Annotated in this window: 48 protein-coding genes and 1 pseudogene (1 of these 49 running past the window's edge); 24 read left to right on the top strand and 25 right to left on the bottom strand. The window is 46.8% G+C overall.

Features of this window, described 5'->3' with window-relative positions:
• Positions 1-701, top strand: partial view of a WecB/TagA/CpsF family glycosyltransferase gene (locus tag A3841_RS13595; protein WP_073852891.1) — the 3' portion only. It extends 52 nt beyond the left edge of the window; 701 of the gene's 753 nt are visible here — the last part of the coding sequence; the start codon falls outside the window, past its left edge; it ends in the stop codon at positions 699-701.
• 54 nt (positions 702-755) lie between these two features.
• Complete coding sequence (gene wecB, locus A3841_RS13590) at positions 756-1,850, top strand: non-hydrolyzing UDP-N-acetylglucosamine 2-epimerase (RefSeq protein ID WP_073852890.1); 1,095 nt, start codon at positions 756-758, stop codon at positions 1,848-1,850.
• Positions 1,851-2,123: 273 nt separating this feature from the next.
• Here the strand turns inward: wecB and A3841_RS13585 are convergent, their stop codons facing one another.
• The 7 genes from A3841_RS13585 to A3841_RS13555 form a co-directional block, all read right to left on the bottom strand.
• The gene (locus A3841_RS13585) at positions 2,124-3,509 is read right to left on the bottom strand and encodes an exopolysaccharide biosynthesis polyprenyl glycosylphosphotransferase (RefSeq protein WP_073852889.1); all 1,386 of its coding nucleotides are present in this window, start codon (positions 3,507-3,509) and stop codon (positions 2,124-2,126) included.
• 699 nt (positions 3,510-4,208) lie between these two features.
• A complete protein-coding gene (locus A3841_RS13580; protein WP_170866202.1) occupies positions 4,209-5,849 on the bottom strand; it encodes a GNAT family N-acetyltransferase in 1,641 nt (546 codons plus the stop codon).
• An 80-nt stretch (positions 5,850-5,929) separates the two neighbouring features.
• Positions 5,930-7,603: a GNAT family N-acetyltransferase gene (locus A3841_RS13575; RefSeq protein WP_073852887.1), complete on the bottom strand. Its 1,674-nt coding sequence runs from the start codon at positions 7,601-7,603 to the stop codon at positions 5,930-5,932.
• Between the two features lie 60 nt (positions 7,604-7,663).
• On the bottom strand, positions 7,664-8,809 hold the full coding sequence (locus tag A3841_RS13570; protein ID WP_083610367.1) for a DegT/DnrJ/EryC1/StrS family aminotransferase: 1,146 nt from the start codon (positions 8,807-8,809) through the stop codon (positions 7,664-7,666).
• 103 nt (positions 8,810-8,912) lie between these two features.
• Positions 8,913-9,893, bottom strand: a complete 981-nt coding sequence (locus tag A3841_RS13565; RefSeq protein WP_139307968.1) for a polysaccharide deacetylase family protein — start codon at positions 9,891-9,893, stop codon at positions 8,913-8,915.
• 258 nt (positions 9,894-10,151) lie between these two features.
• The gene (locus tag A3841_RS13560; protein WP_073852885.1) at positions 10,152-10,946 is read right to left on the bottom strand and encodes a polysaccharide lyase; all 795 of its coding nucleotides are present in this window, start codon (positions 10,944-10,946) and stop codon (positions 10,152-10,154) included.
• 149 nt (positions 10,947-11,095) lie between these two features.
• Positions 11,096-12,754 carry a polysaccharide lyase gene (locus A3841_RS13555; RefSeq protein ID WP_083610366.1) on the bottom strand — a complete coding sequence of 553 codons (1,659 nt, stop codon included), beginning with the start codon at positions 12,752-12,754 and terminating at the stop codon, positions 11,096-11,098.
• 1,031 nt (positions 12,755-13,785) lie between these two features.
• Between A3841_RS13555 and A3841_RS19915 the strand changes: the two genes are divergently transcribed.
• The 3 genes from A3841_RS19915 to A3841_RS13540 all read left to right on the top strand — a co-directional run bounded on the left by A3841_RS19915 (position 13,786) and on the right by A3841_RS13540 (position 19,583).
• Entirely contained in the window at positions 13,786-16,737 is a 2,952-nt protein-coding gene (locus A3841_RS19915; protein ID WP_083610365.1) for an InlB B-repeat-containing protein, read from the top strand.
• An 86-nt stretch (positions 16,738-16,823) separates the two neighbouring features.
• Positions 16,824-17,843: a glycosyltransferase gene (locus A3841_RS13545; protein ID WP_073852883.1), complete on the top strand. Its 1,020-nt coding sequence runs from the start codon at positions 16,824-16,826 to the stop codon at positions 17,841-17,843.
• 327 nt (positions 17,844-18,170) lie between these two features.
• Complete coding sequence (locus A3841_RS13540; protein ID WP_073852882.1) at positions 18,171-19,583, top strand: T9SS type A sorting domain-containing protein; 1,413 nt, start codon at positions 18,171-18,173, stop codon at positions 19,581-19,583.
• A 96-nt stretch (positions 19,584-19,679) separates the two neighbouring features.
• Here A3841_RS13540 and A3841_RS13535 read toward each other — a convergent pair whose 3' ends face one another.
• Positions 19,680-20,492 carry a 2,3,4,5-tetrahydropyridine-2,6-dicarboxylate N-succinyltransferase gene (locus A3841_RS13535; RefSeq protein ID WP_073852986.1) on the bottom strand — a complete coding sequence of 271 codons (813 nt, stop codon included), beginning with the start codon at positions 20,490-20,492 and terminating at the stop codon, positions 19,680-19,682.
• Between the two features lie 53 nt (positions 20,493-20,545).
• Between A3841_RS13535 and A3841_RS13530 the strand changes: the two genes are divergently transcribed.
• The 13 genes from A3841_RS13530 to A3841_RS13470 all read left to right on the top strand — a co-directional run bounded on the left by A3841_RS13530 (position 20,546) and on the right by A3841_RS13470 (position 33,160).
• Positions 20,546-21,691, top strand: a complete 1,146-nt coding sequence (locus tag A3841_RS13530; protein WP_073852881.1) for a glycosyltransferase — start codon at positions 20,546-20,548, stop codon at positions 21,689-21,691.
• A 67-nt stretch (positions 21,692-21,758) separates the two neighbouring features.
• Entirely contained in the window at positions 21,759-22,757 is a 999-nt protein-coding gene (locus A3841_RS13525) for a 3-oxoacyl-ACP synthase III family protein (protein WP_073852880.1), read from the top strand.
• A gap of 94 nt (positions 22,758-22,851) precedes the next feature.
• A complete protein-coding gene (locus A3841_RS13520) occupies positions 22,852-23,511 on the top strand; it encodes a metal-dependent transcriptional regulator (protein ID WP_073852879.1) in 660 nt (219 codons plus the stop codon).
• A 16-nt stretch (positions 23,512-23,527) separates the two neighbouring features.
• Positions 23,528-24,457 carry a metal ABC transporter solute-binding protein, Zn/Mn family gene (locus tag A3841_RS13515; RefSeq protein ID WP_073852878.1) on the top strand — a complete coding sequence of 310 codons (930 nt, stop codon included), beginning with the start codon at positions 23,528-23,530 and terminating at the stop codon, positions 24,455-24,457.
• A gap of 12 nt (positions 24,458-24,469) precedes the next feature.
• Entirely contained in the window at positions 24,470-25,258 is a 789-nt protein-coding gene (locus A3841_RS13510; protein WP_073852877.1) for a metal ABC transporter ATP-binding protein, read from the top strand.
• Between the two features lie 74 nt (positions 25,259-25,332).
• Positions 25,333-26,616, top strand: coding sequence for a metal ABC transporter permease (locus A3841_RS13505; protein ID WP_073852876.1), 1,284 nt, complete (start codon positions 25,333-25,335; stop codon positions 26,614-26,616).
• A 166-nt stretch (positions 26,617-26,782) separates the two neighbouring features.
• Positions 26,783-27,661 carry a metal ABC transporter permease gene (locus tag A3841_RS13500; protein WP_073852875.1) on the top strand — a complete coding sequence of 293 codons (879 nt, stop codon included), beginning with the start codon at positions 26,783-26,785 and terminating at the stop codon, positions 27,659-27,661.
• 67 nt (positions 27,662-27,728) lie between these two features.
• A complete protein-coding gene (locus A3841_RS13495; RefSeq protein WP_073852874.1) occupies positions 27,729-28,319 on the top strand; it encodes a thioredoxin family protein in 591 nt (196 codons plus the stop codon).
• A gap of 295 nt (positions 28,320-28,614) precedes the next feature.
• Entirely contained in the window at positions 28,615-29,991 is a 1,377-nt protein-coding gene (gene mnmE, locus A3841_RS13490) for a tRNA uridine-5-carboxymethylaminomethyl(34) synthesis GTPase MnmE (protein WP_073852873.1), read from the top strand.
• Between the two features lie 240 nt (positions 29,992-30,231).
• Positions 30,232-30,798, top strand: a complete 567-nt coding sequence (locus tag A3841_RS13485; RefSeq protein ID WP_073852985.1) for a helix-turn-helix domain-containing protein — start codon at positions 30,232-30,234, stop codon at positions 30,796-30,798.
• 11 nt (positions 30,799-30,809) lie between these two features.
• Complete coding sequence (locus tag A3841_RS13480; protein ID WP_073852872.1) at positions 30,810-31,946, top strand: tyrosine-type recombinase/integrase; 1,137 nt, start codon at positions 30,810-30,812, stop codon at positions 31,944-31,946.
• 1 nt (position 31,947) lies between these two features.
• The gene (locus A3841_RS13475; RefSeq protein ID WP_073852871.1) at positions 31,948-32,688 is read left to right on the top strand and encodes a hypothetical protein; all 741 of its coding nucleotides are present in this window, start codon (positions 31,948-31,950) and stop codon (positions 32,686-32,688) included.
• Between the two features lie 118 nt (positions 32,689-32,806).
• On the top strand, positions 32,807-33,160 hold the full coding sequence (locus tag A3841_RS13470) for a helix-turn-helix domain-containing protein (RefSeq protein WP_073852870.1): 354 nt from the start codon (positions 32,807-32,809) through the stop codon (positions 33,158-33,160).
• A gap of 670 nt (positions 33,161-33,830) precedes the next feature.
• Here A3841_RS13470 and A3841_RS13465 read toward each other — a convergent pair.
• Both A3841_RS13465 and A3841_RS13460 read right to left on the bottom strand, forming a co-directional pair.
• On the bottom strand, positions 33,831-34,298 hold the full coding sequence (locus A3841_RS13465; protein ID WP_073852869.1) for a hypothetical protein: 468 nt from the start codon (positions 34,296-34,298) through the stop codon (positions 33,831-33,833).
• 92 nt (positions 34,299-34,390) lie between these two features.
• Complete coding sequence (locus A3841_RS13460; RefSeq protein ID WP_073852868.1) at positions 34,391-34,834, bottom strand: hypothetical protein; 444 nt, start codon at positions 34,832-34,834, stop codon at positions 34,391-34,393.
• 350 nt (positions 34,835-35,184) lie between these two features.
• On the opposite strand from A3841_RS13460, the gene A3841_RS13455 reads away from it, so the two are divergent.
• Positions 35,185-37,434, top strand: a complete 2,250-nt coding sequence (locus tag A3841_RS13455) for a hypothetical protein (protein WP_139307967.1) — start codon at positions 35,185-35,187, stop codon at positions 37,432-37,434.
• A gap of 60 nt (positions 37,435-37,494) precedes the next feature.
• On the opposite strand, the gene A3841_RS13450 is transcribed toward A3841_RS13455, so the two are convergent.
• On the bottom strand, positions 37,495-37,815 hold the full coding sequence (locus tag A3841_RS13450; RefSeq protein WP_073852866.1) for a hypothetical protein: 321 nt from the start codon (positions 37,813-37,815) through the stop codon (positions 37,495-37,497).
• Positions 37,816-38,077: 262 nt separating this feature from the next.
• A complete protein-coding gene (locus tag A3841_RS13445; protein ID WP_073852865.1) occupies positions 38,078-38,758 on the bottom strand; it encodes a recombinase family protein in 681 nt (226 codons plus the stop codon).
• Between the two features lie 242 nt (positions 38,759-39,000).
• Here A3841_RS13445 and A3841_RS13440 point away from each other — a divergent pair, with 242 nt between their 5' ends.
• Positions 39,001-39,636 carry a DUF4145 domain-containing protein gene (locus A3841_RS13440; RefSeq protein WP_073852864.1) on the top strand — a complete coding sequence of 212 codons (636 nt, stop codon included), beginning with the start codon at positions 39,001-39,003 and terminating at the stop codon, positions 39,634-39,636.
• 92 nt (positions 39,637-39,728) lie between these two features.
• Here the strand turns inward: A3841_RS13440 and A3841_RS13435 are convergent, their stop codons facing one another.
• The 3 genes from A3841_RS13435 to A3841_RS13425 all read right to left on the bottom strand — a co-directional run bounded on the left by A3841_RS13435 (position 39,729) and on the right by A3841_RS13425 (position 43,194).
• A complete protein-coding gene (locus A3841_RS13435; protein ID WP_073852863.1) occupies positions 39,729-40,454 on the bottom strand; it encodes a hypothetical protein in 726 nt (241 codons plus the stop codon).
• A 741-nt stretch (positions 40,455-41,195) separates the two neighbouring features.
• Positions 41,196-41,642 carry a hypothetical protein gene (locus A3841_RS13430; RefSeq protein WP_139307966.1) on the bottom strand — a complete coding sequence of 149 codons (447 nt, stop codon included), beginning with the start codon at positions 41,640-41,642 and terminating at the stop codon, positions 41,196-41,198.
• Between the two features lie 523 nt (positions 41,643-42,165).
• Positions 42,166-43,194 (bottom strand): DnaB-like helicase C-terminal domain-containing protein, encoded by a 1,029-nt coding sequence (locus tag A3841_RS13425; RefSeq protein WP_073852861.1) that lies wholly within the window; start codon positions 43,192-43,194, stop codon positions 42,166-42,168.
• A 414-nt stretch (positions 43,195-43,608) separates the two neighbouring features.
• Between A3841_RS13425 and A3841_RS20730 the strand changes: the two genes are divergently transcribed.
• Both A3841_RS20730 and A3841_RS20845 read left to right on the top strand, forming a co-directional pair.
• Complete coding sequence (locus A3841_RS20730; protein ID WP_317042493.1) at positions 43,609-43,815, top strand: tyrosine-type recombinase/integrase; 207 nt, start codon at positions 43,609-43,611, stop codon at positions 43,813-43,815.
• Positions 43,816-44,055: 240 nt separating this feature from the next.
• Positions 44,056-44,322, top strand: coding sequence for a helix-turn-helix domain-containing protein (locus A3841_RS20845; RefSeq protein WP_073852860.1), 267 nt, complete (start codon positions 44,056-44,058; stop codon positions 44,320-44,322).
• A 621-nt stretch (positions 44,323-44,943) separates the two neighbouring features.
• On the opposite strand, the gene A3841_RS13410 is transcribed toward A3841_RS20845, so the two are convergent.
• Positions 44,944-45,921, bottom strand: a complete 978-nt coding sequence (locus A3841_RS13410) for a sugar phosphate isomerase/epimerase family protein (protein ID WP_073852859.1) — start codon at positions 45,919-45,921, stop codon at positions 44,944-44,946.
• 696 nt (positions 45,922-46,617) lie between these two features.
• Positions 46,618-46,713 (bottom strand): DUF4113 domain-containing protein, encoded by a 96-nt coding sequence (locus tag A3841_RS20840; RefSeq protein ID WP_394332894.1) that lies wholly within the window; start codon positions 46,711-46,713, stop codon positions 46,618-46,620.
• 696 nt (positions 46,714-47,409) lie between these two features.
• Between A3841_RS20840 and A3841_RS13395 the strand changes: the two genes are divergently transcribed.
• Entirely contained in the window at positions 47,410-48,582 is a 1,173-nt protein-coding gene (locus A3841_RS13395) for an MFS transporter (protein ID WP_073852856.1), read from the top strand.
• 14 nt (positions 48,583-48,596) lie between these two features.
• Here the strand turns inward: A3841_RS13395 and A3841_RS13390 are convergent, their stop codons facing one another.
• The 8 genes from A3841_RS13390 to A3841_RS13360 all read right to left on the bottom strand — a co-directional run bounded on the left by A3841_RS13390 (position 48,597) and on the right by A3841_RS13360 (position 56,911).
• Positions 48,597-49,787 (bottom strand): amidohydrolase family protein, encoded by a 1,191-nt coding sequence (locus tag A3841_RS13390; RefSeq protein ID WP_235861414.1) that lies wholly within the window; start codon positions 49,785-49,787, stop codon positions 48,597-48,599.
• A 482-nt stretch (positions 49,788-50,269) separates the two neighbouring features.
• Positions 50,270-51,568, bottom strand: a complete 1,299-nt coding sequence (locus tag A3841_RS13385) for a PQQ-dependent sugar dehydrogenase (RefSeq protein WP_073852854.1) — start codon at positions 51,566-51,568, stop codon at positions 50,270-50,272.
• Positions 51,569-51,619: 51 nt separating this feature from the next.
• Complete coding sequence (locus A3841_RS13380; RefSeq protein ID WP_073852853.1) at positions 51,620-52,858, bottom strand: DcaP family trimeric outer membrane transporter; 1,239 nt, start codon at positions 52,856-52,858, stop codon at positions 51,620-51,622.
• Positions 52,859-53,286: 428 nt separating this feature from the next.
• Entirely contained in the window at positions 53,287-54,666 is a 1,380-nt protein-coding gene (locus A3841_RS13375; protein ID WP_235861413.1) for an FAD-dependent oxidoreductase, read from the bottom strand.
• Positions 54,667-54,950: 284 nt separating this feature from the next.
• Complete coding sequence (locus A3841_RS20790) at positions 54,951-55,457, bottom strand: VOC family protein (RefSeq protein WP_206073102.1); 507 nt, start codon at positions 55,455-55,457, stop codon at positions 54,951-54,953.
• 352 nt (positions 55,458-55,809) lie between these two features.
• Positions 55,810-56,475: a Y-family DNA polymerase gene (locus tag A3841_RS13365; RefSeq protein WP_262502598.1), complete on the bottom strand. Its 666-nt coding sequence runs from the start codon at positions 56,473-56,475 to the stop codon at positions 55,810-55,812.
• A 5-nt stretch (positions 56,476-56,480) separates the two neighbouring features.
• The gene (locus A3841_RS20725) at positions 56,481-56,720 is read right to left on the bottom strand and encodes a Y-family DNA polymerase (RefSeq protein WP_262502597.1); all 240 of its coding nucleotides are present in this window, start codon (positions 56,718-56,720) and stop codon (positions 56,481-56,483) included.
• The gene (locus tag A3841_RS13360) at positions 56,717-56,911 is read right to left on the bottom strand and encodes a hypothetical protein (protein ID WP_073852851.1); all 195 of its coding nucleotides are present in this window, start codon (positions 56,909-56,911) and stop codon (positions 56,717-56,719) included. The genes A3841_RS20725 and A3841_RS13360 overlap by 4 nt, the downstream gene beginning before the upstream one ends.
• Before the next feature lie 450 nt (positions 56,912-57,361).
• Here A3841_RS13360 and A3841_RS13355 point away from each other — a divergent pair.
• A pseudogene (locus A3841_RS13355) lies at positions 57,362-57,671 on the top strand (hypothetical protein); the annotation flags it as partial.

Raw genomic sequence — 57,671 nt, 5'->3', positions numbered from 1 at the left:
TAAACGAACTAAAGTATAACATCGCACGTGGGCAGACGTCTACGGTTATTTCCCTGAACACCTTAAAGTTATACCAGGGCTCCAGAAGTAAATACCTGGAAGTCTTGTTCCAATCTGGAACCCATATTATTCCTGATGGCCAGTCTATTGCCTTTGCGGAGTACCTGGTGAACGGCAATAAAATCTCGGCTATCTCCGGCGCAGAACTCATGGTTGAGCTGATCAAGGAGGCACATCAGGGTGGTTATAAAATCTTTTTTCTCGGTTCCCCCCAGGAGTTACTCGACCGGGTAAAGCTAAAGATTGAAGAAGATTACCCGCAACTTATCGGCCGGGTAGCCTTTCAGCATGGCTACTACCATGCAACGCAGGAAGAAGAGGTGGTCAGCCAGATTGCCGCTTTCGAGCCGGACTTTCTCTTTGTCGCTTTTGGATCGCCTAGAAAAGAGGAGTTTATCATCAAGTACCACGACAAGCTCCGGGCACGAGTGATCATGGGGGTGGGCGGGAGCTTTGAGTACTTTGTAGGAGATGTGAAGTTGGACGCCCTCACCAAAAAAATGGGCCTCAGATGGCTGGTAAGAACACTGCAGGATCCCCGAAGGCTCGCCAAACGCTATGCCGTCTGTAACTCCTATTTCCTGTACGCACTTCTCCGGGAGATGATCTACAGCCGGACCAGAACCGCGTTTTACGATTAAGCTCACTCCTCCTCCCAATACGATTACCTATCATTCAACCATTACTGTACTACTATGAAGATCACGATCGTGGCCGGTGCAAGGCCGAACTTTATGAAAATAGCCCCCATCATAAAGGCCATCGAACAGGCACAACATAGAGGAAAGAAGCTCACGTACCGCCTCGTGCATACCGGACAGCACTACGACAAGAAGATGTCTGAAAGCTTTTTTGAGGAGCTGAATATTCCTGCCCCCGAAGTGAACCTGGAAGCTGGCGGAGGAAGCCAGGCAGAGCAAACCGCTGCGATTATGGTCCGTTTCGAAAAGGAGCTACTGGAAAACAGACCGGATGTAGTCGTTGTGGTGGGCGATGTTACCTCCACCATGGCCTGTTCTATCACGGCTAAAAAACTTGGCGTGGAGGTAGCCCATGTGGAAGGAGGCATTCGTTCAGGAGATATGTCGATGCCTGAGGAAATTAACCGGATCGTAACAGACAGCATCACGGATCACTTCTTTACAACTTCGCAAACAGCCAACGAAAACCTTCTAAGGAGCGGAGTTCAGCCGGATAGGATCCACTTTGTTGGCAACACGATGATCGATACCTTACTTTCCAATATCGGCAGACTAAAAGACCCGGAGATTTCTGTGCGGGGCGTTAAATTACAGGAACGTGCTTACTTTACCTTAACCTTGCACCGACCTGCCAATGTGGATGAACAAAGCAAGCTGAGAGACATGATGCATGCCATCATCGAGGGAACCGGCCAGTATCCTATCATTTTCCCGGTGCACCCCCGCACGGCCAGGCACTTGGAAGAGCTCAGTATAATGGATGAACGCCTTCATTTTGTTGAGCCTTTATCTTACCTGCAGTTTAATTACCTGGTCAAGTACTCCAAAGGAGTGATTACCGATTCAGGAGGTATTACTGAAGAAACCACCATCATGGGAGTGCCATGCCTCACGCTCCGAGACAACACAGAACGTCCGGAAACAATAACGATCGGTACTAATGAGCTCATCGGCACGAACCCTTCGCACCTCAAGCCCTATCTTGATAAGCTTTTAAAAGGAGATTGGAAGAAGGGCGGTGTGCCTCCACTTTGGGACGGCAAAGCATCGGAGAGAATAGTTGCTAAACTAATCGAGCTCTATAATTAAACTCCATTTTTAAAGTAAACAATTACGGCAGCATCCACTTGCTTCTGATAAAGCAAAGTATAACCTAGCTGAAGAGTCAGCCTCTTACCAACAAAAAAGCTCGCGACGGTTGTTGCGAGCTTTTTTGTTGGCTGGTACATATTGTTGTGCCCTAAACTTTTGTCTGCACTCAAATAGGTGTAGTAGTATGGTTCTGTCAGCGTCTGCCAAGTATAAAATCGTTTAATTTCGGAGTGTTAAACATTATTCATACCTACTTAAGAGCAGGCGCGGCTAAAAAGCAGTTTTATGCGTATTTCTTCCAAATATTGTCATGTATACGATTCTCAGGTCGAGCACGAAGGACCAGTTTTCCATGTACCAGATATCATGCAGCGTACGCTGGCTTTTTTGCTCTTTGGTATCTGTTGGCCCTCTCCAGCCATTTACCTGCGCCCACCCGGTTATACCTGGTTTATAGTAGTGCCTGATCATGTACTTGTCCTCGCTTTCCTGCAACTGCCGGTTCAGAAAACTTCGGTGTGGCCTTGGCCCTACCACGCTCATCTCGCCCGACAAGACATTCAGAAACTGCGGGAGTTCATCCAAGCTATACTTTCGCATGAAGTGGCCAAGGCTGGTTATTCTTGGATCGTTCTTCTGCGTGGACATGATTCCGCCAAATACATCGTCACAAACGGCCATGGTCCTAAACTTGTAAACTCTGAGGGGTTTTCCCCCCTTCCCTATCCTGATGGGGCAGTAGAAGATTGGCCCTGGCGAATCCAATTTAATTAACACGGCAAGTATGAGGAACAGAGGAAGCAAAGCAAGCAGCGCTAAGGTAGAGAACAGAATATCAAATGCGCTCTTAAGGAAAGAAGCATAGGTATTGTCCAAGGGCAATTGCCGCACATGTACTGCTTCCAGGTTTCCGTATCGTTTCGTGCGGAAGTGTTCGCCAAACACACTCTGATAGTCCGGAACATACTTGACTCTTACGCCATAATGGTCTGCAACGGAGAGTATATTACGTATCTTCTTTGAATGCTTAACAGGTATGGCGATCACGATTTCATCCACCATATTATGCTCCAGATACTCCTGTATTCCATCCACTCCCCCCACTATCTTATCTTGGTTCACCAGACACTCTTCTTCTTTTTTAAACGTTAAGAACCCCTTCACTTTATGGTCGCATACTTCCTCCTCCACATGCTTGGCTAAACTGCCAACCCCGGCTATCAAAGTATGCCTGCCTTGCACCGTATTCGATTTTATTTGATCCATAACCCCACCTACCATAAAGTTAAGCGGTATACCTAGAATGGGAAATCCTAAGGCAAAAGCAGCAAACACCTTTTTATCAGTGAAAATTATATTTAACAACTCCGGGTTTAGATAATAGAGCATACTTGTCAGGCAAAGCAGTACTAAGTATGTTTTGATAAAATTAGTGAGCCGGGGGATATGCCGCGAGTCCGGCATCCCTATCGTTGACTTAGTCCTCGTGTATCCGATCAGTATCCAAAGGAGGAAAATATTGATGATGACGAGCCAGTGTGTTTCTACAAAAGCTACGATATCTGCTATGCTGAACAAAATAGTTATAGTAAGCACAGCTGTTAGTACATCTTTTTCCCAGGAAGATGATGAAGATTTTTGTCTAGCTCTTATCATAGTATTGCACTTAATTCGTGATCATGACTTTTATTTCATTCTCCACCGCATCTATTCAAGCGCAGCAAGATCAGTGCTTAATATATGGAGTGAAGTACAACAGGCTTTGTCTTCTAGATGACAATATCCTCGTAATCTGATCTGATTTAAAGGGAGATAGGAACAATTATGCTAGCATACAAATCATATCTATACTGCTTTGCATTAAACATAACCTATATTTTGTATTATATTGCGAACTATCCTATCTTGAACACCTAGAGCATGTCCAACGCTGTATAAATAAGATTCTACATACCGTCAATTTAATTAAAATAAACCAATTTATTATTTACATATTCCTTGTACGTTTCAATAATAGAGAAGGATAATATAAGATGAATTAAAATTTCACTATAAATGTTTCAAAGTGACTTCACATTCTGTACAACAAATACCCCTAAAGCCAAATAGAAAAGCGAGACTACTTTAACCTTGGGTGAATAGAACAAATTTAATGGCGAAGATCCTAGAACTAGTACATAGGTTCCCTAGTTAGAGAGGCAAACGAACTATAAATTGTACGATATGCCCAATATTTATTTTAAAAATATTATAAAGATATCTCCAGAATAATTATACATCCTATGTTAATAGGCAGCTTGTAAATCACCCATACTTTAAGCATGCGTTTTAATACTACAAAGCTGGATAGGACAGCTAGAAAAAAGATGGAGCAGCAAGGTAAACACCATCCCTGGCGTTCACCAGAGCATAAACAGGTCCTGGTTTCTCCTGCTGCACCTGCCTGGCGATTGCCTGCAAGAAATCCGGAAGCTTTTCTTTTACGGATGTATGGCAATAGGATAGTTCAAGAACCGTATTTCCGTCCAGCTGTGCTTTACCCGAAGCCGGCGCTAGCAGGCCCACCCACACGCAACTGAGCAATAAGTTATGCTCGCTCCAAGTATAACACTTTTCACCGGTCTCCAAGCGCCGCATGGCAGCCTCTAAGAATTCCCAGCGCGTGCAGTCTGATTTGGAAGGGACATAATCCATCAGGTCTTTTAAGCTGCAATACTGCAACGGTAATTCTGTGGAGACACTGTAAGCAGAACATGCTTCGGTCAGCAGAATGGGCTGTACTTCTGCTGCCTTTCTGGAGGTGCTTGAGAGCAGCTTACCCCCACCCGCCCTGCTATGGAACTGCTCGATTTTCTTTTTGAGCATTCGCAGCGTTTCCTGCCTGATACCAACTGCCATTGCCCCAGCCTTTACATGCTTCCTCATGTGCATGGCAAAGCCCCTGATCAACTTGGTGTAGCTCCCGACTATGTCCAGCTGATATGCTGTTCCGTAGTCGGTCGCCAGAATATTTTTATAAGGATCTGCCCCGGGGGTAAGATCAAATACCGTTATGCCTTCTTCAGCCAGCTGCTTTCCTAAAAACAAAAAGTGAAGGATACCTGGAGAGTATTTGGCAAAAGTTGGGCAATGGGTATTGAGCCCCTGCAAATGAAGCCAGCCTTTTCCTATAACGCCGGCATTGGAAGCTATCACTTTCTCATCCACCGTTAATAATGTCGTATGCAGGAGCCCTCTTTCGAATAGTAGCCCGAGAAATTGCCGTCTTCGGGGGTCTGCCCGGAACAGGTTTCTATTGAACATGGCTCCTTTCCTGAAGTCATACTGAAGCGTTAACTCATCAATCACCTCATCAAATCGGTCGGCATTGTTTACCCGCTCAAAGTTAAGGTGCCCTAACCGCTTTAAGCGATTTATCTTTTCTCGTCGGTTCTTTTTCCGGAGCTCTGCGTTCAAGTAATCTTCATCTATGCCCATGAGGGGTTGCTTTACCGGACGCACGAGGCAATGTCTCTTCCAGTACAGGCTTTGGTAGATCCACTGAAGGTTTGCTCCTCCAGGCACATACTTCAGGCGTATAGCAGCTCCCGGAAATTGCTTTAGCACTTCCCTGAAGGCAGCACTCACAAATGCCTCCTCATCTTCAGGCTTCGTAACCCATACCTGATACTCGGCTTGTTCGGCACCGGCCCCCACTATTACCCCTTGGCTGTCAAGGGCCAGGGCTAACAGGCCCGTAAGCTTTCCTGCTAATGTATACCTGATTAAGATGGGCACATAAACATCCTTGTATACCTGGTACCACGTGGCCACATAGGGGTAACTTTGAAAGGCAGTGCTCCATGGGCAGGCTTCCTGTAAGCACTCCCATGCCATTTTAAACTCTTCTTTTTCCAGAGAAGATAAGGCATCCTCTCCTATCAGTACCTCAAGCCTTGCTATCCCGTTAGAATCAATGCGCTTAGGTGTGGCGCCTAAAGTGGTCAACTGGAACATTATATGCTGCATTTAAAGCCTTGTAACACTATGTTTATTATTGATAATACTGCGGCATTACCGCTTTAAAGTATAAGAATTCATACTTTGTCAAGAGCGAAACCACTCCTACACAGGTTTCGCACAAATAATGGCATAAGGCCCTCCCCCTGGAGAAGGCGGGAAATGGCAGCCAGAAAAGCAGGCAGTTGCTTTCTGGCTGCGGTTTGGCAATAGGTTAATTCCAACTGGAAGGGCTTCTCAGGGGCTGTATTTTCCGAGTCCACCACCAAATCAACAAGCCAGGCACAAGCCATGAGTTGTCCATCCTTGCTCCAGGTATAACAGGTATCCCCGGCTTCCAGGCGTCGCATGGCTGTCTCCAAAAACTCCCACCGCGACACATCATACTTAGCAGGTGTATATAGCAATAATTCCTTTAGATCGTTTTCCTGCACCCCCATCATAGGGTCAGCCGTCTCGTTCCAATCCGGCCTTATCTGCATGGGCCTTCTTTGCTTGGCCAGAAGCTTGGATAAAGCAAGTTTTGGATTGAGCATTGATCTGACATGTGCCTTTAGCAGGTACACCTCCTTTCTTAGGGTCAACTCCACGCTCATCGGCCTTTTGCCTGCCTGCACCAGTCTGCTAAACAGGTTCTTTTTAAGGAGTCTTTTCGTTTTGCTGATTACGGTACCAGGGAGGATCATCTCATAAACAAGGTCATGATCAGTAGCCAGACGCTCCTTATAAGCATCTCCTCCGGGAGTTAAATCGAATACCTCGAACCCACTAGTAGCCAGGTGTTTGCCCAGCATAATGAAGTGCACAAAACCCGGCGACAGAAATTTCGCTTTGTAGGGGGCATGTGTGTTTATCCCGCCCAAGTGTACCCAACCTTTCCCTGCCACTGCCACAATAGCAGCCATTATTTTTTGGTTCACTTTCAGCACCGACACATGCAACAGTCCCTTGTCGAATACAGCCAGAAGAAATCTGATTTTAAGTGGATTCTCGAAAAACTGGTTTTTGTTAAACATAGCTCCCTGCCTAAAATCATACTGCAAAACGAGTTCAGGAAGAATCTCTTCAAAGTAGCTTTTTTGAGTAACTATCTCAAAACGAAACTTCCCGTGGCGCTTCAGGCGGTTTACTTTATTTTTGAACTCCGGTTTTGTAAAAAGCTTTGAAAACTGCGGGGATCTCATGGCCATCAAAGGCCTGGTTGCAGGTTGCAATATCAACCTATTCCTCCAATAGGGATCTGCCTGCACCCACGCCAGGGGAATGGCTGATGGCAGATACCTGAAGTGGATGTCACAGCCCCGGAAAGTGCCAGCTATACTTTGAAGTGCCTTTTTGATAAACTCCTCGGCGTATACCCGACCAGAAAGCCAGCACTGGTATTCTGCTTCATACTGCCCTGCCCCCACAATCCGGCCTGGTCTCTTGAGTATGCCCTGCTCATCCACACAGGTTCGTGGCAGGGCCATGGTAAGTAGACCAGCCAGGTGGTTATCTTCTGTGGCTGTAACCACAATGGGCAGATACTCTTCCCGGTATATGTCGTACCAGGTTTCTACAAACTCTCGGCTTTGAAAAACCGTACACCACGCGCATGTCCCATAGAGCAGGTCCCATTCTAATTTAAACATGGGTTCTGAAAGTACTTTAAATGCCTCTTCTCCTACCAATAATTTCGTAATTAAAGGAGCTCCCCCCTTCTTGTCTTTTAAAGGTATATCTTCTTCATTGCTTATTGTTACCACTGCCATACTTCGAAACTTAATCTTCCTCAGCGCCTCCGGACAAAATATAAAAACGTATTCCGCTGCTTAAACTGCAGCAACCTGGGCAGGAAGGGCGGTACGGCTTTCCTGCACTGCACTCACAATTCTTTTCAGATCATATTCGGTTAACTCCTGATGAACCGGTAAAGCGAGCACCCGCTCCCGAAGAAAGCGGCTGCGCGGAAACTCCTCAACCGGCAACGTAGGGTGTGGGTTAATCCAGAACAGCAGGCCTAAAACTCCTTTTTGGCGCAACCGCTCCAGAAAGGGCCTGGCATTCTCAACTTCTATAGGAAAAGCAAAAGGACAAGCTCCATCGGGCAGATACACAAACTGACGAGGCACCATCTCCCCTAAGTGGTCAAGCAAATACTGGTAATTCCTCCGGCGCTTGTGGGCTGTGACTTCGTTTAATAGTTTAGGCAACAACCTTGTAGTCATCAAGGCAGGCGGGGTGTCAGGATTTCCCATCTCAAACTCTGCATGCGGTCTGTCCCGCTGGCGCTTCCACCACGAGAGTGCCGGTTTAACAAGACCATGCAAGAAGCCGACTTCCCCTCTCTTTGTGGCAACCCAGTTGAGATGCCTTTTCAGAATGCGCCAGTTACCGGTTTCAGCTGTTAGCCGGGGCGGTGCAGGAGGTTTTATTGAGATGACGGCTCCACCATCCGGTATTCCGTAGGTCTTATACAAGCAAAAGACAGCCACATGTCCATGGGATCCTACCGGGATCTCCTCCTTTGTAGACAAGAACGCCTGCGCCGCATCTTCCATTAACAACAGGTTCCTGTCATCGCACCACTTACGCCAGTAAGCCCCATCTTGCGGAAAACCCAGGTAATGGATCAAGTATAAGGCCTTTACCTGTTTGTCCAGCAGCGGAAGCAGTGTGGCTTCGTCCGGCGCTAAGGCACCATCAATTTCATAGTATTTAACTTTTAGCCCAGCCAGCAGAAGCGCCTCTATTTCGGAACCATGATGATAGGCTGGCACAAGCACCGTGTCCCCCGCTTTGAGATCAAGGGCTATGCATGCACTCCAGATGGCCTGTCTTGCACGTGAAAAGATCCTGCAGTTTTCCTGGTTTAGGGGAAAAGGGCGCCAGGTGCTCTCTGTTCTAAAATGTATATCCAGGGGGAGTGTGGGCCAAATAGCAAATCGGGGAGTGAACATAACGGATAACTTCTTCATACTTTACCACAAGACCTTCTCAATAACGTTATTGACAGCGCTACTCAAACGCTGCCTCCTGCTAGAGCCAGGCTACCTTAGCACTTTATACTTGCAGCTACCTCTACTTAAAAACAACTTCTGTTGTAACAAGCGGCGGAGAGGTTATGCTTGCCGAGGCCGTTTTATTTTTGCGTGCAGCATACTTCAATTTCCGTAAAGTGGCTTTCCAAACCCCCGTCATCCTACAAATGTTCTCAGCAAACGAAGCGCCTTCCAAAAAGGCCAGCCGGGGCAGCATGAAGCCATTCCCTAAATCGTTCTCTGTTATCTGCTTTGCCTCGCATGTGAACGCCAGGCTGTAGCCTAACTCTTCTAAAAGAGTTATTTCGCGCTGGCTGTAATTGCCGTTAGGATAAGTAAAATAGGAGATACTTTTTCCTGTCCACTTCTCCAGTGTCTTTTTAGAATGCAGCAGTTCAAAGTACACCTGCTCATCCGTGCAGTTTATCAGTATAGGGTGGGAATGCGTATGTCCACCTATTGTTATGAACTTCGATTTGGAGATATTCCTGACCTGCGCTACCGTCATCGCCTCCCGTCCGAGGTTAATCTTCTTCCGGAATTCCTCCACCCGGAGCAGGCGTTCTTCGTTTTGTATTTGCTTAAGTGCCTGTACCGGAGGCGGCGATAGCTTTAACTTTTGTGCCTGGCTAAAATACGACCACCAGTACGTTCCTTCCTGTACAGGTTGTGTCGAAACAAAAATAGCAACCGGCACCTTATACGCTTCGGCTATACTTACAATATTAGCCTCATTCCGCTGCCAGCCATCATCTACCGTAATGATAACTCCTCCTTTCGGGAAGGGTCGCTGCTTTAAACTAATCTGCTCAACATCGGCAACGCTCAAGAACTGGAGGCCCTGTTTTTGCAGCCACCTAATGCTTGCTTCGAACTCCATTTTAGAAGGATTGTGAAAGTATACCGATAGAATATACTCTCCTTTCAGGGCTTTGCTCAAAGCTTTCTTTACAAAGCCTAACCGGATCAGCAAGCATGCTAACAGCCATCCCAATATGTTCCTTACAGTAAACTTCATCATGAAAGCATTAGGTATAGGTATTCCTGCATCTAAAACGTAGATGGTGTTTTAGCATCTGATTTAAATCTTTGATGTGTATCTATGTAACGCCTATGCTTTTAATGGCATAAATAGAAATTAATCTTTTATTTATACCATATACTAGTAGATCATGGCAAAGGTTATTGGTAGTTCTATCTAAAAACGGGAAAAATAAAATTTAAAGTAATGTCTGAGAATCAACCCGCACAAGTATGAAAGCAGTAGGAAGCCGACTACCTAATTCGCTGCAGCTGCACCAGGGTCCAGACAAATCAATTTTACATCGTCTATATAATATACTCTCTTCTGCGTATCGGTAGTGCGGGAGTGGTTCCAGTCATCTTTGTATAGGCCAACCTTCCAGCGCGGGTATCCAAATCCTGAATACATGGTGGGACCATTGTAACTCAGCACTTTGTTTTCATTGAGCCATACCTCTACCATTCCGTCTTCACCCGAGGAATGCACGATGTGAATAGCAAACCTGTGCCACACATCTTTCCGGACCTCACCAAGCGCATACCGCTGGTGTTTTAGGCCTTTTCCCTTTAGAAAGATGAAAAACTCATCATTCTCAGTGATCAGCATCAAGGCTGGGCTACCTGACCCTTTGCCTTGGTGCCACTGGTTGATATGATCCATGCTGGTGTCTCTTTGGTAATCCTCAGTGGGGAAATAGGCGGCAAACGTATACCACCCTTCTTTTACCTTTGTCGCTTCCGGAAACAGGAACTCAGCCCTGGTGCCGCCACTTGCTTCAGGATCAGTATCCCTTAATTCAAACCGGCCCGATCTGGTCCCCTCATAAACAGGCAGCTCTGCTACACGAAAACCATAGGCCGTGGCGGCCTGTAACTTAGCCCCCCGAAAGTATGATTCGCCCTCAAAGTTTTCCTCCACCAGCAGTTCTCCAAGGTTTGGCGGTATAGCAACTGAAAAACACCCCAACAGCTTATAGATAAAGAAGGGATAAATGCATAGTTGAAGCTTCACGACCATAGGAGATGGATTAACCTGTTCTTGTATCCTCATATTTTTACGAACGGCCGCACCAACAGTTATCCAGGCGTTGCAATGCTTCAGGTATTAAATAAAAAGGGCCCAAGGTATAACCTTGGGCCCTTTTTAGATTTGTTTGGTTTAAGTGTTTGCTACACTAAATCAGAAATTCTGAATGTCTACTAGTTTTTGATAGTAAACTTTATTGACACTGGTGTTCCGGCCTGGCCATCCTTGTATGGTGTGGCTTTCAGGGTATAAGTACCGGTGGCTGGTGGGTTCCAGTTGCCGTAGTAGAAGTTACCGTTGCCATCGTCGCCGTGCAGGGCAAACGGAGCACCTTTGTCTGTGTAGGTCCTGCTCTGGGCGCCGCTCAACTCAAACTTTACGTTCTCCACCGAAGAAGAAGCATTGGCCTGAATGTTCAGCTTGGTGTAAGCCAGGGAGCTAAGTGTAATCACAGAACCATCCGCAATTGTCTGCACACCTTTCTCTAAATGTGAATCAATCAGAGTAAAGCCCGTGATGTCGGAGCTAGCAGAAGGCTGAGCAATTTCTGTGCTTCCGGAAGTAGCGCCATCCTCATTTGGAATGATCGTCTCACCAGAGTTCACGATCGTGAAGGTGATGGATACTGGTGTTCCGGCCTGGCCATCCTTGTATGGTGTGGCTTTCAGGGTATAGGTACCGGTGGCTGGTGGGTTCCAGTTGCCGTAGTAGAAGTTACCGTTGCCATCGTCGCCGTGCAGGGCAAACGGAGCACCTTTGTCTGTATAGGTCCTGCTCTGGGCGCCGCTCAGCTCAAACTTTACGTTCTCCACCGAAGAAGAAGCATTGGCCTGAATGTTGAGTTTGGTGTAAGCCAAGGAGCTAAGGCTAATTTGTGACCCGTTAGTGATGGACATCACTCCTTTTTCAGTGTGCGAGTCGATCAGGGTGAAACCTGAAATATCGGCGCTAGAAGAAGGCTCTGAAGTACCCGCCTCCGGAGAAGTAGGCTCTGAGGGGTTAGGTGCTGGTTCAGACGTGGAGCCGGAACCAGAACCAGAACTCATCTCGCTTAACGTAGCATTGCTGTTGCCCAGTCTTACGTTGTCGATGTACCATACTCTCTTTTTAGTATTGGTTGTTTCGCTGCCGTTCCAGTCCCACTTGTAGATACCCACTTTCCAACGTGGCAGGTCAAAGCCTGACTTAATAGTGGCACCTGATCTGGACGCAACTTTTTTATCGTTTAACCATACTTCAATCAGACCATCTGATCCCGTAGAGTGCACCATATGGATCACAAAATTGTGCCACACATCTTTTGTCATTTTACCTAGTGAAAGACGGGCTTCTCCAACGTGCATGATAAACTCGCCGCTCTCTACTACCAGTACGGTATGTGGGGACCCGGAACCACCACCCTGGTGCCACTGGGTGATGATATCTCTACTTCTCTCATCAGCATAATCGGCAGCGGGGAAATAGCCCGCAAAGGAATACCAGCCTTCTTTTGCCCTCGTATCATCGGGGAATATGAACTCTGCTCTTGTTCCGCCACTAGCTTCTGCATCAGAATCGCGCAATTCGAAGCGGCCAGCTTTAGAACCTTCAAAGGCTGGGCTCGAAACTAAGTTAAAGCCATAGTTTGTACTTGCTTGCAACCTGATGCCATCAAAGCCAGTCCCGTCTTCAAAGGTTTCGTTAAAAATGAAGTTAGCAGAGGTGGCTAAATCAGTGGCTTCTGTACTAAGTTCGGCATTGGGTGTCATGTCTTCCATTTCTTCTTTTTCGCATGACATGGTGATTGTGCCCACAAGTAGGGGCATGAGGATATACTTGAATCTTGAATTCATGTTTTTTGGCTAAAAGTTTTGGCTAAAAAGTGAAATTTTACTCGGTGGCTACAAAAACAACACTTCAATTCTTCTATTTTATCATTGTTTCTATAGCCATGTTGATTTTATCTAAAACCAACAATTTTAATATTAAACAAATTGAATATAAAAAAAACTAAAGCTCTCTCCATAGGCAAACCAACTCTCTATAATTCAACAACATACCTATCTTAATACCTAAACAACCCGCTCGGTCGTTTTTGGATATTTTATTCATTCGACTTCGACAAAGATATACCGACCTGTTTCAGATTTAAAAACCGTTTACCAATTTTTAGCTAAAAAGCTTTATAAATAACCACAACTTCTTTTACTAGTTATACTTTCTACAACCTGTGGAATTAAATAAATTATACTAATGATGGAATATATACAACTACAAATTATTACGTTTCGAAGTATATCCTTACACCACATTGATTCATATAGCTTTAAGAGATTTTTAATTAAAGCAATACTCCCCCTATTCACCTGTGAACCAGTAGTATTTTTTAAACGCTAATACAAAAACAGCACTTTCCAATTTCATTTGGCAGAACTCAGTACTTCTGCAAGCACAAGAAAGTATAAATGACTCAAAAACAAGGCTTTAACAATCTTTATATAGTAGAATAGAAGTAAATCATGTTGTGCTGAAACCTGTGCTGAGTATGGTGAGGGAATCGCCGTGATAGTGACACCAAAGACATATTAGGATAGTTAGTGCCTTCCATAAAGCGGCTTATACTAATTTACAGCGGTCCCGGCCAAAGGGCAAAGTCTTGCAAATAGTGGTTCCTGCTATAAATGAAAGGGTTGAGTTCTTATGTAATAGATACCTCTTTCGTTACGCTTTATACTATTTTACTAAATTCTATAAAGCATTTGTTAAATAAAATCTATTTCTTCCGTATAAGACCATATGGCAGGTAACTCGATAAGAGATTATTAAGCGTCACCATCTCCGATTAAGACATCTATACTTTATAAAAACCTAAAAGTAGTTCCGTATGAAAAGATTTACTCCGCTTCTGCTTACCATTTTGTTGATGTTTCTCATCCATGTCCCCTCTGTTGCAGAGGTAAATCAAAGCACCATTTTTACTTTTACTTCCACCTGGAAATACCTGGACAACGGCTCTGATCTGGGGCAAGGTTGGCACACATTAGCTTTTGATGACAGCAACTGGAAAAGCGGGAATGGGAAATTCGGCTATGGGATAGGTGATGCCAGCACAACGGTAAGCTATGGACCCAAATCATCCCCCAAGTACATTACCACTTACTTCCGGAAAAGCTTCTCAATCGTAAACCCAAGCGATTATACTTCGTTTAGCGCCAGCGTGAAGCGGGATGACGGCGTGGTCATCTACCTCAATGGCATTGAAGTACACCGAGACAATATGCCGGCTGGTACGATTGGTTATCAGACGTTAGCACTCGCGGGTGCCAGCGATGATGGTACGGAGGTGAAGTCTTTCTCCATTCCCTCTTCATACTTTAAAGCTGGCCCCAATGTCATTGCCGTGGAGGTACACCAATCAAAGGCTTCTTCCTCAGACTTAGCATTCGACCTGGAACTGGCAGGCAATAATTCATCCCTTTCCCAATTTAAGCTGGATATCAGTGTAAACGGAGGAGGAACAGTTTCCAGAAATCCTGATTTAACCATTTATGAGAAGGGGAGCGATGTTACCCTGACAGCGATGCCGGATCAGGGCTCCGTATTCTCTGGCTGGAGTGGAGATGCCACCGGTACAGCAAGCACTGTCACCATCCCCATGGATGCTGATAAGGCCGTTACAGCAAACTTCATCAATTCTTCGGGCCTGCAGCAGGTAACCAGCTTTACGCTTGTCAACTCAGCCACCGAAAAAGACATTCAGGCAGTTGTAGCAGGAACCACGATCAGTCTGGCATCCCTGCCAACCACCAAACTAAACATCAGAGCCAACACCTCCCCTGCGTCTGTAGGAAGTGTGAAATTTGAACTGAGCGGCGCCCAATCCCTGACATACACGGATAATGGAGCACCATACGCCCTGCATGGCGATGATGGCAATGGCAACTACTACTATGGGAGCTGGAACCCTCCTGCCGTGGGTACTTATACCTTAAAGGCTACCCCCTACTCAGGAAGCAAGGGAACCGGTACAGCGGGCTCCCCCTTAACGATCACGTTTACTATCGCAGCAGACGCAGCCCCGCAGCCGGATCAGACTCCCCCAACGGTGTCAGGCATTTTGCGTCAGACCCCTACTACCAGCACCACAAGCGCAACCACAGTAATTTACCGGGCGCTCTTCTCAGAAAAAGTAAGCGGCGTGGATCCGGCTGACTTTGTAGCCACCGTTATCTCGGGCACTCTCTCCAGCAACATTTCGGCGGTGGCTGCTGCCAGCACGGACGGCACAGCCTATGACGTAACTGTAAGCGCTATTCAAGGGACAGGCACGCTACGACTTGACCTAAAAACGAGTGGCACCGGCATTAAAGACGAAGCAGGAAATATGATGACAACAGGTTATACTTCCGGTGAAACCTATATAATCCAACCTGAGCCAAGTGCAGGAACAGAGGGATTTATATCTATTACCCCACTGAGCCCCTTACCTATACACACCAGTTTGGGCGATCAGCCCCAATCTAAAGTATGGAAGTACGCTGACAAATGGTGGGCTGTGCTCCCCAGCACAAACGAAGGAACGCATATCTGGAGGTTAGACGGAACAGAGTGGACTAGAACGATACAAATATCAGACAGCGATTTCACACGGGCAGACTGCAAGGTAGATGGCAGCAACGTACACATATTATTATTCAGAGGTGCAAACCTTCCCTCTAAATTAGTTTCTGTGGAGTATGGATCGGTGGCAGGTGATTATACTCTCTGGTCTCAAAGAAGCTCCAGTGTTCTGATTCCACTGGACGCAGGTGTAAAAACTGCCACTATTGATATTGACGGAACAGGGAGAATGTGGCTAGCTTCCAATGGAAACAGAAATGCCCTTGTAAGGTGGAGCGACGCACCATATAGCACCTGGAGCACCCCGATTGTCGTAGCCAGCGGCCTCACAGACGATGATATCTGCGCCGTAGTGAATTTGCGGGCCTTAAATAAAATTGGTTTTCTGTGGTCTAACCAGAATACGAAGCGCTTTGGATTTAAGACCCATGCCAATGGCGCTTCCCCAGCTACCTGGTCTGCGGATGAGGTACCTGCCTCGCAATCGGCAATTGAAAGCGGAGACGGGATGGCCGACGACCACCTGAACATGGCCGTTGCCTCGGATGGGACGTTATACTGTGCGGTGAAAACAGGATACAAAACAGGACTTGCCAGAATTGCCTTGCTTGTCAGACGCCCTACCGGAAGTTGGGATAATTTATACGAGGTTTCCAAAGCGGGCAACCGCCCGATCGTGATTTTAAATGAGCATGTGGGCAAGGTTAAGGTTATCTATGCTGCTCCGAGTGCCGGAGGCATCTACTACAAAGAAGCATTAACCAGTAATATTCAGTTCGGCTCGGAGCTTTCCCTGATTGATGAAACCTGTGACTATGCTACCAGCAGCAAAAACAACTATACCGGTGAAATTGTCATTTTTGCCTCTACAGGCAAGCAGGGCTACTCCGTGCTTGCATCTGATGACACCTCGATTGTAACATCGCATGAAGAGGAGGCTAAAATCAAAGTAGATAATTTAGAATTGACGGTTTATCCAAATCCTATCCAAGACAAGGCACGCCTCAGTTTCTCCCTGCCAAACAGAGGACCATATGCCATTTACATCTATGATGCCAAAGGGACGCTGGTCGAAAAAATGCTGGAAGGAGCCAGTAACCGGGAAGAGCATGTGAACTTGGAATTGAACTGGGCAAACCGGAGCAAAGGACTTTATCTGATAAAGTTAGTCACCTCTGCCGGCTTTAGTACGCATAGAGTGATTCTGAGCAAATAAAGCTGTCTTGAGGTATACGGGCAAGGCATTTACCATACTTGCTTTTAGCCATTGGCAGTTCTAAACAACCGTAATCAAAGTTTGGTATGAGCACGGGCATCAGCATCATTATTTGCACCTATAACGGGGCCACGCGGCTACCGGATACGCTCCGGCACATTGCCGTGCAGCAGGTTTGCCCGAAAGTATGTTGGGAGGTGCTGGTGGTGGATAATGCCTCCACCGATCAGTCGGCCGCAGTGGCTACCGCAGCATGGCGAAGCTATGGTTGCCCGGCCTCCTTCAGGGTGCTGTACCAACCTCAGAAAGGCCTTGCGTACGCCCGGGAGCTTGCCCTTGAGGAGGCCGCCTATGACTTTGTGCTCTTCTGCGATGATGATAATTGGCTGTCGCCGAGTTACGTGAATCTTGCCTACGATCTGATGCAGGAAACCCCCACGGCTGGCGTGCTGGGCGGGTATGGCGAATTGGTGTTTGAAAAAGATCCGCCTGTCTGGATGCACAACCTTACTGCGCTGGCGAGCGGCCCCCAGGCCTCAGCCTCTGGTAAAGCACCCTATAATGCGGTGTATGGCGCTGGTTGTGTTATCCGCAAAGCAGTCATCCAAAAGCTAGCAGTGGCTGGGTTTAAGCCCCTTCTATCTGACAGAAAGGGCAAGCAATTAAGCGCAGGTGGGGACTACGAGTTATGCTATGCCATCGCCCTGGCAGGGTATGAGATCTGGTACGATGAAAGGCTACGGTTTAAGCATTTTATGCCGCAGCATCGCATTTCAGCATCATATTATCAGCAATTGCTAAAAGAAGGCGCCGAAAGCCTGCCCGTTCTCATTCCATACCGGCTTAGACTGAATCAAAACTGCAGGGGGATGGTCTACTTCAACCTCAACCTGCTTAGGGTCTTTGTTTTTTATTTCAGAAGGCTTGTATGGCTGTTACTCGGGAAGGTGGCACCAGGCAAAAGAAATAAGGAACCTATACTTCACAAGCTGATGCTATTATCAAACTTTTATAAACTGTACACCCTGAGAAATTATACATCTATGAAATACAACTTCAAGAAAGTACTGGAGCTTGAAAGAAGATTGACCCGGTACAGTTCCTGACACGCTGCCGGCACAAAGGATAAAACGGAGTTAGCTGCACACATTAATACCACAGCCACCATTAAACCTTGCAAGCTTCTGCTTTGCCCCGTACTGAAATGGAAAACTCAAGGGACACAAATAAAATCGCTAAACTACAATATTGTTATTATTTGAAATTATTAAAACCTTTTACTATTTAAAACATATATTATAAATAAGATACAATAAACAAATTACTAACGCACCTCTTACAGCTATACGAACAACATAGCTTTTATCATGACATATAGCAGAACCAGTAGTTAAGGTGGTTTCATGTTTGGCAGTAAATAATCCCTTATTTCTATGATTAAAATTTTCCTCAGTATAGGCCTCCTTTTTTTTTCATTTACTTTTGCTAAAGCTCAGGACACTACAGGATTTCTTGCCGTTAGGGAGCTTAAACCACTATCCGTTACCAGAGACACCGGAGAAACCCCACAGTCAAAAGCATGGGCTTACGCGGGTTATTATTGGACTGTATTACCCGGTGACTCGGGCACACATCTTTGGCGGTTAGAGGGGGACATCTGGGTCAAACAACTAAAGCTTTCGAATCATTTATATAAAGCCGACTGCAAAATAGACGGTGACTTAGCTCACATTTTACTCTTTACAGGTCGGGATATTATCAGTCTGGTTTCACTGAAATATAATACAGGATCTCGTACTTATAAATTTTGGTCGAAAGACCCGGAGAATGTAGACATAAACATTGGCAAAAAAGCTTTCACGGCTACTATCGAGGTTGACAGCAAAGATAGAATGTGGTTGGCTTCGGATGCGGAGTCAAGCATTGATGTACGCTGGAGCGATCCACCTTATACTTCATGGAGCGAACCTGTAAACCTGGCAACCGAGGTAACGGATGATGACCTGTGTGCCATTGTCAGAATAGGGAATAAGATAGGCGTGATGTGGACAGATGTGAACAAAAAGCGGTTCGGATTTAAAACACATGCTGACCAGGCCGATCCTACTGCCTGGTCAGAAGAGGAGATTCCTTCTTCCCAATCTGCCCTCGACCTGGGGGGAGGTATGGTCAGCAACTCCTTAAACCTGGCCTCTACCAGCGACGGCACCTTGTATGCTGCCATCAAAACAAGCTTTAACACACCTGGCCATCCGAGGCTGGCTTTACTTATCAGGCGGCCGTCCGGCAACTGGGATGACCTGTACGGTGTCTCCGGATCTGGTGACCGGCCGGTTGTCCTCTTAAATGAGGAGGCCCAGCTAATTAGAGTGGTGTATAATACCTCCCTGGCCAACGAAAATGATATCGTATATAAACAGTCTCCCATGAGCGGGATAATCTTTACGCCCGAGCAGCTTTTGCTCAAAGGCCCCTATACAGATGTTACGAGCACAAAAGATACTTTCACCGAAGGAGTTGTCATACTGGCATCGAATGAAACACATACGGCCGGGGTGCTCGCCTTTGATAAGTTACCCGAAGAAGACTGCTGCGACTGGACATTGTATCCAAACCCGTTCAACGACATTACCTCGCTTTACATTAAGACTCGGGCATCTGGGAAGTATAACCTGACGATTTATAGCAGTACAGGCGAGCAGCTGACATTTTTATCAGGCGATACGGAGGCTGGCGAAGTAAAAAGGATCGAAATTAATGCCGAAAAATTCACTACGGGACTCTACTTGCTAAGGCTACAGACCAAAGAGCAGTTCAGAACTTTTAGGGTAGTTATTAATAAGTAGTTGTTCCAATACCTTTGGCCCGCCTTCCACCTTAATGAAAAAGCCCTTCCTGTAAGACACAACAGGAGGGGCTTTTAACATTGCGCTAGCGTTACTCTACACCGCCACTGCGTGGTCGCGCAGCACGTCGTTCAGCGAGGTCTTCAGGTCTGTGCTTGCTTTGCGCTGCCCGATGATGAGGGCGCAGGGCACCTGGAACTCGCCTGCCGGGAACTTCTTCGTGTAAGAACCCGGGATGACTACGGAGCGCGGCGGCACATAGCCTTTATATTCTTTCGGCTCGCTGCCCGTCACGTCGATGATTTTGGAGCTGCCTGTAATGGTGACACCGGCCCCGATCACGGCCTCTTTACCAACACGGCAACCCTCCACCAGTATACTTCTGGATCCGATGAAAGCACCATCCTCTATGATAACGGGGGCAGCCTGTACCGGCTCCAGCACACCGCCCAGACCCACGCCGCCGCTCAGGTGCACGTTCTTGCCTACCTGTGCGCAGCTTCCCACTGTTGCCCAGGTGTCCACCATCGTACCGGAGTCTACGTAGGCCCCGATGTTCACGTAGGACGGCATCATCACCACGCCCCTTGCCAGGAATGACCCATAGCGCGCCACCGCATGCGGCACCACGCGCACACCCAGCTGCTCATAATTACGTTTCAACGAGATCTTATCATGAAACTCGAATGGGCCGACCTCGATCGTCTTCATCTGCTGGATCGGGAAGTATAAAAGCACCGCTTTCTTCACCCACTCATTCACGGTCCACTCCTCGCCTTTCGGCTCCGCCACGCGCAGCACACCTTTATCTAAATCCTCAATTACGGCACGTATGGCCTCCACCGTGATAGAATCTTTAAGCAGTTCACGGTTTTCCCATGCCTGTTCTATTATTTTTCTTAGCTCCATTTTCAGTATATGCTTGTTACCCAATATTGCGTAAAAGTAAGTATTTTTGATGGATGTCCGAAACCAGAATTCTGCTAGCCTCCCTGCTGAAGCCCATCAACGATACACGCATGTACGAGAAGTTGGGCTTGTCGGTAAGTAAATTTGGAGGAACCGAAGTGCATATCGCTGGTTTCCGGGCGCCCGTTCCGGCGGCGGCACCGGCCAATATATACTTCCACCCCATCTTCGACTTTAAACGCCTGAGCCTCGGCCGGTTTCTGGCGCAAAGGAAGTATAAGCAGCTGCTCCACCAATTAAAGCCGGACCTGATCATTGCCTGCACCCACGAACTGCTGCTGGCAAGCCAGCAGTATTGTCAAAAGTATGGCGCCAAGCTGATTTACGATGTGCAGGAGAATTATACTTTGAACCTGACCACGCAGCAGAATTACCCGCCCCTGCTCCGGCAACTGCTCGCCTTTGAGGTAGCCAGGTCCGAGAAAAAAGCGGCGCCAAGTGTGAACCACTTCCTGCTGGCCGAGGAAAGCTATGTTACCGAGCTGTCATTTTTAACCGCTGGAAAGTATGCCGTGATCGGCAACAAGTATAAACCGGAACCAGATTATACTTTGCCGACCACACCAAGACAACTAAAGCAGGAGCCGCTGCGGCTGCTCTACTCCGGCACCATCGCGGAAGTATACGGTGTTTTCGAGGCGGTCAGTTTGGCCGAGGCACTGCATCATTTGGATCCCTCTACCACCCTCACCATCATCGGCTACAGCTCACGGAGCCATACTTCAAAACGGCTGCAGGAACGTATAAAAGGCAAACGTTACATCAAACTTATCGGAGGCAACGAGTTGGTTCCGCACCAGCAGATCCTGCAAAGTATAAAAGAGAGCAACCTGGGGCTGCTGCCCTACCGGCCGCACCCCAGCACTGCGCGCTGCATCCCTACCAAACTATACGAGTACATGGCCTATGCCCTGCCGGTGCTGGTGCAGCAAAACCCGCTCTGGCAAAGTATAACTGAGGCGCACCAGGCAGGCATCTCTGTAGACTTCAGGCAAGCGCCTCCCCAGGAGCTGCTGCAACGTATACGCCAGAGCAAGTTTTATACTTCGGGGATACCGCAGGAGATTTTTTGGGAAGCGGACGAGGCAAAGCTGCTTCAAATAGTTAAGGATACCTTAAGCAGCAGCACCAAAGTATAAATTTTATTTTTAGATGAATCTAAAATTCGGATAAAGCAGTATATTTGAAACTAAACGAGACGACAAGATGCGTAATTCAAGAATTGGTGGCGTTGGCCACTACGTACCGGAGAACGTGGTAACAAACAAGGACCTGGAGAAGATCATGGATACCTCGGATGAGTGGATCCGGGAGCGCACAGGCATTGTAGAGCGGCGCTATTTCCAGGAGGGTGTGGACACCACCGCCAATATGGGCGCCGCCGCTGCCCGCAAAGCCATCCAAATGGCCGGCCTGGAGCCTAAGGATATCGACATGATCGTTTTCGCTACCCTGAGCCCGGACTACGTTTTCCCAGGTTCCGGCGTGCTGCTGCAGCGTGAGTTGGGCTTGAAGGAAATTCCGGCCCTGGACGTGCGCAACCAATGCTCCGGCTTTATCTACGCCCTCTCGGTGGCCGATCAGTTCATCAAGACCGGCATGTATAACAACGTGTTGGTAGTAGGCTCCGAGATCCACTCCACCGGCCTGGATTTCTCCACCCGTGGCCGTGGCGTGTCAGTGATCTTCGGCGATGGCGCCGGTGCTGTGGTGCTTGTTCCCTCCGAGAGCAACGACCGTGGCATACTTTCCACGCACCTGCACGCCGACGGCGAGTTTGCCGAGGAACTGGCCGTTGTAAATCCAGGCAGCAACAAAAAGGAGCGCCTGACGCACGAGATGATCGAGGACGGGAGTATATACCCCTACATGAACGGCAACACGGTGTTCAAGCACGCCGTTACCCGTTTCCCCGAGGTAATTCAGGAGGCCCTGAGCAAGAACGGTTACAAACCGGAGGATATTGACCTGCTGGTGCCCCACCAGGCCAACCTGCGCATCACTTCCTACATCCAGCAGAAGATGGGTCTGCCCGCTGAAAAGGTGATGAGCAACATCCAGAAGTATGGCAACACCACCGCCGCCTCCGTGCCAATAGCCCTGAGCGAGGCGTACGAGGAAGGGCGCATCAAGGAGGGCGACCTGGTGTGCCTGGCTGCCTTTGGTAGCGGCTTTACCTGGGCCTCTGCGCTGATACGCTGGTAAGCGTAAATTTTGAATTTTGATTGAGTGAATGAGTGAATTACAAAAATTATACATTCTCTCATTCACTCAATCGCTCATTCACCCATTCCAAACCATGTCTCATAGTTATACCGAGGAGAACTACATCAAGGCAATCTACAAGCTGTCGGCTAACGGGGCGCAGGAGGTGAACACCAATGCCATTGCGGAGGTGCTGGAGACCAAGGCGGCTTCGGTAACCGATATGCTGCGGAAGTTAAGCGCCAAAGACATCGTTAACTATAAGAAGTATAAAGGCGTGTCGCTGACCCCGCAGGGGGAGCACGTGGCGCTGCAGATCATCCGCAAGCACCGGCTCTGGGAGACGTTTCTGGTAGAGAAGCTCAAGTTTAACTGGGACGAGGTGCACGAGGTGGCGGAGGAGTTGGAGCACATCTCCTCCACCCTGCTCACCAACCGCCTCGATGAGTTCCTGGGCTATCCCAAATTCGACCCGCACGGCGATCCCATCCCCTCCGAGACCGGCGAGATGAAGCAGAAGAAACAGCGGCTGCTCTCCGAGATGGAGGTAAACGAGGCCGGCGTGGTGGTAGGCGTAAACGATTCGCAGCCCCTCTTCCTGCAGTACCTCGACAAAATGGGCATCTCTCTGGGCTCAAGTATTAAAGTCATCGACCGCATACCTTATGACAACTCCCTGGAAATACACCTGGAGGACAACAAGAGCCTGCTCATCTCCAGCGAAGTGTCCAGAAATCTATTTATATCCGCCTGAAGGCGCCGCACAAACTATGAGATCGATCTATTTACTGGCCATACTTTGCCTCACTCTGCTTGCCGGCGCCTGCACGCAAATAGAAACCAAAGGCACCATGGCGGCGGGCCAGCGCATGAAAGTGCTTACCACCACCAGCATTCTCAAGGATGCCGTGGCCAATATTGTGGGCGATGCCGCCGATGTGGAGTCGGTGATGGGCAGCGGCGTGGACCCGCACCTCTACAAGGCCACCCAGGGCGACCTGCAGAAGCTGATGGAGGCGGACGTGATCATCTACAACGGCTTATACTTAGAGGGTAAGATGGGCGAAGTGATGGAGAAGCTGAGCCGCCAGAAAACCGTAGTGACGGCTACGGCAAGTATACCGAAAGAAAGGCTCCGCTCCTCCGAGCAGTTTGCCCACAGCCAGGACCCGCACGTGTGGTTTGATGTGCAGCTGTGGATGGAGGTAGTCAGGCACCTGAGCCAGGAACTACAGCAGAAAGACCCGGCCAACGCCGAAGTATATCGGCAGAACACGCAGGCCTACCTGCAGGAGTTGGACGGGCTACACCAGTGGGTAACACAGCAAATACAGACCATACCGGAGCAGCAGCGCATCCTGATCACGGCGCACGATGCCTTCGGGTATTTCGGGGATTCCTATGGTATAAAAGTGCGCGGGCTGCAGGGCATTTCCACGGTGTCGGAATTCGGCTTGCAGGATGTATCCTCGCTTGTTAAGTATATCGCTGACAACAAGATAAAGGCTGTGTTCGTGGAGTCATCAGTCTCACCAAAGGCCATCGAGGCCGTGGTGGTTGGGAGCCGGGAACGGGGGCATCAGGTAAAAATCGGCGGCACCTTATACTCCGACGCTCTGGGGAAGGAAGGAACAGCAGAGGGCACTTACATAGGAATGGTGCGGCACAACGTCTACAGCATGGTGTCTGCTTTAAAATAAAAGTATAAACGAATGATACTTCAAGTAGAGAACCCGGTGGTGGAGGTGCACGACCTGACGGTGAGTTACGACCGCAAGCCCGTGCTGTGGGGCATCGACCTGACCCTGCCTGCCGGTGCGCTGGTGGGCGTGATCGGGCCGAACGGAGCGGGCAAGTCTACGCTGATCAAAGCGATGATGGATTTGCTGCCGGCGGGCAGTGGCTACGTCAGGATTTTTGACAAACCGATAGGCCAAGTGCGTAACCGCATCAGTTATGTGCCGCAGCGCGAGTCGGTGGACTGGGATTTCCCGGCCTCGGTTTTTGATGTGGTGCTGATGGGCCGCTACGGCAAGCTGGGCCTCTTTAAACGGCCGCGCAAGGCGGATAAGGACGCCGCCATGGAGGCGCTGCAGAAAGTGGGGATGCAGGGCTTTGCCAACCGCCAGATCTCGCAACTGTCCGGCGGGCAGCAGCAGCGCGTGTTCCTGGCCCGCGCCCTGGCACAGAACGCCGATATATACTTTATGGACGAGCCCTTCGCGGGCGTAGACATCGCCACCGAAACGGCCATTATAGAATTGCTGCGTACCATGCGGGAACAAGGAAAAACCGTCATCGTAGTGCACCACGACCTGCAGTCGGCCACGGAGTATTTTGACTGGGTGGTGCTCCTGAACCTGCGCCTGGTCGCCTCCGGCCCAACTGAGAAGATCTTGACCCAGCAACTGCTGGAGCAGACCTACGGCGGCAAACTCACGGTGCTCACCAAAGTAGGCGAATTGCTCAAAAAGCAGGAGTTTCCATCGAGAGAAAGATAGGGAAGTTAAAGAGTTTGGGAGTTAGAAAGTATAGATTCATACTTTTCAGTAAGTAACAAACAGCCAATACCGGCATGAACGAGTTTTTTGAGTTCTTTTCTTTTGCGGATGCCAACGTTCGGTATGTCACGCTGGGTTCGGTGCTGCTGGCGGGCAGCTCGGCGGTGGTGGGCTGTTTTACGCTACTCCGCAAACGAGCGCTCGTGGGCGACGCCGTGGCGCATGCCGTACTGCCCGGTGTTTGCCTGGCGTTTATACTTTCCGGCACCAAGAACCCCTTCATACTTCTGCTCGGGGCCTTTATCACCGGATGGATCTCCCTGCTCACCATCGATTTTATCACCTCCCGCTCCCGCATTAAGGAGGACACGGCCATCGGTCTGGTGCTTTCCGTGTTCTTCGGCATCGGTATAATTCTGCTGACGGCCATACAACACTCCGGCAACGCCGCCCAAAGCGGCCTCGACAAGTTCCTGTTCGGCAAGGCCGCCTCATTGGTGGGCGAGGATCTAATTGCTTTCAGTTTGGTGGCTGTGCTGCTGCTGGTGGCCACACTCCTGTTTTACAAAGAACTTACCCTGCTCTGCTTCGACCAGGCGTATGCCAAAACCATAGGCTACCCGGTGCGGGCGCTGGAGCTGCTCCTGACAACGCTCACGGTGTTTGCCGTAGTGGTGGGCATACAGGCAGTGGGCGTTGTGCTTATGGCGGCCATGCTGATTACGCCGGCTGCCGCGGCCCGCTTCTGGACCGACAGGCTGAGCCTGATGCTGGTGCTGGCCGCCCTGATCGGCGCCTTTTCGGGAGTGGCGGGTGCCTTTGTTTCGTATACGGCGCCGGCCATGCCAACCGGCCCCTGGATCGTGCTGATCGTGTCGATGATCGCCACACTTTCGTTTGCCTTTGCGCCGGGCAAAGGGTGGGTATCGCGCCTGCTGCGCCAGCGCCGCAACAAGACGCTGATCCTGGAGGAAAACCTGCTGAAGCTGCTCTACCAGTTAGGGGAACAAAAGCAGGGTACGCTGGCGCCTCATACCTTTCAGGAGATACTGGAAAGAAGGGCAATACCCCAGAAGCTCGCCAGAACGGGTTTGAGAAAACTCGGGAACCAGGGATACATCGAGAAAACGCCGGAGGGCTGGTTGCTCACCGGCCAGGGCCAGCGCCGGGGCGAGCGGGTGGTGCGGCTGCACCGGCTGTGGGAGCTATACCTTACCCAGTACCTGCACCTGGCCTCCGACCACGTGCACGAAGATGCCGAGACCATCGAGCATATCATCACACCGGAACTGGAGCAGAAACTGATGGAGGAACTTGGCTTCCCCGTTCTCGACCCGCACAGCGCCCGGATCCCATAGGGAGTTGGAGAGTTAAAGAGTTAGAGAGTTTGGGAGGTAAGAGTTAGAAAGTTGAAGACTATAGAATCCAAGATAAGAAGACAATAACTAAACAACCATCTAGCCATCAACATTTAACCATACAACCATTTATCAATCAGCAATTAACAATTAACAATTAAAACCTGTGAACGCCTTTTGGATCATACTTACCGGATCGTTGGTTGCCACCTGCTGTAGTCTGCTGGGTTGCTACCTCATCCTGCGCCGCATGGCCATGGTGGGCGATGCCATCTCGCATGCGGTATTGCCGGGCATCGTCATTGCTTTCCTGTTCACGGGGTCGCGGGAGTCGGTGCCGATGCTGATCGGGGCGGGCTTGCTGGGCGTGCTGACCACTTTTTTAATTGAGTTCTTCCACCGCTATGCCCGCGTGCAGGCCGATGCCGCGATCGGTGTTACGTTTACCTGGCTGTTTGCCATCGGTATCATACTTATCTCGGTGTTCGCCGGGCAGGTTGATCTGGACCAGGATTGCGTGCTCTACGGCGAAATTGCCTACGTGCCACTAGACCTGTGGATCACCGGGGGAGGACTGAGCCTTGGGCCCCGCACCGTCTGGACCCTGGCCGTGGTTACCCTGCTGATCATACTTTTCATCGTGCTGGGCTACAAAGAGCTTTTCCTGACTACCTTCGACCCGGCCTATGCAGCGGCCATCGGCATCTCCACCACGGTCTGGTACTACTCCCTCATGACGGCGGTTTCCTTTACAACCGTGGCCTCTTTCGAGTCGGTGGGAGCCATATTGGTGGTGGCGCTCCTGGTGGCCCCTCCTGCTACAGCCTACCTGCTTACCGACAACTTTAAACAAATGCTCCTGCTGTCGGTGCTGGCGGGTATACTTGCCTCCGCAGCCGGCTATTACCTGGCCGTCTGGATCGACGGCTCCATTGCCGGGGCCATTGCCACAGTTACAGGTATGGAATTTATGTTGGCGTTCCTCTTCTCCCCAGCCCGGGGTATACTTATCAAGAGGAAGCAACTACAGCCTGTGCAGCATTAAGCCGGAATTTATACTTAGCCGATCCTGTTAAACCTTTATGCATGATGCCACACCACCTCCACAAAGTATGATTACAAGAACAGCTATACTTGCGATCTTTGCCCTGGTCCTCTTTGCCGGTTGCAGCAACCGGAATACCTCAGCCTCCCTACAGGCCTCAACCACTGAAACCACACCGGTACAGCTGACCGCGCTGGAAGGCACTGCTGAAAAAGCTGAGAAAATTCAATGGCTGACGATAGAGCAGGCTGCCGCCCGCATGGAGAAGGAACCACGCAAGATCGTGATCGATGTGTATACCGACTGGTGCGGCTGGTGCAAGAAAATGGACAAAGGCACGTTTACGGATCCGAAGGTAGTGGAGCTCGTGAACAGGCATTTCTACCCCGTAAAGCTGAACGCCGAAGGCAAAGATCCCATTACCCTCAGAGGCCAGACCTTCAAATATAAAGACGAGTACAGATCGCATGAGCTGGCGGTGGCACTGCTGCAGGGCCAGATGAGCTACCCTACCACCGTGTACCTGGACGAAAAGATGAACATGCTGGCCCCCGTGCCCGGCTACCTCGACGCGAAGACCTTTTCCAGGATCCTGCGTTATTTCGGCGAGAACCATCACAAGTCGATGAACTTCCAGGAGTTTGAGAAGAAGAACTGATACTGCTCAGATGCAGGTGCTATGCAGTATGATTGACAAGGCCTGGAAGTATAAAGCACGGCATCAGGAAGTATAAAAGTATGACTCTTTGCCTCTCCAACGTATAAACCGGGAGCTTTGAGCGTATCGCTAAAGTATGCGAAGTATGATATCAGGCTTCCTGGAAGTATAAACTGCACGGCTTCGCTGCAGGCAAAGTATCCTGCGGCGCCAGTCAATCCCTTACACCCTGCTCCCAGCCCTGCTATTCCGAGTTAAAAAGCGTAAATTTGCAGCAGCATTATTTATACTTGAATTGATCCAACATAACACGACCGATACCATTGTAGCAGTAGCTACCGCGCCAGGCACCGGTGCCATTGCCGTTATCCGCCTCTCCGGCCCCGAAGCTATCACCATCACCGACTCCGTTTTTAAGGGGAAGGACCTATCCAGGCAGGCCAGCCATACCATCCATTTCGGCACTATCCGGGACGCGGAAAAGGTGCTGGACGAGGTGCTGGTGTCGCTGTTTGTGGCGCCGCACTCCTATACCAAAGAGAATGTGGTGGAGATCTCCTGCCACGGCTCTGACTTTATAGTGCAGCAGATCGTGAAGCTGCTGCTCAGGCACGGCGCCCGACTGGCCAGCGCCGGTGAGTTCACCAAGCGCGCGTTCCTGAACGGGCAGTTCGACCTGGCCCAGGCCGAGGCCGTGGCTGACCTGATTTCCTCCGACTCCGCCCTCTCCCACGAGGTGGCCATGAAACAGATGCGCGGTGGCTTTTCGCAGGAGATCAAGCGTTTGCGTGCCGAGCTGGTACACTTTGCCTCTATGATTGAGCTGGAACTGGACTTTGGCGAAGAGGATGTGGAGTTCGCCGACCGCGAGCAGTTGCGCTCGCTCATACTACATATTCAAAGTATAATCCGGGAGCTACTCAAGTCTTTCGAGCTGGGCAACGTGATCAAGAACGGTGTACCTACGGTGATCGTGGGCAAGCCGAATGCAGGAAAATCAACGCTCTTAAATAAACTACTGAACGAGGAGAAGGCCATTGTGTCGGATGTGCCCGGCACCACCCGCGACCTGATCGAGGATGAGATAAACATCGGAGGCATCACCTTCCGCTTCATCGACACCGCCGGCCTCCGCGAGACGACAGATAAGGTAGAGGCTATCGGTGTGGAGCGCACCATGCAGAAGCTGAGCCAGTCGTCGCTGATCATTTACCTATTCGATATTACCGAGATTTCGGTTGAGGAAGTACAGGCCGAGCTCGAGAGGCTCAACCCCAAAAAGCTGCCTATAGTGGCCGTTGCTAACAAGATTGACCAGGCGTCGCCGGAGAAGTTGGCAGCCTTTGCAAGTATAGAAGGATTGGTGCAGATCTCAGCAGCCGAAGGTGCCAACCTGGAAACTCTGAAACAGGCGCTGGTAGAGAAGGTGAACCTGGGCAAGCTGAATACGCAAAGTCAAACCATCGTAACCAACCTCCGCCACGTGGACAGCCTGAACAAAACCTACTCAGCCCTCGATGATGTGCTTAATGGTTTGGGCCTGGGCATAAGCAACGATTTGGTGGCCGCCGATATCCGCAGGGCGCTCTACAGCCTAGGCCAGATTACAGGCGAGATCACAACGGATGACTTGTTGGATAATATCTTTACTAAATTCTGCATCGGAAAATAGAGCCACAAAACACCCATATTACATAAATCATTTAAAAGCCTCTAATATATTAAATTAGGGGCTTTTTTCATGCTCATATCAATAGTTTTCAGCAGTTTATTAATTGATATTTATACCCTTTTTTGTACCTCGCTTGTACCCCACCCCCTACTTTTGTACCTCAAAAATTTTAAGAGGGAGATTTTGCAACATATAGCAACATATAGCTACCTTTGGCTACATACACAAACAAAGAGCACCATGAGTTCTAATATTAGGATACAGCGTATCTGCCAGCATTGCGGAGAGGAGTTTACTGCAAAGACTACGGTTACTCAGTATTGTGGTGACCCTTGCTCAAAAAAGGCTTATAAGGTAAAGCAAAGGAAATCTAAAATTGAGGCTAGTAACCAGCTTACAAAGTCTGTCATACTTAAACCTGTAGAGGAGCTAAAAGCTAAAGAATTCCTAAGTATTTCAGAGACCTGTCAGCTTTTAGGCCTTAGCCGTTGGACTGTCTGGAGGGCCATAAAAGCTAATGAGTTACCAGCTGCAAAGGTTGGTAGACGCTCTATAATAAAGCGTACTCATCTGGACCAAATGTTTGAAAAAGCGGCCCCCGCTGTACCTACATTACAGCCTAAAAACCACATAATACAGGTGAGTGACTGTTATACCCTTACAGAGGTGCAACAGCTCTATAGTATCTCTGAAAAGGCCTTATATGAGGTTATTAAGCGTAATAGAATTCCCAAGATAAAAGAGGGTATATATGCTTATGTACCAAAGGTAGAGATTGATAAATTATTAGGTGCTAAAGCTGTTTAGTCAGATTATATATGAGTAAAGTAAAATTAAGAAGTAAAGCTATATCTGGAGGCCGCCAGACCCTCTATTTAGATTATTACCCTCCTATTCCTAATCCTGAGACTGGTAAGCTTACACGTAGGGAGTTTCTAGGAATGTATACCTATGATAAACCTAAAACCACTGCAGATAAGGAGTATAACAAGCTTACCTTAGAACTGGCAGAGGGAATAAAGGCAAAGAGGCAGGTAGAAGTTAATAATAAGCGATATGGGTTTTTAGCTAAGACACAGCTGGGTATCACCTTATTAGAATATTATACTGAACAGATAGAAAGACGGGTAGGCTCCAATAATGGCAACTGGCAGAGTTCTCTATATTACCTAGAGAAGTTTTTTGATGCTGACACTAAACTATCTGAGCTAACAGTAAACCTGTGTAATGAATATAAGAATTATCTACTAAGCGCCCCCAGCCAGAGGAGCCCTAAGAAAAAGCTCTCCCAAAACTCTGCAGTATCATACTTCAATAAACTAAAAGCCACCCTAAAGCAGGCCTTTAAAGATGGTATCCTACAGAATGATATTAATGCAAGGATTGAGGCCATACCTACAGGTGAAACACACACAAATTTTCTCACTCAGGAGGAGTTAGATTCCTTATATGATACTGATTGTGAATTATCCGACATAAAGCAGGCAGCTATCTTTTCTGCACTTACTGGCCTACGTTTCTCTGATATAGAAAAGCTGCTATGGTCAGAGGTGCAGTATAGTAGTAAAGAGGGTTATTACATACAGTTTAGGCAGCAAAAGACCCAAGGAGTAGAAGTACTACCAATATCCGATCAGGCTGCAGAGCTTTTAGGTGAACGTGGTGAGCCTACAGCTAAAGTATTTTCTACCCTAATCTATTCTGCATCTAATAATAAGGTACTAAAGGACTGGGTTAAGGCAGCAGGCATAACAAAACATATTACATTTCACTGTTTCAGGCATACCTACGCCACGTTACAGCTATCATTAGGGACTGATATTTTTACGGTCTCTAAGTTACTAGGCCATAGAGCCCTTAAAACCACTATGACCTATGCTAAAGTAATTGATAAAACAAAACGTGAGGCTGCAGGCAGAATAAAGCTTAAGGCTAATAAGGAGGAGGGTATATAATATGAGTCTGCAGGATTTTCTAGCTAATGTAGAAGAGGGTAATTTAAGTGAGCTGGAGTTATACAATTATGTAGAGACTGCCACTAATAACTTTAAGCTTGAGAAGCTTGAGCTTCTACTTAAGGGTATTGAGTTTTATATTTTCCAGCGTAGGGAGGAATTCTATGCAGAAAATGAGGCTAAGCTTGATGAAATACTATACCAATACTACATTACTGGTAAGGAGGTCCCCTACAAAGATATTACAGACCCAAATACGTTAAAAGGGAAAGGCCAATTAGATACTATAAGAGTTGTAGATAAGGATAAGCTATTCTCAAATGCCATACATTATCAGTTGTTTTCTATTTATGAGCTAAAGAAGTTCGTGGTAGCAGGGCTACGTAATAATGATGTAGCTAAGTCTACTAATAATGAGACAAAGGAGGAGGAGCTTTTGGACTACCTAACTGAGGAGGGAAAGAGAGCTATGCCAGCCTTGCTACATTTATATAATAGGGTTAAAAAAAAGGAATACGCCCTACTATACATAGCCTTACAGGAGCTAGAACTATTGACTGAGAGAATAAGAGTACTGGGTGAGGCTAAGATAGTTTCTTTGCTGACAACTACCTTTGGACCTCAAGTAGGAGGCAGAGGAAATTTTAACAGATACCTTAATGATTATCGTCACCCAGACTCAGTAATGAGGGCAGAAATTGAGCACCATAAACAACGGATTTTAGATACGCTTAAACTCTAACCTCCTGTAGTAAATATGGTCCCTGCATTAGCATATTATTAGCAAGGTTTTAGCTGCTAATAATGACAATGGATATAGTCACACCTTTGCACAGTTAACAATAAAATGTGAGAGAGATATGACAGAAAACCCATTTATGATTATTGAGAATCGCTTAAATCAGCTAGAGTCTATATTATTGGATATAAGGGCTCATCAAACTAAACCCCAACTGGACACACTTTCTACTGACCAGCTTCTTACAGTGGAGGAGGCTTCAAAATTTCTTACTTTAGCTATACCAACTGTATATACACTGGTGCAGCGTAGGATTCTGCCAGCGTGTAAACAGGGTAAGCGCCTTTACTTTTCAAAGGAGGAGCTTACTGCATGGGTAATGCAGGGACGTAAAAAAACCCGCTCAGAAGTGGAGGCAGAAGTAGCAGCTTATAAAAGTACTCATAGGAGAAAGAGAATAGTTGCCACAGCTTAATTTTGAATGGTGTAGAGCCATTAAACTATCTACCTGACTTCTATTTATTGGCTGGTAATAGGCCCTCTCAGATAGCCTTATTATGCGTTATCTGGTAGGGCCTTAATTTTTTATGTAGCGCCACCTTACCAAGCTTTCCCCTACCCCTCCTCTATTTTAAGCCCCCCTTACTAATAGGGCCTATTGCTTATAGCAACAGTTAGATTGCAGTCATACTCAATTTCACTATTAGTAAACTCTCTTAGTAATACAATTAAAAAATATTCTATCTAGAACCATAGCTTTATGTTTTTCTAGCACCAGCCATAAGCTTTAAAAATTCTTCCCTCTTTTCATCTGGGAGGCTACCTATATAAAACTCTACCAGATACTCCAGAGCCTTACCCCTGTTATTATTTAGGCGGTGGTTTATACTGGCTAGTACCCTTATAGCCACTTCATATTCTGGGCTAATGAAAAAGCCTGCTAATGCAGGCCTCTTATTTACTACCCCTAGTTTAAAGGGGCTTTGCCGCTCTATAGAGTCATCTGGAGTAATGGCAGGGTTTGTACGTCTGCAGCTCCAATAAGCTCATAGGGCTGCTCTACAGGCCCCCTATTCATAGATGCTATCATTTCACCTATGAGTCTCTCTTTTCTACTTGGTGTCATAGTTATATTAAGAACATTATTAACCTGCCTCCTCCCAAAGCTGGGTGTCATATACACAATCCATCAGAGCCATACCGTCTGTAAGCTTATTGATATTCTCGTACCTACTGATAGGCTCCCAGTCAAACTCTAAAGCCTGAGACTGCCAGAATTTAGCCATAGGTGTCAATAGCCAGATATAATGTATTATCTGCTCTCCAGTTGCCTCCTTTACTTGGAAAAACTCTGTTACTTCTGACTCCAGTAGAGGCAATACCAGCCCGTTAGGCCCCTCTACAATAGCATATATTACTCCAGCTTGCTTTTTGATGACTATATCTAAACCATCTAAGGGCACATACCCCCCAAGTGTATTCCTGTGTAAATAAGCTTTTCTTAACCGCTGTATCTCAACAGCCTGTGATAAATCCATATACCCTCCTTTTTTTTTAATATTATACAATGCTTTTTCCATTTTTAGCAGTGTTACTGCTGCTTTCTCTTCCATACCATACTCCTCCTAAAAAAATATTCTACTATAAACATGTAAGCCTCACACCAGAGGACCTAGTGCAAGGCTTATATTAAAGCATTTTCCTACTAATGTGAAGAAACTGTAGATACCGATGTAAGTAATATAGGCTCTTCTGTTGACCTTAATGCAATATGAATTTCTCCCTCTCCGGTACCCCCGACCAAATCAGCCATAATATCAAAAATCTGTCTGCTTCTTATAGAATTACTATCCTCCAATTGACCCATGCAGCCAACCAATGTAGTAAGAAAATGTAAAAAAGCCTCTCCTGACATCTCATCAATCATCTCTGATGGTATTGACGCATCCTCCAAATGTTCTGCCACCTCAAATTTATGGAAAGCCATCTGCACCTCCCTATCATGCCATTCGTAATGAGGCCTTAAAGAATTGCTATCTATTAGATAGAAAAAATTTCCCGACTCCTTTAATACATAATTAGTTAATTCAGGCCTACCATTGATTAGCTTTTCAATTCTGCCTAGCGTTATCGCCTTAGATAAATCCATACACCCTCCTCTCTTTATTTATATTATCAATATTTATAAAGGCAAATATACAGTATAATATCCCACTAAAAAAAGCTTTCAAAAGCACCAAATAGACAACATTTGATTATTTACATCAACCTACAAAATGAAGATATTATTTTGTGTTTCAGTTAAAAAAAGTACAATTAATATTTTATGTAATCAGCATTTATCTGAGGTGGTATAACAGTTTCTATATACCTATTTGCGCTTTACCAGTATGGCCCTGTGATGTATTGCTCCTGAGTGGAGCAAAAGCTGATAATCAGGCAGTTGTGTAGCCAAAAAGTCTATTTAGACTAAATATTAATTAACCTAAAGCTCCTCTCATGCATCAATTCTCACCTGCCTCTTTTCCTATACTATCCAAAGGGATAGATGAAATGGAGCAGGTAAGATTTGAAATTAAGGTAGTAGACCATGGCAGCGGTCCATTAAAGAAGTTTGCCACCAATGCAGAGAAGCATGTAGGGAAAGCGTCTAAGGTTTTTGCCAGTCTACAAAAGACAGTAAATGCCTCTAACAGAGGTATAGGCACCCTCAGCAAGTCCATGGATAAGCTGGGCAATAAAGGGGACCTAAAACTAAATAAAGAGCTTAAGCAGGCCAATGGCCAAATGGATAGGCTGGTTAGCAAAGCCAGCAAATATGCCAGGGTTTTAAGTACAGCCTCCACTCCTAAGGCAGGCTTTACACCTCCTACCCCTAGAGGTGGTATGATGCGTGGTAATAGCTCAGGAGGTGGCATGGGTCTTAAGGGGGCTGCAGGCCTATTAGGTGGTATTTTTGCCCTAGACCAAATGAGGTTATTTGGAGGAGGTGTGGTAGAGACTACAGCCACATTCCAAAAGTTTGAGGCAGTACTTACTAATACTTTCCAGAGTGCTACCAGAGCTAAGAGTGCTATGGCAATGATACAGGACTTTGCCAGTAAAACTCCATTTGCTGTAGATGAGCTTAGTGGCTCCTTTGTAAAACTGGCTAACCGTGGCTTTGCACCTACAGAGGACCAAATGAGAAAGCTGGGGGACTTAGCCAGTTCTGTAGGTAAGGATTTCGACATGCTTACAGAAGCAATGCTCGATGCGGAGGTTTTTGAGAATGAAAGGCTTAAGGAGTTTGGCATTAAAGGTAAGGATAATAAAGATGGTACCATGACCTATACCTTTAAGGGTCAAGACACTACTATTAAGAAAGATGCTAAGGCCATACGGGAGTATATACTTTCTCTAGGAGATATGGTGGGTGTGCAGGGCTCTATGGCTGCAATCTCTAAAACCTTAGGAGGCAGGCTATCAAACCTAGGAGATAATTTCACTAAGCTACAAAAGGTAATTGGCCAAAATTCAACAGGAGCCTTTACTTTCTTTATTGATAGTGGAAATAAAGCCATAGACTTTTTCATAGAGTTCTTTACCAAGATTAGCCCACTTAAACAGGCTCTCTCAGGTATAGGCTCTGCTCTTAGTCCTGTAGGGGCTGCAATATCTAATGCTGCTAATCAGTTTAGTCTATTTAAGGGTAAGGGCACAGCTGCAGAAAAGACTATAGCCCTGCTTACGCTGGGTGTAAAAACTATCACCCCACCCCTCAGATTAGTCAGCAACATCATAGCCTCTACGATAGGCTTTATATCAAAGTATAGAACAGAATTAGGATATACTGTAGCCACCTTAGGGGCCGTGTTTGCGGCTCACAAGGCCCTAACTTTCATACAGACTATTACCAGTATGGTAAAGGCTGGTACGGTGGCCACTAAGGCAGCCTCACTGGCTACTAAAGGCTGGGCATGGGCTCAGAACCTCTTAAATAAAGCGTTCTTAACCTCGCCTCTGGGTATTACCATAGGGGTAATTTTTGCGGTTGGAGGGGCAATTCTGTGGGCGTGGAATAAATTTGAGGGCTTTAGAGGAGGTATACTTGGTGTATGGGAAGTCCTTAAGGCCTTTGGAGCTGGGGTGGTAGATGTATTCAAAAACATACCCCAGACCATAGAAAACATCTTTAAGGGTATAGCCTCATTCTTTGGCAAGCAGATACAGCCTCTATTTGAGCTTATTAATGCAGTAAAGCAAGGTAACTGGCTGAAGGCCGCTAAGGCTGGGGGTAAATTCCTGTTTAATATGAGCCCTGCAGGTGTGGTTATCAATGGTACCAAAGCAGCTGGGCAGGCTATCAAAGAAAAGACAGCACCCCACTTTAAAAGAGGGCAGGAAAAAGCTAAGAATGGTGGAGGTACTATAGATTGGTCTGGATTGATGGGCAACTTCACACTACCAGACTTTAGTAAAATGGCAGGCTCTACAGCAAGCTCTAGTGATTACTACGGTAGTGAAGAGAGCGGAGGGGCTGGTATTGGAGGCTCAGGCAGTGAGGCTGAAAAGGAGGCCAGAGTAAAGGACTATAGACGAGAAGGCTCTAAGACTGGGGGCCTAGAAATAAATGTAGAAAACTTATTTTCAATCAAGACTGAAACTTTACTTAGGAGCCTAGGTAATGATGGGCTGGCCATACGTGATATTTTGACTAAAGAATTACTCGCAGTAGTAAAAGATGTTTCTGTTTCCTACGGGTCTTAATTTTTACTAAATGAGGCAGGGGGCCTCTCCTATCCCAATAATGGCCCCCTCCTCTTTATTTTATAGCCTCTGCAGGTAGCTTAGGCTGCAGGCTGGCCATGGTGGCAGTATTCGACCCTCTATCACTTGCTCCACATCATTTACAGGAATAGCGCCACCTATACTATCAATACCAATACCATACTTAGCTTTTTTAAGTATCCTCTTCTGGTAGGCTTTCATTCCCTCATCGTAAGGCAATTCATTTATTTCACGTTCTTTTGTCAGATACAATCTCCAGCCAATAAAGCCGCTATCTCCTATCAAATCTGGGTGTAAAAACATCTTAACAAAGGTATTCTTTACCTCATGGCTTTTCTGTGTAAAAGTGTGGTTCTCCATATTGTGTAGTTTTTAAATTCTGTGGTGGTATGATGCTTTTGTATATGCTTTTAGTAAAAATTCAAACCTCAAAAATGGGGTCGGGGTAGGAGCCAGAAAAAAGGCCTATTGAGTTTCCAAAAACAGACTCCATATTAGAGGGGGGGGTGGCTACCCCATGTAAAATGCTTTTCAAAACTTGAAAAACGGGCTCTGTAATATATTTACCCCTAGTGCCGTAAAGGGGGTGGGGGGTCTTTTTTTTGAGAGGTGGGGGGGTAGGTTAAGCCCCTATCTCCTCTGGCTGGGTTGCTCTCTTATAAAGCTTATGTACACTACTGACCCCAAATGCTTTACCCTGAGATGTAACATAGCCTAACTCATTTAGCTTATCTACTATCTCCCTAAATGACTTACCCTCTTTCTTTTCACCTAGTATTACATGAATAGCCTGCTTATTCTCTTTACTATTTAGGGCCTTACTTCTACGTACCTCCAGCCCCTTTAGCCTTGCCTCCTTTGTAAGGTTAGCGGGGGTGCCTAACTTGATGCCATGTGCTTTTTTAGCATGTAGGGCAGCTTTAGTGCGTTGGCTTATAAGCTCTGCCTCATGCTGAGCCATGGAGGCAAATACGCCAATAGTAAGAGTATTAGCATCTGGCATATCTACACATATAAAGTCTACCCCACTATCTCTCAGAGTAAAGATAAAGGCTGCATTACGGCTCAGCCTGTCCAGCTTAGCTATTACTAAGGTGCTGCCTGTAGCTTTGGCCTTAGTTATGGCAGCCTGCAGCTGTGAGCGCTTATTTTTCTTACCAGACTCCACCTCCGTAAACTCTTCTATAATACAGTCCTCACATTTCGCAAAGGTTCTCACAGAGGCTTTCTGCGCCTCCAGTCCTAAGCCAGACTTTTCCTGTTTTGTGGTACTTACTCTGTAGTAGGCTATATACTTTTTCATGTGCTTTTATATTATGGAACAAATATATATACTACTGTTCACTTTTACAAACGGTGTACACTTTTTTAAAGGTTATTTTTCTTGTACACTCTTTTAAACGTCCGTTTGTATAGGTGAACAATATAGAAAAAGTGGCTAATAACTGACCCTCCACCTTTAGAAAAGCTTATATTTGAATAACATACTAGGTATGGCAATTCATTAAAATTAATAAGTTCCTAAAATCTATTAACTATTACTGTATGATACCCTATGTCCCACCAGCACATAAAAAAACTGGATTTAACTGTCCCCATTGTGGAGCCTTTGCAAATCAAAGATGGAGTGAAGCTTTTTATAGGTTTGAGGTGGGTACCTTAAATATTATATCTGGGCTAAATTATGCCGCTTGTTCACACTGCCAAAAATTTACCTTGTGGTTAAATGAAAAGTTGATAATTCCCTCCACAGGTGGCGCTCCTATGCCTAATAACGATTTACCAGAGGAAATTAAAGCAGATTATGAGGAGGCAAGAGCAATATTGAATAGGTCTCCTAGGGGTGCAGCTGCATTGCTGAGACTATGTATTCAGAAACTGTGTAAACATTTAGGAGAGGAGGGTAAAAACATAAACACTGATATAGGCAACCTTGTAAAGAAAGGGCTACCTCCTAGAATACAGCAATCATTAGATATAGTAAGGGTAATAGGAAATAATGCAGTACACCCAGGACAAATCAATTTAAATGACGATATGGAGACTGCAGCTAAACTATTTCTACTGGTAAACATTGTAGCAGATGTTATGATTACCCAGCCTAATGAGATAGATAAGCTATTTAATTCTCTACCCCCAAACCAGTTAGAGGGTATAGCGGCAAGGGATAAACAAAAATAAAATGGCTGTAAAGCTTTATATACTTTGATAGTAACGCTATAAATGCAAAAGCCACCTCTAGGGTGGCTTTTATTATTTTAGGGAGCACAACACTAAAGAAACTCCAGCTCATTAGGCTCCTCTTGTGCCTCCATCACTGACCCGTCTGTAAATATTACCATAGCTGTCTGCCACTCATATTTGAGGTCTTTTGCAGATACCCCTTTAACTTTTACATTATCTGAATCATATGAATTATAGTCGTAATAAATCTCATCATTTATTGACTTACCTACGGCCATGGGGTTTTCTACCTCTATACCATAGCGGCCTATTACCTCTCCAAAGGTATTATACACCAGAAAGCCACCTTTGATAGCCTTAATATCTTTGCCGCTGTTATTCTGGATAAGATATTTAAACATTTGCTGCTCTCTAATACCGTAGGAGTCTGTATAGAAGTCTTTACCAGTAACTTTAAAAGCCACTACTTTATTAAGTTTGGTCTGAGAGTTTTTCCACTCCGCTACCTTTTTCTCATACAGGGCTTTTTTCTCAGCTTGTGCCTTTTCCTCCTTTACCCTCTCTGTCTTAAATTCATCTAGGACTTGGCGATAGGTTTTATTAGTTATCTCCTTTTCTGCACCCATCATTTTACCAAATCCTACCCCTAGAGCTAAGGTGGCAAAGTCAAGGCTATCATAGTCGCTAGAGTGCTCTGCCTGTATCTCTTTTAAATCCTCTGCAAAGGTCTCTGTACTAATTTTCCTGTCAAGAGTGTCTGTACAGGATGACAGTAAAATAGCGCCTGCAGATAAAGCTAGTATAAGTTTCTTCATGCCTATTAAGTTTTATAGCTTGTAATATTATATTACCCAAATATAGTGGTTTTCATATAAAATTAAAGCCTAACAGGGTAAATTTATATGCAACTGGGAGAGCTCCAGCCAGTCTAAAATGAGGGTACAAATGGCCAAAACTTTATAAAGTGGCATGTATATATATATGGCATTGCGGCCCCTCAGTTTTTGCCCCTTTTATATCATGTTTTTCTAATGAATTGCTAATAAATGGGCCTAAAATCATCTATTCTGGGAGTGTTTTAGGTAGGCTTTTGACCTTAATTATATTAGTCTCTGGAACATGACAATTAATACCACACTGGCACTCTATTAGCCTATCATCTTTTTTCTATTAGTGAGCTATTACAGCTTTGACCACTCCTTAGGCTTTGTGGCTGCAATGGGGCCAGCTGGTAAGGCTTTCTAATGACACACTACTATATGAGTACTAAAACAAAAAAGCCTCTAAAAGAGGCTCATTTGCGGTTATATGAAAGAAGTTTATGTAATTAATCTTGTTGCCCTTGGTTTACTAGGCGTAACAGCTCTTGATGTGGCACTACCCATAGTAAAGGCCTTATTACATCTCTAGTTGCCTTTATGCGCCCTGTATTTATATAGTAGCGTAATGTTTGGCAGTTAATAGGCATACCCTTCTGAGTGAGAGCAGCGCTTAACTGCTTTACTGTATAAAATGCCTGGTCTTGTTGTATGGTTTCCATCATAATACCTCCCTTATTAATTTCTACTATATTTCTTTACCAGTTTCTCCAGCTCGTGTGCTGGGATGACAAACCTGCCAAAGTTATCTTGCTTATATTCCAGCCTGCCAGTAATAATAAAATTAGTAATATTGCCCTCATCGAAATCTATTCCACTTTCGCTAAGGTGGTAGAGGAGACCATGGATAGAATAATGACCGGCCTCAATAGGCTCTATCTTTTTATTTGTGTTTTGTCTTATGCGTTTAAGCATATCGTCTTTGGATATGTACCACTTGCCATCCTCATATTTGGCATCATAAGAGCCTATCATCATTCCATTACCCACTGACTCAACTGTGGTGGGTATCCCCTTTTCACTGAGTATCATTACATATTTTAGCAGTGGCAGGTACTCTTTTTCTCTCTCTGTCATTTTCTCCATCATCTTTAAGTTTATCACTGTTATAAATCTATTTCCCATTAATATCTAAGTCTAAATAGGGTTGTTTTAGGCTTAAGGCAGGCTACCCCTTAATGAGCTTTAGGCAGAGCTAACGCTACAGGGGTAGCCATACTTAATACTTGTTTTGAGTATCAAGGCTGCCAGACACAAAGGCCGAAGATTCTGACAGTTTGCTATGTAACACGCTAATGACCATTGTGCCCCTCCCTCCATAGCTTTGCTGAGTTGTCCCGTGGAAACCTCTTGGACGTAAGACTGAAAGCGAGCGTACGTAGTCACACCGACAACCTCCAGAATGTAAAACTAGAGGCTTAAAACAGTCCTCTAGTTATTACAAAAGAGTATAGGGAATTTTTGAGGCGTTTGGATAAGAATAAATTAAAATAAACATCAAAAAGACGATATTCTTAATATATTGTATTTTTTTTAATTAATAATCATAGATTATCAAAGCTAGATTAATTACCTGCCTAAATTTCTGTACTACCCTTATAAAACAAAAAAGCCCCTTAGAAACTCTAAGGGGCTATAATAAGCAGGATTAAAAGGGTGGCTCCTCATCAAAATTTGAATAAGGGAATCCCCCAGACCCACCACCATCATTCATACGGCTACCTAAGCGTATAGAGGCAGGGGTATCAGCGTCAAAGGTACTGTTAGGGAGAGCGTCAAAGCCAAAACTTTTGAAATCATCCTCCTCATATTCTGCAAACTTTACATATTTATCAATAAATTTTAATTTTAGCCCTTTATCTGGAGCGGTGGTATTCCCATCCCTATTTTTAGCTATAGTAACGGTCACTACTCCTGCTGTGGGCATACCCCAATCATCCTCTGTAAACCCATACTTTTCAGGCCTGTACAAGAGCATAATCATATCAGCCTCATCCTCTATAGAGCCAGAGTCCTTTAGGTCTGCTAAGATGGGTTTTTTACTGGCGTAAGGGTTCTTATTATCTGAGCCCTTATTTAGCTGAGATATAGCTATGATAGGTAAATTTAGCTCTAAGGCTAGAGCTTTCAATTCTCGTACATTATGTGAAACCTCCTGCTCCCTTGTGGCTGTAGCTTTCTTTAGCTCATCTGCTATGGCCAGTCTATGAATATCATCTACTATGATTAGCTTAACCCCATGCTCCTCTACCATTCTTTGTGCATAGTTGGCAAGTTTATTAATAGTTATTTTTTCATCATCTATGTATAGTGGCTTTTCTGTGAGACGATTCACTTCCAGCTCTATTTTAGCCCATTCATAAGCCTCTAGTGGCTTATCACTACAAATTTTATCTAGCTCTATCTCACTCTCAATTGCAAGGAGCCTATTGCATAGCTTTTCACTAGATTGCTCTAATGTAAAAAACAAAACACCCTTATTTTGCGATACTGTCACATTCCTAGTAATATTAAGTACTAAGGCAGATTTACACATGGATGACTTACCAGCTATAATGTAAAGGTTACCTTTCTGGAACCCCCCAGTAAATTCATCTAAAGTTTTAAATCCACTTAGTACCGTATCAGGGTACTTTTTATTAATCTCGAGCTTTTTTATAGCGTCTGTAATATCCATACCTATTATATATATACCTTAATTAGCATCAACTATTTCGGCACAAAATACATAAATTAATTCTAGACTAATAGGGGATTATAGAAAGTGCATAGATTTGGGCACCAGATGTACCTTGGCAAGCTTAGAATTTATATATAATACTAATTTTCAACCAGTTATACTAAATCTGTACTTTCTGCATCGGTAAGTAGGATCCCTAAATGAGCCAATATTACAACAAACCAAAAGCCTGATTACACTTGATAATCAGGCTTTTTTGCGTCTTCGCCTTATTGCTAAGCAAAAACAATATTCTTAAGTTTATATTGGTGTTGCACCTCGGCTGTACCAAAAAAACAGTATTTATACCTCAGCACTGAAAACGAAAGTTTATTTGACTTATTTAACTCTAACGATACTTAATAACTCTATCTGCATTTAAAAGCAATATTTCAGGACTTATCGTATTCTGCCCAAAACAATACGCTTTTACGGGACTGGGTAAAGGCAGCAGGCATCACAAAATACGTCACCTTTCACGGTTTCAGGCACACCTATGCCACGCTGCAGCTTTCACACGGAACAGACATCTACACCGTCTCAAAACTGCTGGGACACCGGGAGTTAAAGACCACATAGATCTATGTCAAGGTGATAGATCGTTCGAAGCGGGAAGCGGCCAATCGAATCATCCTTAAGCTTAAGTGATAGCTCATGAGATCTGCAGGTAATCCCAAATCATTCATGTTGTGCTTTGTTCTACACTTTAATGAAAAATAAGTATAGAATATCTAACGTTTGAAAAACTTCCTCAGGCAGTGCGTGAGCCGCATTGAGCAGCTTCTCCTGGAAAGATAGGCTCCCGAGAAGGAGGAGAAAATGCTTACTGTCGCGCAGGCTGCAGCGTTCCTCAAGCTTTCTGTGGGTACGGTTTATTTAAAAGTAAGTAACAAGGAAATCCCAGTCAACAAGAGAGGTATTCGCCTCTACTTTTATGAGTCCGAACAGGCACAGGCGGTAAAGGGGATTCTAAAGCAAAACTCTGGTATCAGAATTTGCCCCCTCACCAAATTATACTCCTTTTCTAATCCAGAAACAGGGTTTAATATTAAAAAAATCAAGCCATTAATATTCTCCATTGTGTAATAGTTTAGACAGGGCTAATCCCCGCTACCCTAAAAGTCCAAAGTGGCGGTATGGGTAGAAGGAATTAGAAGGCAAACTCTATCTGAGTTACAGACGCAAGAAGCATGTTATGAAAGGCAGTCGGTATCATTTGTAATCCATATGGCTTAAATACTTACCTCAGCCCATGTCATTGTCGTTAGAAGTACTGAGACAGTAAGCAGGCTGATATCAAGAAAAGCTCGGTTAGATTCACCTTTCATGTTGATTGCGCAAAAGGAATTACGGTTACTCCCTGACAGATGCTAACCCTATTTGATGCCAAATGACTCTTCTGTCAAAGTTTTTAAAACATGATGTTTCGTTCCTGCTCTGCGCCTTTAACGGTATGCCTGCTATTCCTTTCGCAGCTATGGTGGTAGCATGGCGGAAAGTTCAATGCCAGAAGTATAGTACTCAAGTACCTGCTCGAAGGTGGCGAAGCGACCGTCATGTAGGTAGAGCGCAGGGAGGGTGGTGTTGCGGAAGGAGCTTGGACTTGACCAGCTTCTTTTGTAGCCATTCACCAGTAGCGACAGCAAAATCGGGTTTATATTTTAAAATGACATCGTAAACCCGGCATTGCTTGCCCCTTCAGAGGCGCTACCTACGGCGGCTGCCTTCTACTTCGCCCAGCCTGGCCCCTACGCGCTGCAGCAGGGCTTTCGTTTTCAGGATGCCCTCTTTTTCCGGCAGGCTCTCCCCCTCATACTCGATGCCGATATAGCCGGTGTAGCCGGCGTCTTTCACAATCTGGAGCATCCTGGTGTAATCGATATCCAGGCAATTGCCTTCCGCGTCAAAGTCAAAGGCCTTGGCGCTTACGCCGGCGGCAAAAGGCATCAGGGTGGCCACGCCTTTGTAGGGGTCGTACTCCTCCAGGCATTTGCCGCCCCAGAAGCCGGGCCCCTCGCGCCGAAGGCACCAGTTGGTAAAATCCGGCAAGGAGCCGACGTAGGGCTGGCCAATCTGCCGCAGCACGTCGGCAAGCCACTCGGCATCCGACGACAGGCCGCCGTGGTTCTCGGTGACCAACTGCAGACCGATCTGGTGGCAGTATTCGCCCAGCCGCCCCAACCCATCCACTACGGCCTCTTTCGCCTCCTGCTTGCTGCCGGCGCCAAAGGCATTGACCCTAATCATGCGGCAGCCCAAGAACCTGGCGGCATCGGCCCAGCGGCTGTGCACCTCCACGGCTTTCAGCCGCTTGCTTTGGTCCGCATCGCCCAGGTCGCTTTCCTCGTCAATCATGATCATGTTGTTAACCACGCCGTAGTCCTGGCTGCGGCGCAGCAGCTGGCGCAGGTACTGCTGGTCGGAGACTTTGTCTTTAAAGAACTGGTTCACGTACTCCACCGCATCTATCTGGTATACTTCGCGGGCCAGCCGCGGGAAGTCCAGTGTGTCTATCTCTTTTTTGAACAGTGACTTGTGCAGCGACCACTGCGCAAGCGAAATCTTAAAGAAAAGCTTTTTGGGTGGCTGCGCGGCAAAGACATCAGGGCCTAAAAGGGAAGCTCCGGCCAGGACGGCGGCGGCACCGCTCAGCTGCTGCAGAAACCTGCGACGATCTGTTGACATTGGCTATAGTTTAAGGTGAGCAATCCGGTAGAAAATGTACTGTAAACTAAGGTAATATACCTGAAAAAGCAAGCGTACCCTCACATGCTCCTGCAGCCTGTTTTACACTTCTTCGTCGCTTCCCATCTCGTAAAGGTCTTCTGCCGGGGCTTCGGTGCTCCACGAGGCCGTGTTTTTACGGGTTCCTCCAAGATCCCGCTTTGTGCAGGAGTAGAAGATCGGGGAATTCAGGCTGGCTCTTTACGAGGGGCCAACACGTGGTCCTTAGTCCTTGGTGTGTGCTGGCTGTGCCTGGTCTTCCATGCTGTGCTGTCCCTTTTATCGGCTAAACTCGGCACAGTCGCCGGCTCGTTTGTATCTCGGGACTGCCGGCATCCGCTGTGGCCCCGCTGGGGTTTCCCAGTAGCAATTGCTGCTCCTCCAGGGTCAGTGCCTTCTGTGGCTCGACCTCCGAGCCCTTGCAGCCTGAGAGGACTATGAATAGCAGAAGAAGGTATCGGCAAAAGTGTTTTGTCATAGCTATTGAATGGGTCACAGAATATCTGGCATACGCAACTTTGGAAGCACATCAGCTTGGCATGGGTGCAACCATGTAACGCAGCCTGGGTCAGTTCCGCGTAGGGCAAGACCTCTTTTACGTCACATTGCCTTAATCAGATCCGAGAGACGGATCGTGGTGTAGCAGGGCGAGAGATTCTACTGCCTTAGCCCCCACTTCTGTGCCGTGCTCTGCGCCCCATACTTGAGAGCACTGTGGCCGAAGCGCTCCCGCCAGCTATCCAGCGTCTGCACAAGTTACGCGTGCTTTTCCCTGTCCTCTGTATCCCAACAGACTAGGCTGTACGGAACTGCTGGGCACCAGGTCAAGCAGCAGCAGACCGGTTATACGGTAGCGGAAGCCGGGGCGGTAGATCTCCCTAAGCGCCTTAAGGGCACAGTGGATGAGCTCGGGTTCGGAGTCGTGAAAAGTGTAAACCTGTTGAAGAAGCTAACATTTGATACTGTCAACCTTTATCAGGACAAGACAGTGAAAAGAAAAATACAGGCCTCCATTTCCTGGGTACCCAAAGAAAGATTGTCAATTACAGATTAATACGCACCACCCGCTAGTGAAATATTGAAAGCCATTTGTTTGATTTTTGACGTGTCCATGGACAGATGGGCTCCGTATATATTTGTGATTAACAAATTTCTGTAAACCATCGCTCAAACTGTTAAAAAGAGTGCAGCCTCGACATGGAAAATCCAGAAAAATCGCTGGAAAATTTAAGATACAATCCACTTGAGTGCAGCAGTGCGAAATCTATAGTTTCGCTACAAAGTGATTTGCGTCGCTTCCTGCAGACATGAACTCCTGCAGGCACCAAGGGCAAAAGTGGCTGTAAGATTTTGCACCAAATGATACAACCAGTCTGGAAACAAAGAAGTAGGGTATCTCACTCTATCAGAATTAACAAAATTTAAAAAAGGGCTCTAAAAATAAATCTCATGCACCAACAACAAACTGCTATCAGTGATAATGTGCATTTCCCATGGCTGATCATGGTGTTGATGTCCTCTGTAACATTTGTCGGGATTCTTTCGGAGTTGATGCCTTCGGGCGTTCTCCCGCAAATGATGGCAGAGTTGAACATCAGTGAGGTGCAGGGCGGTAATTTGGTGGGGTATTACGCCATCGCCTCTGCTATTTTCGCGATTCCGCTCGTGTCACTGACCATGCAGTTCAACCGTAAAATTTTGTTACTGGTTTTGCTGGCGGGTTTTGCTGTTTCAAATATTGTGGCGGGCCTCTCCCTACATTACACGGTGATCATATTTCTCCGGATTATTGGCGGCATCTGTGCCGGTGTGATGTGGCCCATGATTGCAGCCTACGGCATGCGCCTGGTTAACGAGGAGCAACACGGCAAGGCCATCGCGGTCATCATGGCGGGAAACACCCTGGGCATCAGCCTGGGGATGCCGATCGTAACTTTTATCGGCAATGAATATGGCTGGCGTACTGAATTTATAGCGCTCGGTATATTTATATTGGCTATTGCCCTGCTGTGCATTTTCGTATTGCCCTCTACGCCGGGAGAGAAACTCACTAAAAGCTCTTCGCCGTTTGCCCTGCTCAAAATTCCGGCGGTTTTAATTGTCCTTTTGCTTACGCTGCTTGGTGTGAGCGCACATTACGGCGTATATGTGTACATCACCAGCCTGGTGGATGAAATAGAACTTGCCGGCGGAATAGAAAGCGCTTTGTTGCTTTTTGGGGCCGGCTCCCTGATCTCTGTCCTGCTGGCCATAAAATACACGGATCTATACCTGAGGCTGCTGACTGTGGCCATGTTTGCCTTGCTGATCGTTTCCATGCTTGTCTTTATACTGTTTGGTGGAACGACAGGTATAGCCCATTTCGCTTTCTTCCTGTGGGGACTTTCATTTGGCCCGCTCGTAACGCTGTTTCAGGCGGCTGTGAGCAGGCAGGTAGAAAGTGCCAAGGACGTAGCCACCTCAGTGCAGTCTTCTGCCTTCAATTTTTCCATTATGCTGGCAACGTCTGGTGCCGGGCTGCTGCTTGGCATTTACTCCCCCATGGTCCTGACTACAATGGCCATCGCCTTGGCTATTCCGGGCCTGCTGATTTCCTTCTTTGCGAAAAAGACCTTGAGCTAACCTTCGGCTCAGGATCAGAGGTCCAACGGAATCTCATATTCCGGTTCTCTGCGACGAAACAGGAATTCGCCGTTGCGAACAGAGGCCAGTACGTCAGCTCTTTGACGGATCGCTTCAAAAGAGGAAGTTTCGTTTAGAACTATAAAGTTGGCTGGCTTACCCTTTTCCAGGCCATACTGGTCTTCCAACATCATGGTTTTGGCACCGTTGTAGGTGATCAGATCAAAAGCCGTTTCCAGTTCATCGTATGAAGCGATGTGGGTTAAGTGGATGCCGTTGTCGAGGATATTCATCAGGTTTCCGTTGCCTAGGGGGTACCAGGGGTCGTTGATGGAGTCTTGCCCGAAACTGACATTGATGCCTTCCCTGAGAAATTCTCTCACCCGGGTCAGGCCACGGCGCTTCGGATAGGTATCCTGGCGGCCCTGCAGGTAGGCATTTTCGGTGGGGCAGGCAATAAAATTCATGCCGTTGGCCTTGAACAAGCCCATCATGCGGTGCGCATACGCATCGTCTGCACTGCCAAATGAACAGGTGTGGCTGGCTGCGGTTCTGTGACCGGCTCCTTCTATCATGGTCAGGGCATTGAGCAGCTCCACGAAACGCGCCATCGGGTCGTCTGTCTCGTCGCAGTGCACGTCAATCATCTTACCAAATTTCATGGCAAGCTCCACCGAGCTGTGCACCGATTTCTCCCCTATCTCCCGGGCCCACTCGAAGTGTGGTATTCCTCCGACACAATCCGCCCCCATCTTCAGGCCTTCCTCCACCAGTTCATAGCCGCCTTTGTAAGCATACATTCCCTCCTGCGGGAAAGACACGATCTGGATGGTGACAGTGTCTTTCAACTCCTCCCGCAACTCAAGCATGACCTGCATGCCTAGGAGTTTTGGGTCCGTTACGTCAATGTGCGTACGGATAAACTGTACACCCTGCGAAACCTCTTCTCGGATGGCGGTCAGTGCCCGTTCCCGGGCATCCTCTTTCGTTTGTGTTTTTTTTATGTCATGCCAGCGCGTGATGCCTTCGAAAAGCGTCCCTGATTTAATCTTGCCACCGTCGTTTCTTCCGGTGTAAACATAATCCAGGTGTAAGTGGGAGTCTACGTAAGGAGGCAAAACCAACTTCCCATTGAGGTCGATTTCCTCCTCACATTTTGGCAGATCAGTCCCAATCTGAGCGATTTTTCCGTCCTCAACCACCATTTCTGTAGCCGAAACGTTGCGATAGAGTTTCGCATTAAAGAATTTCTTTTTCATATTAAACCGATTTTTGAATTTAATATAAAGGTGATTTGTACAACTCAGGTGTTGTAGCAGCGTTATCGGGTGAGGGCAAAAGGCAGAGTGGAGATGGCTCAAGCGTTTTCTACCGAACTAATAAAGCTCCGGTATCTTTGCCATGTTCTAAAGGTTACGCACATTCTCCAGGCTATGTTTTGATCCAAAACCACAACGATAAACAGCTACTTATTAGGAAGGTCGCTTTAGGTTAGGCCTGCTCTAGATCGGTTAACTAATGCAAACCACCTAAGACCTGAGTCCACAGAAATTCTATCATGGCTCCAAGGCGTCTTTATACTATGTCTTTTTGAAATATCCTATGTAACTGAACCACCAATTATTTAAATACATTACCGGATTACCTTCTTATTACCAACTTTTTATAGTACACTTCATGGTCCTTTTTATTTTTTATAACTCACTTTCCAAATAATATTTGCTCCATTTCCATCATCAGCCACGAGCAAAGAACCATCTGCTGCGACGGCCACGCCAACGGGGCGTCCATACACTTCGCTCTTTTCTTCATTGGCAATAAAGCCTGTCAGAAAATCTTCGGCAGCACCTGTCGGTTTTCCATTTGCAAATGGAACAAATACAACTTTATACCCTGAGAACTTAGAGCGGTTCCAGGAGCCATGCTGCCCTACAAAAGCACCGCTTCTGTATTTTTCCGGAAAGTTTTCTTTTGTGTAAAATGTCAGCCCCAGGGATGCGGTATGCGGGCCGAGTGATACATCGGGCTTAATCGATTTTTGAACCAAATCAGGCTTTTGGCCTTTGAAGCGCGGATCTTCGTTTTGTCCCCAATAGGCATAAGGCCAGCCATAGAATCCGCCCTCCTGTACACTGGTCAAATAATCAGGTGGCACATTATCACCCAGTTCATCACGTTCATTTACCGAAGTCCATAATACATTTGTGCCGGGTGCCCAATCCATTCCTACAGGGTTCCTCAGCCCGCTGGCATATACCTTTTTGCCACTTCCGTCTTTATTCACTTCAAGTATCAAGGCCCGCCCTTCTTCTTTATCCAGCCCGTTTTCAGCAATATTTGATGCAGCACCTACTGATATGTAAAACTTATCACCGTTTTTACTGGCAACGACATTTCTTGTCCAGTGTCGTTTGCCTCCAGGTAATGAAACAATCTTTTTCCCCGGATCTTTGATTGAAGTGGCACCTGCAGTGTAGGGGTATTCTATTAAAGCATCGTTGTTGGCTACATAAAATTTGTTATCCAGTATGACCATCCCCAAGGGCATATTCAAACCACTTAGATAAACAGATTTTCTTTCGGCTGTACCGTCTTTGTTGGCATCGCGAAAGAGTAAGATATTATTCGCGCTCTTTTCGTTATCCCCTTGCGATACAAATACATCCCCGTTTGCGGCAACATAGATCCATCGGGGATGTTGAAGTCCTTCTGCAAATCTGGAAACGGTAAAGCCTTCCGGCGCAACAGGTGTTTTACCAGCCGGCCATCCAATTTCCTTGCTTGTTTTTACAACCGATTTGGTAGCATAGGGAGGCGGCAGCGTATCATTTTTGTTTAACTGTGTATCATTATTGTTTAGCAGCGTATCACTGTTGTTTACTAGTTCGCTTTCTGAAGAATCAGGTTTCTGTTTTTCTTCTGCTGTAGGCTTTCCATTGCACGCAACTATAACAAGGGCTGCAATAAAAAAAGATAGGTTTTTCATAATACAGAATTGTTTTAATAATTTTTAAAAATTACTGTTTCCGGCAGTATCTCATTCAGCTGCATTCTCATAAATGGTATGGGAAAAAGTGTATTTGAGCGAAAGCTGTACTTTGACGGCAGAGGACTCAAATCCATCGCTGAAATTATTTCTTTTCCCCCATTGCAGTTCAGCACCCGCCAGGAATTGAGAAAAGGGCTGGTAGAGTAAATTGAGAATGGCATAATGGCCATTTTTGAACGCATTGCCTGCCTGCGCATCTGAGTTGTGAATGCGCACCCTGGAATAGCCCATCGTGCTGCTCCAGGCACTCGTCCATTTATGTTCCAGAAAGGCAAAACCGCCTGCTACCGGTAAGGCAACACCTACCAAAGGCCTGGTGGGATTGTCGAAATTGTTTTCAATGCCAATATCAGCAGCAGCATCGGTTAAATAATTCTGAATGCCCTTGCCATACACCAGTTGTCCCTTGAACCGGGTCCGGGGAGTGAGTTGCTGTGCAGAACTAAGGTTGAAACCCCATCCTATTTCATCTCCACTCAGGTCAATCGGGGCGGGGGTGGTACTTTCCCACCTGATCCATTTTAAGACACCAGCCAGTTCGATATGCCCGTTCCGGGTCACTTTGCGGTATTCGGCTGTAAGATCCGGCACCTTGAACTCGGGCCTTACATTTTGTAGATCGATCCGGTCGGCATATACACCTTCATCCGAAGTGGCGCCAGGCTGTTCCAACCCTATCGCCCAGCGGTTCTGCTCGCCGGCGTTGGTGTACCGCACCTGGATGTTGCGCAGCAATGCCCGACTTGTTGGCGCTCCATAATCCAGGATGTTGGGAAAAACATCGGTATCGGTGAAAGTGTTTTCTGTTTGCCCGACCAAAAACCTCCCCAGCTCTGCATAAGCCCTCCGCAAGTGAAAGGCGGTTTGACCGACATCGGGCCCTGATCCAAAAAGATCGAACTCAAATGTGCCTTTTAATTGGCCCAAAGGAGTCTGCGTCCAGCTATTTACCCCCAACCGTGTTTGCCGAACACTGAAGAATATTCTCCCATCCGGCCCGAATTGATTTTCATATTGGGGAAGTTTGGTGACCCGCATGGCATCAAACCAGTTGGGATCAATCTGGTCAAAATTGTAGCCTATATCTGTCATGATGAAACCGTATACTTCCAGGCCTTTTCCCGGTTTCTGTTCCTGGGCTTTGGCCGGGCTTATCACTAACAGGTAGAGTAGCAGCAACAAGGCCCATTGAGGTTTTATACTTTGCTGAAAGTAGAAATATTTCATTTATACAGAGTTTTAATTCCACTTCATCCACAATGCATTGCGTGACCGCAACTTGTTTTGAACCTGCTAAAACCAACACTTGTATTCCGCTTAAAAACAGGTTGTAGCGAAGCATTGGTATTTAGTATCAGGCGGTTGAATTGCCTGCCACCAACGAAGAGTAACAACAGAACAGTTTTTATTTAAAACTTTCTGCCCATCTCTACTTTTTATGTTGTAAGTAGCTGAATATGAACAAAGGATGAATATATACAGAGGATTATCGCGACAGTGCCGTACCGGAAACAAAGGAAGGGTGAATGCACAATCACAGGCCTAATACCTATACGATTGCTACAAAAAAGGAGTGTAAGTTTCACTAAAACCGAGTCAATTTAAAGTAGATAAAATCCTTTTCTAAAAGTTTGCCATGAAGCTATTCCTTGACATTAAATCAAGGCGTACAGGTCGTTAAAGGCTTCTGTCATGGATGGGTGGGTATAAATGGTATCTCTGACCATCTGGTAGTCCAAGCCGCAGTTGATGGCCACCTGAATGGTATTGATCATTTCATTTGCCCCTGTGCAAAACAGGGTACAGCCTAAAATCTTATTCGTCTTCTTGTCCACCACTGTTTTCAGCAAGCCATGGGTGTCACCCTCTATCCTTGCCCTGACCACACTGGAGGCCGGAAGTCTGGCCACTTTAATCTCATAGCCTTTCTCAAGTGCCTCCCGCTCCCGCAAACCGATGTGCGCCAAGGGAGGTGTAATAAAAACCGAAGAAGCGACCTGGTTTCGCTGTTCAACAGAGGTATAATCTGCCCCAGATAGTTGATCCCGGATGATCCGGAAATCATCCAGGGAAATATAGGTGAACTGAGGCCCCCCGTTGATGTCGCCTATGGCCCAGATGTGGGGGACGTTCGTTTTCAAAGACGCATCTACCTCGATGTAGCCCCTTTTATTTGTTTTTATTCCGGCGGCCTCTAGGTTCAGCTCCTCTGTCATGGGTTTTCTGCCAGTGGCTACCAGAAGAGCCGAGGCCTGCAGGAAGACTGTTTCCCCTGTTTTATCTTTATACTCCACCCTCACTTGATCTCCGTCCGTGTTTTCTACTCTCTGAACATCTGCCGCCGTTACGATGCTTATTCTTTTGCCTGTCAGTACCTTGTGCACTTCATCTGCCACATCCTCATCTTCCTTGGGTAAAAATTCATCAGCGCTGTCCAGCACGGTTACCTCTGCACCGAATTTGGCAAACATATCGGCAAACTCCAGCCCGATGAATCCCCCGCCGATGATGACCAGCTTTTCAGGCAGCTCAGATTGCTCCAGCAAGGAAATACTGGTGTAAACATTTTTGGCGCTGTCTATACCTGGTATGGGCGGTACAAAAGGCTGCGAGCCCGTGTTGATGAAGATCCGGTTGGCTGTGATCCGTTTTTCTTCCTTATTCCGGAGCATCTTTACCAGCACTTCATTAGGTGAAACAAAAGAGGCCTCGCCTGTTATTACTGTTGCGGCAGGTAACTTTTCAATGTTATCGTAATTGAGCTCTCTGAGAAAAGATGTCAGCTCATTTTTCAGACCATACGCCTTTTGGTACGGCATCTTTTCTTCGGCTTTTTTTATCAACGCTTTCGTAGGAATGCAGGCGACATTGATACAGGCCCCGCCATACATTTTATCAGACTTTTCGACCAGGGCAACCTGTTCCCCTCTTTTAGCCAGCCAGGCAGTCAGGGTTTTTCCGCCTTTACCAAAACCAATGATCAGGTTGTCGTAGTGTGGTTTAATCGTCTTTGTCATTTGTTGCGGATTGAGCATAAAGAATGGGCATATAAGTATGACATTGCCACCTGAGGTGCATGAGTGTTGAATCTCAGAAGGGCTATGGCTTCTGCATAATGTCTCTATTTATGGAGCTATCCGTACGATAGAGTTAATTGAATTTAAAATGACTTTATCAGTTAAAATTCGATAAAAGCCTAATCAGGGTGCCTCGCATATGGTCCCTGATTTCTTCAGTAATAACTGTTCACTTCACTCCTTTTATTCTTTAATGAATTCTTTCGTGCTTCTCACCGTATCAATAGGCCGAACCAGTTTTTCTATGTGTGTACGTTTAGGCTCCAGGAAAGGAGGTAGTGACAATTTCTCCCCAGCGTTTCGTAAGGCTCGTCTCCCATGAACCCGGGGCCATCTGTTGCAAGCTCAAATAAAATCTGAGGTGTCACTCTTGTGTACAAGGACTCAAAAAAGTAACGGTTAACATAGCCTGATGTAGGTAAGCCGATGTTGCTCATATGCTCTGTCCATTCGTCTAACACAGCCCGGTCAGCAACGCGAAAAGCTGCATGATGTACCGTGCCAAAACCTTGTTGTGCCTGCCGCAGATCAGGGTTATCTTCAACTATAACCGAGGCCCCGTTTCCTCCTTCACCCATCTCAAATAAGTGGAAGGCCCCTTCCTGCGCAGTCTCCTTAAATAAGAGCACTTTTTCCAGTATCTCCTTAAAGGCATTAAGGTCTGCAACTCGAACGAAAACAGGTCCTAAACCTGTGATGGCATACTTCAGCGAAACCGGACCTTTTTGCCAGGGAATTCCTGCATCCACGCCTTTATTGAACTCATCTGAAATCAGCTGGTATTGTTGATTATCAAAATCAACGAAGGAAAGCGTTTTTTTGCTAAACTGCTCCTTAACGCCTGCGTAGCTTACTTTCAGACGATCAAAGCGCTTTATTCAGTAGTCTAATGCCGCATCCATTGGCACCCGAAGCGAGGTCATCGAGAACTCGTTCGTGCCATGTACCCCTTTCGAAATGCCCGGGAAGTCAAAGAAAGAATACTGCTTAAGACGTGATGAATGCAGTGCGTACATGCCTTCATATTGAGCACAGCTGGAATTGAAATAGGATTTTAATATAACTCAGACTCTTTCCTGTCAGCTTCTAAGGATTTCAACATCAAAAGCTGCTTATCTTAAATTTCACCAGACATTTATACCTGTGATAGCTCCTTAAGAGAGACTGAGCTGGCTTTCTGGATAGAGAGATAGAGCCCACGTGCGTGGTGAGCGCCTCAGCGATCTCCCCTACCTCCAGGATGGCCGTTCCGAAGGAGCGAGAGGTGCAGATGTTCTGCTTTACGGGCGGCACCAGCTCCAGGTCGATGCAGGCCTCGCCCCTTAACTCCCGCACCGTGCGCAGGCCTACTACCGTCAGCTGTTTTTTTGCGAAGGCGTCGGTGACGTTGCGCAAATCCCAGGCCGTGTGCACGCCGTAGCCGGCGAGTTTACGGGCGTAGCGGCTTCCGATTCCCCATACATCGCCCGCCTCCGTACGCTTCAGGGCCGCCTCGATGTGGCGCTCATTGGTAAGCACCAACACCCCGTCCGCCTTCGGGGACTTCTTCGCAAGCCGGTTGGCCACCTTGGTCAGGGTCTTGGTGGGGGCCACGCCCACGGCTACCGGCATGCCCAGCCACTGGCGCACCGTCTCCCGGATTTCCCTGGCATAAGCCAGGAGATCCGTCTTATAAAAGTCTCCCAGGTCCAGGAAGCTCTCATCAATGGAATATACCTCCACGCTGGGGCTGAACTGCGAGAGGGTCTCCACCACGCGGGCCGACATGTCGCCTAGAGCTCATAGTTGGAGGAGAAGACCAGCACCCCCTCCTTTCTGATCAGTTCCCGCAGCTCAAAACAGGGCGTGCCCATCCCGACCCCCAGCGCCTTGGCCTCGCTGGAGCGGGCGATCACGCAGCCGTCGTTGTTACTCAGCACCACCACCGGCCGGCCTTCCAGCGAGGGGTTGAAGACGCGCTCACAACTCATGTAGAAGTTGTTGCAGTCGACAAGGGCAAAAAGCGAAGTCATGTGCCAAAGGTCCTTACCGTGCCCACCACACCCCAGATGCGCTCCGCGTTAAAGCGGTTGTCAGCCTGGGCCTGCTCCAGCAGCCGGGCAGCACGTACCGTGCCCTTCGACTCCATTTTCTTGGTGATGATACTGTAGCGTCTGCACATGGCCAGTCTGTTGCTTTGGTTTTTACAAAAATTGTGGTCCATGGTATCCCTCAACGTAGTTCTTTGTCTTTGTTTAAAGTAGGCATTAAGAAATGCAAGCAGCCAAGAAACCCACTATGTAAGTCAACGGCTATTCTGCGTATGCGTTTTCATCACTTTTTGGTAACCACAACTATAACGATAGGACTGGTGTTTTAGGTGGAGCTATTGTAATCGCGCTGCCTTCCCCTAGCCTCGCCTATTTTAATAGTGATTGAATACAACTACTACCGGAAAAGCTTGCCCGTTCTTCCTCTTCCTTGTTTTTAACGATTATTATTACCGAACTACCAGGCGATTTCTCTTTACATGATCGCGACCGCCAGCACCAGGTTATGTAACGGCCACAGTTACTGGCCTGTCCTTTTTCATCAGGCAGGTCGCCCTACCTACCACGATCTTTCCGGAAATTCTCTATCTTACACTAAACTTCGATCTTATACCTGTAAATACATGAGGGCATCTTTACAACTCCTGTCGTTTGTATTGCTATTGATTTTAAACACCTCCTGCAGCAAATCAGAAAATAGAACCACTACTTCTACTCTGCTCACAGCAGGCCAACAGCCACAAATCGCTGTAGATCCCAAAGGCATTACCCGGGTGGTATATGGCCTGGAGGATAAGATTTACTGCGCCACCTCCAGGGATAACGGGGAAACCTTCGCAGAACCTGTTTTAGTGGGACAACTCAAGGGCTTGTACCTGGGCATGTCCATGGGGCCTCAGATCGCCAGTTCAACTAATTACTCGGTCGTGACCG

Source organism: Pontibacter flavimaris (genome assembly GCF_001907195.1).
Taxonomy (GTDB): Bacteria; Bacteroidota; Bacteroidia; order Cytophagales; family Hymenobacteraceae; genus Pontibacter; species Pontibacter flavimaris.
Note: the sequence above shows the minus strand (reverse complement) of the source record. Positions and strands in the feature narration are given on the sequence as shown.

Coding starts and splice junctions, on each gene's coding strand:
- wecB (WP_073852890.1), top strand. CDS start 756: ATGAAGATCACGATCGTGGCCGGTGCAAGGCCGAACTTTATGAAAATA.
- A3841_RS13585 (WP_073852889.1), bottom strand. CDS start 3,509: ATGATAAGAGCTAGACAAAAATCTTCATCATCTTCCTGGGAAAAAGAT.
- A3841_RS13580 (WP_170866202.1), bottom strand. CDS start 5,849: ATGTTCCAGTTGACCACTTTAGGCGCCACACCTAAGCGCATTGATTCT.
- A3841_RS13575 (WP_073852887.1), bottom strand. CDS start 7,603: ATGGCAGTGGTAACAATAAGCAATGAAGAAGATATACCTTTAAAAGAC.
- A3841_RS13570 (WP_083610367.1), bottom strand. CDS start 8,809: ATGAAGAAGTTATCCGTTATGTTCACTCCCCGATTTGCTATTTGGCCC.
- A3841_RS13565 (WP_139307968.1), bottom strand. CDS start 9,893: ATGATGAAGTTTACTGTAAGGAACATATTGGGATGGCTGTTAGCATGC.
- A3841_RS13560 (WP_073852885.1), bottom strand. CDS start 10,946: ATGAGGATACAAGAACAGGTTAATCCATCTCCTATGGTCGTGAAGCTT.
- A3841_RS13555 (WP_083610366.1), bottom strand. CDS start 12,754: ATGAATTCAAGATTCAAGTATATCCTCATGCCCCTACTTGTGGGCACA.
- A3841_RS19915 (WP_083610365.1), top strand. CDS start 13,786: ATGAAAAGATTTACTCCGCTTCTGCTTACCATTTTGTTGATGTTTCTC.
- A3841_RS13545 (WP_073852883.1), top strand. CDS start 16,824: ATGAGCACGGGCATCAGCATCATTATTTGCACCTATAACGGGGCCACG.
- A3841_RS13540 (WP_073852882.1), top strand. CDS start 18,171: ATGATTAAAATTTTCCTCAGTATAGGCCTCCTTTTTTTTTCATTTACT.
- A3841_RS13535 (WP_073852986.1), bottom strand. CDS start 20,492: ATGGAGCTAAGAAAAATAATAGAACAGGCATGGGAAAACCGTGAACTG.
- A3841_RS13530 (WP_073852881.1), top strand. CDS start 20,546: ATGTCCGAAACCAGAATTCTGCTAGCCTCCCTGCTGAAGCCCATCAAC.
- A3841_RS13525 (WP_073852880.1), top strand. CDS start 21,759: ATGCGTAATTCAAGAATTGGTGGCGTTGGCCACTACGTACCGGAGAAC.
- A3841_RS13520 (WP_073852879.1), top strand. CDS start 22,852: ATGTCTCATAGTTATACCGAGGAGAACTACATCAAGGCAATCTACAAG.
- A3841_RS13515 (WP_073852878.1), top strand. CDS start 23,528: ATGAGATCGATCTATTTACTGGCCATACTTTGCCTCACTCTGCTTGCC.
- A3841_RS13510 (WP_073852877.1), top strand. CDS start 24,470: ATGATACTTCAAGTAGAGAACCCGGTGGTGGAGGTGCACGACCTGACG.
- A3841_RS13505 (WP_073852876.1), top strand. CDS start 25,333: ATGAACGAGTTTTTTGAGTTCTTTTCTTTTGCGGATGCCAACGTTCGG.
- A3841_RS13495 (WP_073852874.1), top strand. CDS start 27,729: ATGATTACAAGAACAGCTATACTTGCGATCTTTGCCCTGGTCCTCTTT.
- A3841_RS13485 (WP_073852985.1), top strand. CDS start 30,232: ATGAGTTCTAATATTAGGATACAGCGTATCTGCCAGCATTGCGGAGAG.
- A3841_RS13480 (WP_073852872.1), top strand. CDS start 30,810: ATGAGTAAAGTAAAATTAAGAAGTAAAGCTATATCTGGAGGCCGCCAG.
- A3841_RS13475 (WP_073852871.1), top strand. CDS start 31,948: ATGAGTCTGCAGGATTTTCTAGCTAATGTAGAAGAGGGTAATTTAAGT.
- A3841_RS13470 (WP_073852870.1), top strand. CDS start 32,807: ATGACAGAAAACCCATTTATGATTATTGAGAATCGCTTAAATCAGCTA.
- A3841_RS13465 (WP_073852869.1), bottom strand. CDS start 34,298: ATGGAAGAGAAAGCAGCAGTAACACTGCTAAAAATGGAAAAAGCATTG.
- A3841_RS13460 (WP_073852868.1), bottom strand. CDS start 34,834: ATGGATTTATCTAAGGCGATAACGCTAGGCAGAATTGAAAAGCTAATC.
- A3841_RS13455 (WP_139307967.1), top strand. CDS start 35,185: ATGCATCAATTCTCACCTGCCTCTTTTCCTATACTATCCAAAGGGATA.
- A3841_RS13450 (WP_073852866.1), bottom strand. CDS start 37,815: ATGGAGAACCACACTTTTACACAGAAAAGCCATGAGGTAAAGAATACC.
- A3841_RS13445 (WP_073852865.1), bottom strand. CDS start 38,758: ATGAAAAAGTATATAGCCTACTACAGAGTAAGTACCACAAAACAGGAA.
- A3841_RS13440 (WP_073852864.1), top strand. CDS start 39,001: ATGATACCCTATGTCCCACCAGCACATAAAAAAACTGGATTTAACTGT.
- A3841_RS13435 (WP_073852863.1), bottom strand. CDS start 40,454: ATGAAGAAACTTATACTAGCTTTATCTGCAGGCGCTATTTTACTGTCA.
- A3841_RS13430 (WP_139307966.1), bottom strand. CDS start 41,642: ATGGGAAATAGATTTATAACAGTGATAAACTTAAAGATGATGGAGAAA.
- A3841_RS13425 (WP_073852861.1), bottom strand. CDS start 43,194: ATGGATATTACAGACGCTATAAAAAAGCTCGAGATTAATAAAAAGTAC.
- A3841_RS20845 (WP_073852860.1), top strand. CDS start 44,056: ATGCTTACTGTCGCGCAGGCTGCAGCGTTCCTCAAGCTTTCTGTGGGT.
- A3841_RS13410 (WP_073852859.1), bottom strand. CDS start 45,921: ATGTCAACAGATCGTCGCAGGTTTCTGCAGCAGCTGAGCGGTGCCGCC.
- A3841_RS13395 (WP_073852856.1), top strand. CDS start 47,410: ATGCACCAACAACAAACTGCTATCAGTGATAATGTGCATTTCCCATGG.
- A3841_RS13390 (WP_235861414.1), bottom strand. CDS start 49,787: ATGGTGGTTGAGGACGGAAAAATCGCTCAGATTGGGACTGATCTGCCA.
- A3841_RS13385 (WP_073852854.1), bottom strand. CDS start 51,568: ATGAAAAACCTATCTTTTTTTATTGCAGCCCTTGTTATAGTTGCGTGC.
- A3841_RS13380 (WP_073852853.1), bottom strand. CDS start 52,858: ATGAAATATTTCTACTTTCAGCAAAGTATAAAACCTCAATGGGCCTTG.
- A3841_RS13375 (WP_235861413.1), bottom strand. CDS start 54,666: ATGCTCAATCCGCAACAAATGACAAAGACGATTAAACCACACTACGAC.
- A3841_RS13365 (WP_262502598.1), bottom strand. CDS start 56,475: ATGTCGGCCCGCGTGGTGGAGACCCTCTCGCAGTTCAGCCCCAGCGTG.
- A3841_RS20725 (WP_262502597.1), bottom strand. CDS start 56,720: ATGACTTCGCTTTTTGCCCTTGTCGACTGCAACAACTTCTACATGAGT.
- A3841_RS13360 (WP_073852851.1), bottom strand. CDS start 56,911: ATGGACCACAATTTTTGTAAAAACCAAAGCAACAGACTGGCCATGTGC.